The organism is Shewanella sp. SG41-3 (assembly GCF_014164545.1).
Taxonomy (GTDB): Bacteria; Pseudomonadota; Gammaproteobacteria; order Enterobacterales; family Shewanellaceae; genus Shewanella; species Shewanella vesiculosa.
In genome coordinates this window covers 3,328-60,998 of record NZ_JACJFJ010000003.1, presented here as the reverse complement: position 1 = coordinate 60,998, position 57,671 = coordinate 3,328, and the positions used below count along the sequence as shown (strand labels likewise).

Here is a 57,671-nt window from a genome sequence, read left to right as displayed (position 1 = left end):
ACGGCAGCAACAGCAGGTTACTATCTTACAATCGTTACCGATTGGATGCTTGGCGATAGCGTCACCGTTTAATTATTTTAGCTGTGGCCAACAATTTTATCGTCCCTATGACTATCAAGACACACAAGTGTTTATCCAAATTTATCCTCCTTTGAATGAGATCCCTGCTCAATAGCGAATGCCTTGGTATCAAACCTTATCTCAGTAGCTTTGGCTGAATAGGCAACTATTGACTATGCTTTTAGATAGCGTATTTCTATCTGAGGGCTGAATTATGTTCACTCGTCACTCAAAAAAGACAGCGGTTGATGCCTGTTACTATCATGACTATTTATTATTCAAATGGATTAAACTTCTACTCGTTACCTTACTTTTCGGTATGAGTGCTTGTCAGTCAACGCCATCTCCAAATCAAGCATTCAAGATTGCGAACTTATTTCATGATGAGCTATTTACGCCAATAGACACTGTGGAGGTTGATGATATTTATCGTTTACCTGAGCCATTTGTGGCTCAATTTAGGCGACAGTTTCAAGCGGATAATATGCTTCGTAGCCAGAGTATTATCGCCAATGAATGGTTAGCTCAGTATATTGGTGCTCAAGATGGTGGTTTTGAATACCGCGATAATGTTACTCATACCGCAAGTGAAACAGCGCTTAATCGCCAAGGTAATTGTATGTCTCTGGTGGTGTTATCGGCAGCTTTAGCTGATGTGTTAAATGTGCCTGTTGAGTTTTATGATATTGATATTGAACCCGTTTGGGATAGGCGTGGCGGTTTTTATTTAGTCAACGGTCACGTCAATTTGAGCCTGTTACCAGTGAAGGATTCTCATACTGTGTTATTTAGGGGGACTGATATTTTGGTGGATTTCTTACCTGAACGTTCAGTTCGTGCTTACCATAAAAAAACAGTCAATAAGCGTCAATTAACCGCGATGTTTTATAACAATATAGCCGCGGAGGCATTGGTTGATGCTGATTATGATACCGCTTATTCACTGGTTAAAAAAAGTATTTTGTTAGACCCGCAGTATGTAGCGGCAATCAATACGATAGCGGTTATTTATCGTCATAAAGGTTATGAAGCTGAGGCTGAATATGCATATCGGTTAGCGCTACAAGTTGACTCTCAAGATCTAACGACATTGTATAATTTAGCCTTAATTTTAGGGGAGCAAGGACGTCTACAAGAGTGGGCCGAGATACATAAGGTCCTTGAGTTAGCGAGAATTAATAATCCATTTTATTACTATGATATGGCTCAACAAGCGTATTTTGATAAGCAATATCAAGATGCACTGGTGTGGTATAAACGAGCTGTTGAAAAAGCGGATTATCGGCATGAATTTTATTTTGGCTTATCTCGAGCGTATTGGGCAACAGGTGAGGCAGGGCTTGCTGAGAAAAACCTTAAGCGTGCAATGGCCTTGAGCGATACCCTTCATAAACAAGGCTACCAAATGAAGTTGCAAGCAATGATGCAACACTAATTATTGCTAAGGTGTTTTAGTCTGTGGTTGATAATAGTTCTTTTCTGCAAGCTCGAGTATGTCTTGATAACGATTTGATTGTTTGAGTGAAGTAATTGCGCTATCAATTTCCTCAGCCGTTATTTTATCATGACAGGCAATTTTTCGTTGGGCAGGTTCAAACAGTGAGACTTCTGTTACTGCAACACTCGTATCGAGTTTTGATGCGAGTAAATAGCGATAATATTCAAATATCCGCCTTTCTAGAACGATGACTTGTACATAACCATTAAACAGCATCACAACTTGGCTTTTTTGATTGGTAATCTCACTAAAATGAGGATTACCGTTGGCAATATCTTTAAATTTATTACCTAAATATTGTTTTGAATTTTGAAAGCCTAAAACGGACAAGGTATTGAGATCACTTATTTTTTCTATATTAAGATTGTTTTTTGATAAGTAGAATGCGCTATTTTTATATTCAATCAAGCTTTGGGTATAAAATAAACCTGCAACATTGTCTGGCGTATTAATCATGCAGTCGATTTTATGGGTTCTCACTAAGCGTTGCGCACGTAAATTTGGTGCATGAACAATTTCTTTAATAGCAATATTTTTACTGTCGAGGGCGGCTTTTAATAGATCATATTGCACACCAATCTCTTCATCAGCGAAGAAATACGGAGCAATACTATCACTGGTTGAAAAACTAATGCTGTCGATCATTAGCGGCGATTGTTCATTCTTGCTCAGCGCGTTAAATTTATCTGATAGGGGTACATTTTCTATTGAGGATAATAAAGTGGCAGATAAGGGTCTACAAAAGCCTAATAATAAGTTAAATAAACAGATAGAAAAAACGATATTGCTTTTCAATGGTTAGTCTCCTCAGGAGATACTGCTTAGTGTTAAATAGATCATCATCCTTGTGTTGATTCATGGTAATAACCAAAGTAAAGCACATTAACATCATGAGTACACTTTGATTATAAGACAAGTTATCTTTAGCGTCATTGAATATAAAAAAATCATCAAATAGCCTTACTTAATACTCCGTTTATACCAAGGTCCTGTCGGATCATCAGTCATTGTTTTAGCGTATTGCTAACGAATCAATTTTTATTGTCTCTTTTATCGGCCCAGATGAGTAATACTTGATTGATTTGTCGATAAATACTGGTTAAATTGAAGATTCTTATTCATTTTCTCGATGGTTTTTTATCATTTCTTAATGGATTGTATCAGCTGATTTAGCCTTATATTAAATCAGATAAATTATATGTTTTGCCGGAGTTGTAACCACTATGCATTATCAAAATGACGATATTCGTATCGATGAAATAAAAGAATTGCTACCTCCAATTGCGATTCTAGAGCGATTTCCGGCAACCGAACATGCATCAACAACCGTTTTCAATGCACGTAACAGTATTCATAATATTTTAGCGCGTAAAGATGATCGCATCTTAGTGGTGATTGGCCCTTGTTCAATCCATGATCCTGTTGCCGCGTTAGAGTATGGTCAACGTTTGGTTAAGTTACGTCAGCAGTATAAAGATCAGCTTGAAATTGTTATGCGAGTGTACTTTGAAAAGCCGAGAACAACGGTTGGTTGGAAGGGGTTAATCAATGATCCTTATATGGATAACAGTTTTCAATTAAATGATGGCTTACGCACTGCTCGTAAACTATTAGTTGATTTGAACGATGCTGGTATCCCAACCGCGGGTGAGTTTTTAGATATGATAACACCTCAATATGTTGCCGATATGATGTGTTGGGGCGCTATTGGGGCACGCACGACTGAGTCGCAAGTTCACAGAGAGCTATCATCAGGTCTTTCTTGCCCAGTCGGATTTAAAAATGGTACCGACGGTACCATTAAGGTGGCCATTGATGCGATTGGGGCTGCTAATGCTCCACATCATTTCTTATCGGTGACTAAGTTTGGTCATTCGGCTATTGTCTCCACTAAAGGTAATCCTGATTGCCATATTATTTTACGCGGTGGACGCACTCCCAATTATAGCGCTGAACATGTAGTTGATATTGCTCAGCAGCTGACTAAATCAGAATTGCTTGATAACATTATGATCGATTTTAGCCACGCCAATAGCAGTAAAGATTATAAAAAGCAGATGATGGTTGCTGAAGATGTGGCAGGGCAAATATCTCAAGGAAATTATGCTATTTTTGGTGTAATGGTCGAAAGCCATTTAGTTGAAGGGCGTCAAGATTTAATTGAAGGCAGTGCTCTGTGTTACGGGCAAAGCATTACTGACGCTTGTATAGGATGGGATGACACTGAGACGCTGCTAGCGACATTAAATCAAAGTGTCCTGAACCGTCGACAAGCATAAAGTGGGTGTAAACTGACGTAAAAATAAGGCGCTAAATGCGCCTTATTTTTTTATACCTTGTACTAAGTATTCATTGGCCTTAGCTAAACTGCCAAAAGCCGATATGAGATTATCACGGCCTTTTTCTTGCAACTCAGGGTTACCTGATTCAATCATCATCCATACCCATGTTTGTATTAGTTGTAATGGTGGGTACTGAATTTTTGAATTCTCCAACATAAAGTATCCTTTAAACTCGTAAATCGTTGTTTGTTTACTATCAAACAAGCATTTTTATGTAACCAAAGAATAACAAATTCTGCTTACAGAAATAACTCAATTTAGATTAAAAAAGCTTAAAAGGGCTAAAAAAGTTTGAAATATAGTATTTATGACTAATGCGGATCCTATAAATATACTACTAAAGTGCTACCTACGTACTACTTACATGCGATTACCCCCCCCTTTTATGATCCTGGTGAGTTTGCCGTTATTACATCGTAATGTGAGCAATGTCTGATAAGAAAATGGCATATAATAAGACAATCAATATTAGATCATCGTAAACTGCCTAGCAGCGGTAAATAACTGGAGCATAAATGAGACCTTCTGCGTATTTTGAAGGCCCGGTAGGGAAGTTAAATTGGCATGTTTTACGCCTGTTATGGCCATATTTACTAGAATTTAAAGCGCGCGTGATTTTGGCTATGATTTGTTTAGTGGTTGCTAAGCTCGCCAGTGTTGCATTGCCATTTCTTTTGAAAGAATTAGTCGATACCTTAGATAAACAATCTCCGGCCCAGCTTATTGCAGTCCCGGTTGGCTTGGTATTAGCTTATGGCGCGGTTCGTTTACTCAATGTCATTATTGGTGAGGTTCGTGACACCTTATTTGGCCGAGTCACCGAACGTGCTATCCGTCGTCTTGGGCGGGCGGTATTTGAACATTTGCATCGACTCGATCTTGATTTTCACTTAGATCGTCGCACCGGTGGCTTATCCCGCGACATTGAACGTGGCACCAGTGGTGTCAATTTTTTAATGCGTTTTATGGTATTTAATATCGTACCAACCCTGCTTGAGATTATGCTTGTTATTGGGGTCTTCTTTTATAATTATGGCATCAGTTTTGCGCTGATAACCTTAGTTTCTGTTGTAGCTTATATTGGTTATTCTATCGTAGCGACTGAGTGGCGCACCGGTTATGTGCGTGATGCTGCCCGAGCTGACTCGCTGGCCAATACTCGTTCAGTGGATAGCTTGTTAAATTATGAAACCGTAAAATATTTTAATAACGAAGAATTTGAGTCACAACGATATGACTCTGCACTTGAGCAATGGGAAGTGGCAAAACGAAAAAATCGTTTATCATTGTTTGCCCTAAACGGTGGTCAAGCGTTAATTATCGCTGTGGCTATGACAGCTATGATGGCATTAGCGGCTTATGAAGTAAGCCAGGGCTCAATGACTATAGGTGACTTTGTGTTAATTAATGCATTTATGATGCAGTTGTTTATTCCGTTAAATTTCTTAGGGTTTGTGTATCGTGAGATCCGCGGTGCATTAGCCAATATTGAGCGTATGTTTGATATTTTAGACAAACAACCACAAGTATTAGATTCGGATGATGCTATTGAGATTAGCCCAACGATTGGGACGATAAAGTTTACCGATGTGAGTTTTCAATACGACCAACGCCCTATTTTGAACAGTGTTAGCTTCGAGGTGCCAGCAGGGAAAAAAATTGCTGTAGTCGGTGACAGTGGCGCGGGTAAATCAACTATTATTAAATTGCTATTCCGCTTTTATGATGTTGCTAGTGGTGCAATCACTATTGATGGCATTGATGTGCGTCACTTTAGCCAGCAAGCTTTGCGAAGAGCTATTGCTGTTGTCCCGCAAGATACTGTGTTATTCAATGATTCTATTTACGAAAATATTCGCTATGGTCGTGCCGATGCGACTCATGATGAGATTGTCGCTGCAGTTAAGCTAGCGCATTTGAGTGACTTTATTGAATCATTACCAGATAAAGGCAATACCAAAGTGGGGGAGAGAGGTTTAAAGCTCTCAGGTGGAGAAAAACAACGAGTTGCTATTGCTCGAGCTGTGTTGAAGGGCTCGCCCATCCTAGTGTTTGATGAAGCAACATCGTCTCTCGACTCACGATCTGAGCAAGCGATTCTCAGCGCGCTCAGAGATGCTGCTAAAGGACACACAAGTTTAGTGGTGGCCCATCGTTTATCGACCATTATTGATGCCGATCAAATAGTGGTATTGAGTAAAGGTAAGATTGTTGAGCATGGTACTCATGTCAGTTTGTTAGCTAAACAAGGTCTTTATGCGCGACTTTGGCATATTCAACATGAACAACAAAATCTGCCGCATGCCTAGTGGACGTTGCTATGTTGCTAGGTGATATAAAGGAATAAAATACCGAAGTTACTGTTTTTCATTTATGCTTTATTGACTATGAGTAAGGCTTATACAGCATTTAAGTTTTACATAAATGGCCGCTATTTATAACGCTAAACGTTATAATTGAATACTTAAGCAGCAAAGAATAGCGCGTAAACTGACTTGTTAGATCTATCGTGACTGAAATTTTTGACGGCAGTGATCAACGCAGTTAATCTATAGTCCGACTTATGGTGTATTATCCCCAGATAGCTATACTTTTCAATCAATTGGATTTTATTAAAGGTGCGAATTCGTGTATGGAGGTGACTTGTGCATAATATTGCGTTAATTGCGGCGCTAGAAGGCACCCGACATCAAGTGACAACTGATTGGTTTGCTATTATGGCAATGCTAAAAGGGCGTAACATGTCTGATGATGCGATTAAAATAGTCTACAACGATTTGTGTGCCGGTTTAAGAGTGACGACTCGTGGAGTGACTCTCGCGAAGGCAATGGACAGCGACTTGGATAAGAGCAATATATCAATCTAGCCATCCCACAATACAATTCCCATGTACTTTGGGATTAATCGAGTGTAATAAAAGCATATTCTAGTAGCGGCTGTTATCACAAGCTGAAGTATTGGCTTTGGCTTAAGTGTATTTCATTTAATGCTCAAAGAGGATTAATCGCTAAATGAGATTTTCTGGATAATGTAAGTACAAGAGGATTGGCTGAAACAATGGTTTAGTAGAGAGTATAACGATGACTGGCTTATTTTTTTTGCCAATTAATACACACCATTTTTATCAATGCTGCAGGAGACGGATCGAGAGTTAAGCATTTAATTTTTCCTTGCTCAAAACACACTAGCTCGCCTTCGATTTCTGTCATTCGATTACAGTTTTTACAGCTTAAACTTAAGCTTTTGACATTTAGATCAACATTAAGATCTACTGCATTCTTTTTGATATTCAACATGAAATCCTTCTGTTTGATTTCGCTTTAAAATCACACTAAGACCGCTTACTGTGACAAACATCAAATTTTATTATACACCCTTTAATCATATTCGGCAAAGTAATCGCGCGTAGCGAACCCCAGTCGTTTACTGGGGTTGATGCGCTTCTCTACTGCATATGACGGTAATGATTATCAAGGGTGACTGCAACTCCAGACGATTGCACTATTCGAGCGTGATGACGGGTTAAATACCTTGGGTCCGTTACGCCACAAGAGTGGGCAATCATGGTTAAATCATAATGTAAGAAATGATTGTAGTTTGCCACTCGCACAGATTTATCTTTAGGATCTAAGCCTTTTTGCAGACGGATATTATGGGTTGTGATACCCGTTGGGCAGGTGTCTCTGTTGCACTGTAGTGATTGAATACAACCCAAGGCAAACATATTGCCGCGAGCTGAAGCAATAAAGTCTGCGCCAGTGGCCAATGCCCAAGCTACATAAGATGGCATAATCATTTTACCCGTTGCGATGACTTTAATGCGTTGCTTAAAGCCGCGTTGATTCAATAAATCAACCAGAGACGGCAAGCTTTGTCTTAGTGGTAACCCAACGTTGTCCATCAATGCCTGTGGCGCTGCACCAGTGCCGCCATCTGAGCTGTCCAAAGTAAAAAAATCTGGGGCATATTCTATCCCACGTTGCTCAATTTCATCCAAAAACTCTGTTACCCAAGACATATCGCCTAATACAGCCTTAATGCCAGTTGGTTTACCGGTAATGTCTCTTACTTGATTTATCATATCGACAAGGTCAGCAACATTATGTAATTCAATATGGCCATTAGGGCTAATTGAGTCGTGTCCTGCTGGAATACCGCGAATGGCTGCAATTTCTTTGGTCACTTTTACTGCAGGTAAAATCCCTCCTTTCCCTGGCTTAGCGCCCTGGCTCAACTTAATTTCAAACATTTTAACTTCAGGGTGGGCTGCTATATCGCTGAGTTTTTGAGGATCTAAATGGCCTTGTTCGTCTCGGACACCGTATTTGGCTGTCCCGATTTGAAACACTAAGTCACAATGACCTTTAAGATGATACGGGCTTAATCCTCCCTCACCAGTATTGAGCCAGCAACCTGCTTTCGCTGCACCATGAGATAGCGCAGTAATCGCTGGTCGAGATAATGCACCAAAGCTCATTGCTGAAATATGGCAAATTTTACTGGTTGTGTAAGGATGGGTGCAATCTGGACCAATGGTTACGTCTATTGTCTTGTGAGAGTCATGATCGCTGACTGGAAAGGCTGAGTTCATGAACATCACTGAACCGGGTTTATCTAGAACTTGTGTTGATCCAAATGCAATTGTACGGTCAACATTTTTTGCTGCGCGATATACCCAATTGCGCTCGGCACGGTTAAATGGCAGTTCTTCACGATCTTGAGAAAAAAAGTATTGTCTAAAAAACTCACCCTGTTTTTCAAATATATATCGAAAGCGACCGATAACAGGGTAATTATGGCGTATGGCTTGTTTTGTTTGCCATTTATCAGCAATAAACATGTAAATGACCGCAATCAGTAATAGCCAAAATAACACTAAGAAAAGACCAGAGAAGATATCCATTCCCCACATAAACCAATGTTGTTGCGGCATATTATTGTCCTTAAATTGAATCTAGTACTGTGTGTTTATTCGCGGTAATTTAGTCGCAGTAATGATAGTAATTGAGTCTGGTTAATTAACCATATTAGCAATGCCAAATATAATCTCACTATATCGTTTATTTTTTCTGCTTGCTATCTAACTGCTTTGTTTTAAAACGAAGAAGCATTTATGTTCATTATTGCAGTGAATTAAATCGTATATTTATTTCATTATGACTTCAGGTATGCATTTTTTGGTCGATAATTAAGCTATCCGTTACTTTAAATAAGACACTATTATGGACATTAAAAGCGCAGCGCCCTCAAATGTGAAGGGACGAGAAAACAACAATACTCCAACCAGTGAAGCGAATGCTTCAACTCAAAATAAAGCTAATAATACAAGTTCAGCGGTAAATTCATCAGCTAAAGTATCAGTGAGTCAACTGAGTCGTCAAATGATGAACAACAGTATTCTTGCCGCACAGGAAGAAGTGAGTATTTCTGCGGGTGACAAGTCTATGGCGTTGCTTTATCGCGCCGCAATTGAAGCCATTAACCAAGAACTTGCCCCCTCGCTTGGAGATAACGCAATTCAGAAGGGCGTTGATAGCGGAGTGGATTACTCACCAGAGGCAACAGCTGATCGCATTGTGAGCTTTGCCACAAATTTTTTCTCTATTCACCAACAACAAAATAAATCTATGGGACTAGATGAGCAGGTTGATAGTTTTATGCTCAAAATTGGTGATGCCATAGATCAAGGCTTTAAAGAGGCTAGCGATATATTGTCTGGTTTAAAGGTGTTAGAAGGTGACATAGCTGCTGGTGTGGATAAAACATATGAACTGATACAGCAAGGGTTAGCCCAATTTAAGCAAGATAAGCTTGCTAAAGATGAATCACAAAGCGTGACTCAAGCGACGTAGTCTCTTATGATTAAGATTGGCTCTCAGTGAAAGGATCGTGACTATGTGGACTACGGGTAAAGTAATTGAACGCATTGATTGGAATGACAAATTATTTTCACTGCGGATCAAAGCCGATGTCGAACCTTTTATCGCTGGTCAGTTTATAAAGCTCAGCCAAATACGAGATGAAAAGCGTGTTGCTCGTGCATATTCACTGGTGAATCCACCAGGTAAGGACTATGTCGAAGTGCTTGCTGTTGCGGTAGAGGACGGGCTGCTGTCTCCAGATCTACAAGCATTAACCCCAGGAGACTCTATTGAAGTGACGTCTAAAGCAACAGGGTTTATGACTCTAGACGAGGTGCCAAATGGTGCTTTGCAAGGTAAACATTTGTGGTTTTTTGCCACAGGCACCGCAGTCGGACCTTTTATCTCAATGCTGGCAACTGATGGGCCTTGGCAACGTTTTGAAAAGGTCGTGCTCGTTTATGGTGTTCGCCTTGGTGAAGATCTTGCTTATTTAGAGACCATCCAGCAGTTTATTGAACTGCATCCACAGCAGTTTGTATTTATTCCTATTGTGACCCGTGAAGATTATCCTAATGCTTTATCATGTCGTATTCCCGATGGTATTAGCAGCGGATTAATTGAACAGAAAGCGGGGTTAGGGATAAATGCTGAGCATTCTCAAGTGATGATCTGCGGTAACCCTGGCATGATAACGGATGCTCAAATCGCTTTAGTGGAAAAAGGATTAGCAAAAAATCTTCGACGCGCTCCTGGGCAAATAACAGTCGAAAAATATTGGTAATAGCATCAATCATAACCATTAATGCCGTGATGGCAGAGCCTCAACAGTGCTCACTGATTTTTGTGGTCATTGCTTCCCTCGCTTGAAAATTCACTGCCCCGAGTGAAACAGCACTTGCTCCTTTGAAGATGATCACTTACCCTATCGCAATTGATAACCATTATCAATCGCGTCGGCGATGGCGCAATATTGTTTCAATTAGGGAGCGTTGATTAATGAAATTGCTAAAAAGTGTCGCATTATTAGGTTTGGCTTGTGTGGCTTCTTCGGTCAGTGCCGCAGAGGCATTAACGGTTTATTCTTATCGCCAAGCTTTCCTGATTGAGCCCATTGTTGAAAAATTTACCCAACAAAGTGGTATCGACGTTGATGTCGTATTTGCTAAAGATGGCATTGCTGAACGGATAGCGCGTGAAGGTCGTTTATCCCCTGCTGACGTAGTGCTGACATCAGACTTTTCTCGCTTGATGGAGTTGGTTGATAAAGATCTTGTTTCACCGGTCCAAAGCAACATTATCGATCATAATATTCCGTCTCAATATCGCTCACAACAACATAATTGGTTTGCACTCACTATGCGGGTGCGTAATTTATATTCTTCTAAAGATCGTACTGGTAAAATTGATATTGATTACGAGGACTTAGCCTTAGCTGAATTCAAAGGTAAAATTTGTACTCGCAGTGGTAAACACCCTTATAACGTCGCATTAGTAGCCTCAATGATCGCTCATGATGGTGAAGCGAAAACGAAAACCTGGCTACAAGGGGTCAAAGCTAATTTAGCCCGTAAGCCTCAGGGTAATGATCGTGATCAAGTACTAGCCGTTAAAGAAGGCTTGTGTGATATCGCTATCGGTAACAGCTATTACTACGGCAATATGTTAATGGATAAAAACCAGAAAAGCTGGGCACAAGCTGTCGATATTAATTTTCCTAATCAAAAGAACCGTGGTGCTCATGTCAACGTATCAGGAATGGCATTAGCCAAACATGCTCCTCATAAAGACAATGCCATTAAATTAATGGAATTCCTTACCTCAGATGTCGCGCAAAAAATGTATGCTGAAGTGAACATGGAATATCCGGTAAAGGCTGATGTGGCTCCGTCTGAATTAGTGGCCTCATGGGGTGATTTTAAGGCCGACAGCTTACCGATTTATAAGTTGGCAGAATACCACCAAGAGGCAGTTAAATTACTCGACGAAGTGAAATTCGATCTGTAATTATGGCGATCCTCAATAGACGATCAACCTCCAAGCCAAGCGCACGTAACCATTTTTAGCGCACTATTACTACGATTAATAGTATTGATAAAATGAGTTGGGTGCGCTGAGTTAACTCGGTATTATTTATGATTTTAGGCCTAACCAGAGGCTGGTCGCTTACTGGTTATTTTATCGCGGTAATATTAATATTGCCGCTGATTGCCTTAATAGTGCAATCCACTCTTCCTGACGAAGCTGTATTTAGCCATTTATTTAATACAGTGTTGCCGACATACATAGCCAATAGCTTATTACTGATGTTGTTGGTTGGACTCGGCTCGCTGCTATTAGCTATTCCTGCTGCGTGGGTAATTGCCCGCTGTGACTTTCCTTTTCGACGATACTTTCAGTGGCTATTACTGCTTCCATTAGCCATGCCAGCATATATTGTTGCTTATGTTTATACTGATATGCTCGATTATGCCGGCCCAGTGCAACGTACACTAAGGGATTGGTTTGAATGGCAATCACCCCATGATTATTATTTCCCCGCGATACGCAGCCTCGGCGGAGCGGCAATAATACTGTCGTTAGTACTATTCCCTTATATTTACTTATTAGCCCGCACCGCTTTTATGGAGCAATCATCAAGTTTATTGTATGCATCTCGGGTAATGGGGTGCAGTCCGTGGCGCAGTTTTTGGCGACTGGCATTACCCATGGCAAGGCCTGCTTTAGCTGTTGGCGTTGCCCTAGTGGCTATGGAAACCGCAGCAGACTTTGCCACTGTAAGCTATTTTGCCGTTCCTACTCTAACCACAGCCGTTTACGACACATGGCTTGGCTATGGCAGTTTAACGGCTGCCGCTAAATTATCGGCAATTATGTTGCTGGTGGTGTTCTCTATGATAGGTGTTGAACGATTTGCCCGTCGCAAACAACAATTATTTCAAAAACAATCATCCTTCAATGAAGCCGATCGATATGTGTTGTCATCAACTAAGGCATGGATTGCGCTAGGCTACTGCACTTTATTGTTATTTCTTGCCTTCTTGCTGCCTTTTACCGTGTTATGTGTTTATGCCATTGATTATTTTAACGAGAGTTGGGATACACGTTTTTGGCAATATAGCCTTAACAGCTTATACATTGCCGCTATCGTGAGTGCCGTGTGTATGCTGTTATCACTGATATTGATGTTTGTCCGTCGAGTCAGTCCGCGTAAAAGTGATTATCTTCCTTCTAGACTCAGTTCTACTGGTTATGCATTGCCGGGCACAGTCCTAGCAATTGGTGTTTTGGTTCCACTGACATTTATTGATTTTGCGATTAACGATGTTTACGATTGGCTGGGTGAACGTGGACCGGGATTGTTATTGACCGGCAGCGTGTTCGCTCTGATTTTTGCTTTTTGTGTACGTTTTATTGCCATATCTATCGGTAGCTTAGAGAACAGTTATAAGCGCATTTCGCCTTCTTTGGACATGGCATGTATTACCTTGGGGCAAACCCCATTGCAACTGCTTTGGCGGGTTCATTTACCGTTATTGCGTAAAGGGATTTTTGCCGGGGCATTGTTGGTGTTTATTGAAAGTATGAAAGAGTTGCCCGCAGCATTATTATTACGCCCCATCGGATTTGAAAACTTAGCCACTTATGTGTTTCAGTTTGTCTCAGATGAAAAGCTTGAACACGGTGCATTAGCCGCGATTGTTATTGTGTTAGTCGGGCTTGTTCCATTGATTTATCTTAATCGCTCCTTGGAGCAACAAGGCTAATTATGTCAACCTTAACCATTGAAAATATCTGTAGTGATTATCAAGGTCAAGTGATTTTGCGTCATTTAGATCTTACCTTGCAGCAAGGCGAAATTGTCGCATTATTAGGCCCCAGTGGTTGTGGCAAAACCACACTGCTGCGCGTGATTGCAGGTTTGCAAACCATTAGCCAAGGCAGTATCAGTATTAGTGGCCAGGTAATGAGCAGTGATGACGTGTTTGTTGTCAGTGAGCAACGTGGTGTCGGGATGATTTTTCAGGACTATGCTTTATTTCCACATTTAACCGTGGCGGATAATATTTTATTTGGCGTTAAAAATCTTAATGCAAAGGAGCGCCTTACTCGGTTGGATGAGATGCTTGAGCTGGTTAAATTAACTGGCTTGTCATCTCGTTATCCTCATGAATTATCTGGCGGACAGCAGCAGCGAGTTTCAATTGCGCGAGCCTTAGCATATCAACCTGAATTATTATTACTTGATGAACCTTTTTCCAATATTGATGCGCAAGTACGTAACGAGATGATGCTGGAAATTCGTGCCATATTAAAAAAGCGAAATGTGAGTGCGGTGTTTGTGACACACAGTAAAGATGAGGCATTTGTCTTTGCAGATAAGCTGGCATTATTTAAAGATGGCGCCATTATTCAACATGGTAAAGCGGAAACCTTATACCGTTCGCCAAAAGAGCGCTACGTGGCTGATTTCCTCGGCGCGGGTAATTATTTACCTGTTACTGTAACCACGAGTTATCAAGTTGATTATGCTCTTGGAAATCTTAATAGTACTGAAAAATTACCTTGGCCGATTGGAAGCCAAGGGCAAGTATTATTACGACCGCAGCAAATTGAAGTTCATCCTAATACCAATGGTCGTGGCTGTATTGTTGAAAGGCATTTTTTGGGTACTGTATGCCATTATCAAGTGAAAGTTGGCGCTGATATCTTGGATGTAAGTAGTCAATCAACGACACTAATACCTGGCCAACGAGTTGATATTCACATTGCGCCACATCCGCTAGTCATTTTTAATTAACGATTGCTATGGTCATCTTAATATGGAGCATAATTGTTAACATCAGACTTGAATCATAACCTGTTATAAAACCGTTTACTGTCTAGCCCACTGTGCTGCTTTAATTTAAAATAGACCATTACTTGCAGCATGCAGTCATAAAAGTGTGGGTCTGTTAATCAAATAAATGACAAGTTTGAGAGTCAATAAGCTCAATATTATGATTTCGGCTAACGAAGAATATCCTATAACTTGAGTTGAGTGAGCCATCTATTAAAACAGCTGTTCAATCTTTTACTTGAGAGAATATGAGTGCAATAGGTGATACAAATCAGCTAAATGTGAGTACACTTCAAGTAATTTATATTTGATTAAGATAAGCTCATTGTTAGTTAATCATTAGCTAAACTAAGACGATATGTGAATCGCTCTCTAATGAGTTCAATGCGTTAAATTATCATCATTTAGGCCGACATTTAGTATTAAGGTGGATCAAGTTAATATGGATAACCAAGCTATGCCTCGTGAACAGTTAGGGATTTGCGCAGAAGGTAATTTACACAGTGTGTACCTGATGTTTAATGCCAATGATGGTGTTGAAGATCAGTTACGTCCATCTATTGCTAATGTGGCGCAATACATCTATGAGCTCACAGATCAATATGCAGACAGTGCTTTTAATGGCTTTGTCGGTATTGGTGCTAATTTTTGGGATACCTTTTATCCTGATGCGCGCCCAGCATTATTAAAACCTTTTCCTGCTATGAATGAAGGTATTCGTGATGCACCTGCAATGGAATATGATCTGTTTATTCATATTCGTTGTGACCGTTACGATATTTTACATCTTGTCGCAAATGAGATTAATCAAATGTTTGAAGATTTGGTTGAGCTAGTTGATGAAGAGCGTGGTTTCCGTTTTATGGACAGCCGTGATTTAACCGGTTTTGTTGATGGTACCGAAAACCCTAAGGGGCGCCATCGTCAAGAGGTTGCATTGGTTGGTAATGAAGATAAAGCGTTTGCCTCTGGTAGTTATGTTCATGTACAAAAATACATGCATAACTTAAGTAAATGGCATCGTTTACCACTGAAAAAACAAGAAGATATTTTTGGTCGAACTAAAGTTGATGATATTGAATATGAGTCAGAAGATAAGCCACTAACCAGCCATACCAAGCGAGTTAATTTAAAAGATGCGCAAGGTAATTCATTAGAAATCCTGCGTCAAAGCATGCCTTATGGTTCGATTCGAGAGCAAGGGCTGATTTTTATTTCTGTGTGCCGCACTCCAGAACATTTTGAACAAATGCTTCGCAGTATGGTGCACGGTGATGGCCATGGAAATCATGATCATTTAATGTTGTTTACCAAAGCGTTGACCGGATCATCATTCTTTGTGCCATCATTAGATTTTTTAACTCAATTCGATGATGCGTAACCACCCGCGTTAAGCAAAAAAAAAGCAATGCCATGGCATTGCTTTTTTTATAGTGATATTTTATTCACTATAATTGAATAAAGATCTAACGGTCTCTAAGGTATCATCAATAGTTTTTATACTTGCAGGGCAAATGAAAATCGTATCATCGCCAGCAATGGTACCTAATATCCCTTCAGGTTTACCTATTGAATCCAGCAAACGAGCAATTAATTGTGCTGCACCTGGACTGGTTCTTACCACTATCATGGCTTGGTTATGATCAACATCTAGCACTAAATTCTTAACTGGGCTACCCGCAGTTGGAACGCCTAGCTCTGCAGGGAGGCAATAGACCATTTCTTGCTTGGCGTTACGAGTACGAACAGCACCAAATTTGCTGAGCATACGCGATACTTTAGATTGATTAATATTACCGAATCCTTCGGTTTGAAGCGCATTAACAATCTCGCTCTGGCTTCCAAAACGTTCTTCTTTGAGAATCGATTTAAAAGTTCGTACGAGCTCATCCTGATTTCTTGTCGCTGGCATAATGATATTTCATCTTATATTTGTTATTCAAAAATCTAGCACATTTTGAATAGATTGACTTATTAAGTCAAGAAAAAATCAAATTTATTGAATAAAAATTCATTTTGTCGTGGAACTTTAAGCTGACACTTGTGTTAGTTCTGTGACTCATTTAAGCAATAAATGATTAAGATAATGGCGATGATTGTCTTGTCAGTACCAATAGAGTATCACCCTTTTCTGACAATAGATTAAGTTTTCCTTTTGAGAAATCAACTTGTTGTACTAATGAAATAGCTTGCATCAACTCGGCTTCTTGGCTCATAAAGCTGTCAACGCAGGCTTTCATGGTAGTGCCTGCTGGTGCCAGCTGTAAAAAGTTACCTTGCTGGGCATAACTGCCAAAAAACTGATTACAACTGTTGTTACCTGTTAACTCGCCATCTGCGGCAAAAACTAACGTTGCAGGACTATTATTAATGGTTGGAGTGTCGAGGACGGTGTCGACATGCCAAGTACCAATTAATTGTTCATTTGAGACAGTGGCCGATGGACTTTGGCAAGCACTAAGGCCTATAACTATAACTGCGGCGCCGAGAATATGCTTTATCATGCTGAGAGGGTTCCAAATACGAAAAAATTGGCGCTATTCTACTACTTGAGCATTAATAAAAGAGTAAATAATTGTCAGTTTTTGGATTAATGAACATTATTTAACGAACTAAAGAGAGTCAAATGATTAAATTAGTCAAAGTGTTGCATATCATCGGCTTAATTATGTTGCTGGTTGGCGTAGGCTTATATTGGCAAAGCGATATAGGTCAGCAAGTCAGTGGTATGTTGGTGATTGCATTGCTCATTGGCGTAGGAACATTAATTATGTCTCCGCTGCCTGTTGCGCTAGTGATAGAATGGGCTAAGAAGCAACCTCCCCATTCAGATCCAAAGGAATAATCATTGTCATTTATTATCCGTAAGGCGTTATTCACCGATGTTACTGCCATTGTGCAGTTAGAGCGTGCTCATGTAGATGATGAGTTGTCTGGTTCAGATAACCAATTACATGCTCATTCATTCACCAAAAGTGAGGTGGGTCAGCTAATTAATCAACATTGGTTTATGGTGGCAGAAGAGCAAGGGCAAATTATTGGTTATGTGATGGCAGCAAGATGGTCATTTTTTTCCGCGCAACCATTGTATCGCCATATTATTCAAAAGATTAAGTTCGCCGAGTTGGCTGGGCAAGCTTTATCGACGACCAATTCGTGTCAATATGGGCCGGTTTGGATTCAAGAGTCAAAACGTGGCCAAGGCGTGTTTGCGGCGTTAGTGAGTGAGTTAAAAAAACAAGTAAACACTAGCTTTCCATTTATGGTGACCTATGTTGCTGCAGACAATGCTCGCTCTTTAGCTGCACATCAACAAAAAGCTGCGATGACACAGATTGATCAATTTCGTTTTGAACAACGTGATTATTGTTTATTGGCCACCTCTACAGCCGATGTCATCAGTTAACTATGTCTTGGTGCGTGAATAAAGTGGTTATTAATTAGGAATATAATGAGTACTGACTTTGAAACCCTTTTTTCACCTTACCTTGGTTTAAGATTATCAGCATTTGACAACATGAAGCTGATTGCCGCGGTATTGGCTGAGGCAAATGAATCATATGATTGTATTGAAGCAAGTGTGCACTGTAATGATAATCTACAAGTGCAGCAGTCAGGATATTTTGTGCGCTGGCATGATAGATGGGTATTTTGTGGGGTAACCAATGACTATCATGCTGCGATAGCCTTATTTACTCAAATTGAGCAGATCAATATGGCATCAATTAGTGTCAAAGATGTGCCAATAATGAGTATGCAGCAAGTTTCATTTATGTGCATTGAAAGTGCGCATTTCGATCATTGTTAACCTATTTTATTGTATTAGCTTCATTTATGTTTACGCATTAGGATGATTTAGCTAAATCATTGATGTGCATTATTGCTCAGGGTTATTTAACTGCATCAGTACCAGTGGTCGTTCTTCAGAGTGGTAACGATAGTATAATTGGGTGATTTCTGCTGGCAACTGCGATATTTGCCGCGGTTCTATCGCCACAAAGTGCTGCTGTTGATATAAGCCTATTAACCATGGGTGAGCAAATAAGAAGCAATGTTTAGTCTTTAATCTAGGTGCAATAAACTGTAATAAGTGGCTTGCATGGTGTTGGCCACGATAGTCGGGGTGAACTAACAATCCATTTACCAGTTGATAGTGGCCTATCGGTTTGACTCTTATAGCGGCAATAATATTTCGCGGTCTGAATGTCGCTCTATTAACGTCATCACTTCTGTCTTGATTATCAGTAGCGCTTGAGTTTAGGTGGTTAATAACTGCTATGGCTTCTTTTTGAGCTAATCGCGCATAAGGCATATGCTGACGATAGAATAATTTAATGGCTGACCATTCTTTTATTGCACAGAGCTTAATCGCTGAGAGTTTGCTTTCAGCAAGTTCAATCGCTTTGCCTTCTAAAGCGGTAGGATGACTCGCAATCGACTTACTCGCAATCGACTTATTCGCAATCGAATCAGCTTCAATGGGTTCCGCCCCTACGGATGGCGGTGCAACAGCTTGCTTTGCTATTATATTTTTTTCTAGCCAAGTGGCTTGATACATAATGAGACCCAGTGTCGAGATTTAATCATTACCTTATTACATCGGCTAGTGCAAATTGGATAGCGCCAATAACATAAAACCGCCAAATGGCGGTTTTATGTTTGATATCGTTTTAGCTTAGCCAACAAGCGTTAAGGCTATATCGATACCTAGCTTATTAAAGTCCGGCATCAGCACGGAGAATCTCAGCTTTATCTGTCGCTTCCCAAGGGAATATATCGCGACCAAAATGGCCATAAGCTGCAGTTTGTTGATAGATAGGACGCGCCAAATCTAGCATTGCGGTTAAACCATAAGGACGTAGCTCAAAGTGTTGACGGATCAATTTGATCAACACTTCTTCAGACACTTTACCAGTACCGAATGTTTCGATACTAATAGATGTTGGCTCTGCAACACCAATAGCATAAGACACTTGTAGCTCACAGCGATCAGCAAGACCTGCAGCAACAATATTCTTAGCCACATAACGTGCAGCATAAGCTGCGCTACGGTCTACTTTCGATGGGTCTTTACCAGAGAATGCACCGCCACCATGGCGCGCCATTCCGCCGTAAGTATCAACGATAATCTTACGTCCTGTTAAACCACAATCACCAACAGGTCCACCAATAACAAAGCGACCAGTAGGGTTGATAAAGTATTTAGTGTCTTTGTTTAACCATTGTGCAGGTAATACAGGCTTGATGATGGTTTCCATTACGGCTTCAATCAAATCTGCTTGTGTTACGTCTTCACGATGTTGAGTTGACAATACAATCGCATCGATACCGATGATTTTGCCATCGTCATATGCAAAGGTTACTTGGCTTTTTGCATCTGGACGCAACCAAGGTAAAGTGCCGTCTTTACGCACTTCTGACTGACGCTTAACTAGCTTATGAGCGTAAGTGATAGGTGCAGGCATTAATACGTCGGTTTCATTGCTGGCATAGCCAAACATTAAGCCCTGATCGCCAGCGCCTTGTTCAGCAGGATCTGAGCGGTCAACGCCTTGATTGATGTCTGGTGACTGTTTGCCAATGGCATTAAGTACCGCACATGAATCAGCATCAAAACCCATATCTGAATTGGTGTAACCGATTTCGCGGACGGTTTTACGGGTAATTTCTTCAATGTCTACCCAAGCAGAAGTGGTGACTTCACCGCCCACTAATACCATACCGGTTTTAACATACGTTTCGCACGCAACACGAGCCTTTGGATCTTGCTCAAGTATTGCGTCTAATACCGCATCAGAAATCTGATCGGCGATTTTATCAGGATGACCTTCTGAGACCGACTCAGAGGTAAACAAGTGCTTTGCCATAATAGGAAAATCTCGTTGGTTGCATTTGAATATACGTCTAGACGTCTATTTTAGTCGAAATCTAATTTGATAACACCCCTTAATACGAATTTAAGCAGATAATTGTGCAGTAGTGCATGAATATTTTTTACTCTCTATGCGTGTGTTTAGCTAATGGGTTAATTAAATTTCTGATTTAATTGAGTTTTAATCGTTTTTATTGGTCTGCTTTAAACACTTTGGTGCCATTAATTGAACAATATTAAGGATGATTATGAGGTATTAAGTGTTGAGACAAGTTGACGTTTTACTTACACAGCGCTGTTTTCTAAGCTGACTGTCAATAAATAATTACTCAGTACGTAAATGTTCATTACGGGGCTTTTGGCATGTTATCTACCCAATAAACATCAGCGGCAAGACGACCTTAATAGGTAAAAGTGAGCTTATTACTGACTAAAAATGTAATGAGAGAAATTTTAATTTGCGTCACATCGCCTTGTAGGGGAAAATATGGCTTCACAATTGCCCGCTAGACCTTACAAACAAGCAGGAGAGAGCATGTCATCTCGTAAAGTACTCGCTAACGCTATTCGCGCCTTAAGTATGGATGCGGTTCAAAAAGCCAATTCTGGTCATCCAGGTGCCCCAATGGGTATGGCTGATATCGCCGAAGTGCTATGGAATGATTTTCTAAAGCACAATCCAACTAATCCTAACTGGGTCGATCGCGATCGTTTTGTTCTGTCAAACGGTCATGGCTCTATGCTTATCTACTCTTTATTGCATTTATCAGGCTATGAGTTGCCGATTGAAGAGTTAAAGCAATTCCGTCAATTACATTCAAAAACACCTGGTCATCCTGAGTATGGTTATACTCCAGGTGTTGAAACCACCACCGGTCCTTTAGGCGCAGGTTTGAGCAATGCTGTTGGTATGGCGATTGCCGAAAAAACCTTAGCGGCTCAGTTTAACCGTCCAGGTCACGATATTGTTGATCATTTTACCTACTGTTTCTTAGGTGATGGCTGTTTAATGGAAGGTATTTCTCACGAAGCCAGTTCATTAGCCGGCACATTAGGCCTAGGTAAGTTAGTGGCATTTTGGGATGACAACGGTATTTCTATCGATGGTCATGTTGAAGGTTGGTTCACTGATGATACGCCTAAGCGCTTTGAAGCTTATGGCTGGCATGTTATTGCTGATGTTGATGGTCATAATCCTGATGCCATCCGTGCAGCAATTGAACAAGCTAAATCTGTCACCGATAAGCCATCGATGATTTGCTGTAAAACCATTATTGGTTTTGGTTCTCCGAACAAATCGGGCAGCCATGATTGTCATGGTGCACCATTAGGTGATGCTGAAATTGCAGCCGCTCGTGAGTTCTTAAACTGGCCACACGCTCCTTTTGAAATCCCATCTGATGTTTATGCTGGTTGGGATGCGAAACATAAAGGCGAGGCGAATGAGTCATTATGGAATGACAAGTTTGCTGCATATCAAGCTGCGTTCCCAGAACTTGCTGCAGAATATGATCGCCGTGTTTTAAAGGGTGATTTACCTGCTGATTTTGAAGCAAAAGCACAAGCCTTTATCCAAGAAAGCCAAGATAAAGCCGAAGGTATTGCGAGCCGTAAAGCGTCTCAAAATGCGATTGGTTTCTTTGGTGCTATGTTGCCAGAATTACTTGGCGGTAGCGCAGACTTAGCCGGTTCTAACTTAACTCTGTGGTCTGGCTCAAAAGGTATTCAAGACGATCCTGCCGGTAACTACATCTATTACGGTGTTCGTGAATTCGGTATGAGCGGCATTATGAACGGTGCGTCGTTGCATGGTGGTTTTATTAACTACGGCGCTACCTTCATGATGTTTATGGAATACGCGCGTAACGCAGTACGTATGTCAGCATTAATGGGTATTCAAAACATTTTCGTTTATACCCATGACTCTATCGGTCAAGGCGAAGATGGTCCAACGCATCAGCCGATTGAGCAATTAGCTAACCTACGTTTAACGCCAAATATGGCAGTATGGCGTCCATGTGATGCAGCAGAAACGGCTGTTTCATGGAAGGCGGCAATTGAGCGCCGTGATGCACCAACATCATTAGTTTTCAGTCGTCAGGGTCTTAAGGCTCAAGCGCGTACTGCGGAGCAATTAGCTAACGTTGCTAAAGGCGGTTATGTACTGTCTGATTGTCAAGGCACTGCTGATGTGATCTTAATTGCAACCGGTAGCGAAGTGCAATTAGCCATGGATTCAGCAGCTGAGTTAAGCAAACTCGGCCAGAAAGTGCGCGTGGTTTCTATGCCTTCTACGACTGAGTTTGATAAGCAAGATGCTGCTTACAAAGAATCTGTATTACCAAAAGGTGTCACTAAGCGTGTTGCTATTGAAGCTGCGCATACTGATTTTTGGTACAAGTACATTGGTTTTGAGGGCGGTGTTGTTGGCATGACGACCTTCGGTGAGTCTGCTCCTGGTGGTGATTTACTTAAGCATTTCGGCTTCACTGTTGATAATGTAGTAAAAACTGTCCAATCTTTAGGATAATCATCTGAGATTAAACACTTATCTATTAAGTGTTTAATCTGTATAATAACGGCTTGCAATATGATTGCAGGCCGTTTTTTTATGTCTTTTATTCACGTAAAATAATATATGCTAAATCACTTATATTTCAGTATTTTATCATGGTTGATTAAATAATAAGTGCCTAGGTTAATTACTCTGGACCCTAAATGATTCGAGTTGCAATTAATGGTTATGGCCGGATTGGCCGCTCAATACTTCGTGCCTTGTATGAGTCAGGAAAACGTCAACAGATCCAAATTGTGGCAATTAATGAGTTGGCAAAGCCAGAAGCCATTTGTCATTTAACCCAGTATGACACCACCCATGGTCGTTTTAAGCATACCGTTAAGCTAAAGGATGATCAGTTACTGATTGGTGAAGACAGTATTTTGTTGCTCAATCAAGCAGATGCTAAGTTACTACCTTGGGCTGAACTTGATATTGATATCGTCTACGAGGCCACAGGCAGTTTAATCGACCGTCAAGCTTGCGAGGCACACATTCACGCTGGCGCTAAACAAGTTCTTATTAGCCATCCTTCCTCTGCAGATGTTGATGCCACTATTGTGTATGGCGTTAATCATGATTTATTACGCCCAGAGCATAGTGTTATTTCTAACGCTTCTTGCACCACTAATTGTATTGTTCCAGTCATCGATGTTCTCGATAAGCATTTTGAAGTCAAAAGTGGTGCTATTACTACAATTCACTCGGCGATGAATGATCAGCAGGTTATTGATGCTTACCATGATGATCTGCGCAGAACACGCGCCGCAGGTCAGTCTATTATTCCGGTTGACACTAAATTAGCTCGCGGTATTGAACGTATTCTGCCGCATATGAAAGATAAGTTTGAAGCCATTTCCGTGCGGGTGCCAACCATAAATGTGACCGCGATCGACTTATCTGTCACGCTTGAGAAAAAAGTTAATATTGAACAGATTAACAGTGTGTTACAACGTGCCTCAAACGGCAGTTTTAATGGTATTTTAGGCTATACTGACGAGCCGTTGGTATCGTGCGACTTTAACCATGATCCCCGTTCAAGTATTGTTGATGGTACTCAAACTCGTGTCAGCGCAGGCCACTTGGTCAAATTATTATTATGGTGCGACAACGAATGGGGTTTTGCTAACCGCATGTTAGATACCAGTTTAGCGATGATCCAAGCAAAACTGGACCAATAACCTTAATCACATTTTGAGTAATGGGTGTTAACCGATTACACAGTAAAAATTTTGTTTTAACTTAAAAAGGAAAGGCTAATTATGGCAATTATAAACATGACAGATTTAGATCTACAAAATAAGCGCGTGCTTATTCGCGAAGATTTAAACGTGCCTGTCAGTGACGGTGTGGTGACCAGTGATGCGCGTTTACGTGCGTCATTACCAACGATTCAACTCGCATTAAAGAAAGGCGCTGCCGTAATGGTAATGTCGCATTTAGGTCGCCCAACAGAAGGCGAGTTTAATTCTGAGTATTCAATGCAACCGGTAGTGGACTATCTAGTTAAAGCACTTGATTGCCCAGTGCGTCTGGTCAGTGACTACCTTGATGGCGTTGACGTTAATGTTGGTGAAGTTGTGGTATTTGAAAACGTTCGCTTCAATGTGGGCGAAGGCAAAAACGATGACACATTAGCGAAGAAAATGGCGGCATTATGTGACGTGTATGTCATGGATGCATTCGGTACCGCTCACCGTGCTCAGGCTTCTACTCATGGCGTTGGTGTGTATGCTCCTGTTGCTTGTGCCGGTCCGTTATTGGCCCAAGAATTAGATGCATTAGGCAAAGCACTGGATAATCCAGCCCGTCCAATGGTGGCGATAGTGGGTGGCTCTAAAGTATCGACCAAATTAACTGTCCTTGAAAGCTTATCGACCAAAGTTGACCAGTTAGTCGTCGGCGGCGGTATCGCCAATACTTTTATTGCTGCAGCAGGTTATAAAGTGGGTAAGTCACTGTATGAGGCTGATTTAGTTGAAGAGGCTAAACGTCTTGTGGCTAACGCTCGAAGCCGTGGTGGTGATATTCCTGTACCAACCGATGTGGTTGTTGCCAGTGAATTTAGCCCGACAGCGGCCGCGACACTGAAATCTGTCAGTGATGTTACTGACAGCGATATGATTTTCGATATTGGTCCAGACAGTGCTGAAGCCCTGGCTAAGATAATTGAGCAAGCTGGTACCATAGTCTGGAATGGTCCTGTTGGCGTGTTTGAATTCGATCAATTTGGTGAAGGTACCAAGCGTATTGCTGAGGCCATTGCTAATTCAAAAGCATTTTCTATTGCCGGCGGTGGTGACACTCTAGCGGCAGTGGATAAATACAATATTGCCGACAAAGTATCTTATATTTCAACCGGCGGTGGTGCTTTCCTTGAGTTTTTAGAAGGCAAAGAACTTCCCGCAGTAGCAATGCTTGAAAAGCGTGGCGCTTAGTCCACACCAAGTATTGATGCCGTAAAACCAAATAATAACTATAAAAAAACTGCTCTACCACAGTGGCTGTTTAGCTGCGGTAGAGTAAAAAATCCGTCCAAACGATAGTGACCTAGGTGAGTAATCACCCTATTATTGGAGAACAAAAAAATGGCTCTTATCTCTCTACGACAACTGCTTGACCACGCTGCAGAGCATGGTTATGGCGTCCCTGCTTTTAACGTGAATAACCTTGAGCAAATGCGTGCAATTATGCAAGCGGCTGAAGCGACCGACAGCCCTGTGATTGTTCAGGCTTCTGCTGGTGCACGTAAATATGCTCGCCCACAATTTTTAAAATATTTAATGGCAGCGGCACTTGAGCAGTATCCTGATATCCCAGTGTGTATTCATCAAGATCACGGTACTGATCCTGACATTTGTCAGCGTTCAATTCAGTTAGGCATGTCATCAGTCATGATGGATGGCTCGCTAATGGCTGATGGTAAAACACCTGCGTCATACGATTACAACGTTGATGTCACTCGCCGTACTGTGGCATTTGCCCATGCTTGTGGTGTGTCTGTTGAAGGTGAAATTGGCTGTTTAGGCAGTTTAGAAACTGGCCAAGCGGGCGAAGAAGACGGTGTCGGGGCTTCGGGCATTCTTAGCATGGACCAAATGTTAACAACGCCAGAAGAAGCTGCGCGTTTTGTTGCCGATACTCATGTTGATGCATTAGCCATTGCCATTGGTACTAGCCATGGCGCGTACAAGTTTAGCCGTAAACCTACTGGCGATGTGTTACGTATCGACCGTATTAAAGAAATTCATGCGCGTATCCCTAACACGCATTTAGTCATGCACGGTTCATCTTCAGTACCGCAAGAATGGTTGAAAATCATTAACCAATACGGTGGTGAAATTCCAGAAACGTACGGCGTACCGCTGGAAGAAATCGTTGAAGGTATTAAGCACGGTGTGCGTAAAGTGAACATTGATACCGATTTACGTTTAGCATCAACGGGTGCTGTGCGTAAATTCTTGGCTGAACATCCAGCAGAATTTGATCCACGTAAATTCTTGAAAGCATCAATGGAAGCGATGGCTGACATTTGTACCACTCGTTATGAAGCATTTGGTTGTGCAGGTATGGGCTCTAAAATTAAGCCTAAGTCACTGCAAGCAATGTATAAAGCTTATCAATCTGGCGAACTTGATCCTAAAATCATGTAAACCTATTAACGCTAGCATAATAAATCAGCTCATTTTTTGAATGAGCTGATTTTTTTGTAACTAAATAACGAAAAATGTTGTTTTTTTAAACGTTATCCAGCATTATCCTCGCCTTAAAATTGACGCTAAAACGTCATCATTTACCCATACAGTCCAAATCTGTTAGCCCACTTTATAGTTGAATTAATTCTATGCTTGTTAAGCCTAATGCCCCGTTATCGCTATTTTCATTGACTTGGCCATTATTTGTTGATTTTGCTTTACACTTTTTAACTGCCGCAATTAACACCTTTATGATAAGCCATGTGTCTTATCAAGGTGTGGCGGCGTTGTCTGTTGGTAACATGGTATTTGAACTGGCAATTACGTTATTTAGTTTCGTCAGTATCGGTGCCAGTGTGGTCATTACCCAGTATTTAGGTTCGCAAAATAAAGCTGCTGCAAGTGCCGTAGTGTATTCATCCATTGGCTTTAATTTTTTAGTTGGCTTGGTCGCTGCGATAGGTATTTTATCCGGTTCAACCATGATGTTGAATTTAATGAATTTACCAGCAGAGCTTATGGCCGATGGTAAGTTGTATCTCCAGATTGTTGGTTTATGTTTAATTCCTGAGGCGATGGCCATGTGCTTAGCGGCGGGAATGCGGGCACATGGTTTTACTCAGCAAGCCATGTGGGTGACGTTATCGATGAATATCATCACTTTTATTGGCAACTTACTATTACTTTATGGTTGGTTTGGTTTGCCACAAATGGGTGTCGCTGGTGTGGCTATAAGTACCGTGGCTGGGCGACTCGTAGGTGTGAGCATTATGATGCTATTGTTTGTGCGTTACACAAAAATCCCATTGCACTTGCCGAGTATTTTGCGCCCCAATAAAGCCATGCTGAAAAAGGTGTTTCACATTGGTTTACCTGCCGCGGGCGAAAACGTCTCGTGGATGTTGCAATTTATGGTCGTCACTTCATTTGTTGGCTTAATGGGCGATAAAGCCTTAGCTGCGCAATCGTTGTATTTTCAAATCTGTATGTTTATTTTATTGTTCGGCTTATCTATCGGGATCGGTAATGAAATTATTATTGGCCATATGGTGGGGGCTAAGCAATTAAAAGCCGCAGAGCTGCAAATGTATCGAGCATTAAAGTTAGGTCTGATTGTGACCAGTATTGTGGCTTTATTCGCCGCAATATGGGGACCAAATCTTGTTGCTTTATTTACGGATGAGCAAGATATTATTGTGCTGGTGGGGCAGTTATTTGTCATCACACTCATTATGGAACCGGGTAGAACCTTTAACTTAGTGGTGATTAATGCCTTAAGAGCCAGTGGTGACGCCAAGTTTCCTTTTTTCATGGGAGTGTTTTCCATGTGGTGTATTGCTGTGCCTGGTGCTTATTATCTTGGTATTCATCTTGAGTTTGGCTTGCTGGGCATTTGGGCTGCTTTAGCCTTGGATGAATGGGTTAGGGGATTAGCCATGCTATGGCGCTGGCGAAGTGGTCGTTGGCATAATAAGAGCCTAGTGGCCTAATACTTGAGACAAGACTATTTTTTCAATTTTGTGATCAAAGTGGTAATATGCGTGGAAATTTTAGACATACACCCTCCATTAGATTTTTGTAAATTGTAAATATAGGACGAAATGACATGAAAAAACTGCTAATTGCTGCAGCTATTACACTAACCATGCCATTTGCAGCACATGCTGGAAGTGAGTTTGTTGAAGGCGATGCGACTTTAGCTGGTGAGGCTGAAGTAGGTGCCACATTAACGACAGGTAACACTGATACTTCTTCGTTTAAAGCGCGCTTAGCGTTAAAGCAAGAATTGGGTAACTGGGAAAATCAGTATGTGTTAGAAGGACTGTACAAAGAAGACACTAAAGAAGTGACTGCAAAGCGTTATTTTCTTGGGGTGCAAGGTAACTACCAGATTAATGATGTGAGCTATATGTTTGCTAACACAAACTATGAAGTGGATCCATTTACGGGTTACGATTTAACGTCTACCACGTCTGCCGGTTATGGTCATCGCTTTATCGATACTGACAGAATGTCTTTAAAAGCAGAGGCTGGTCCTGGTTATATTTACCAACAACTTGATGAAGAATCATCACTTGCTGAAGGTTACGATAGTCAAGACAGTATTATTGCTCACGCAGTTATCGATTTCCAAACTAAGATCAGCGACTCATCTAAGTTCCAGCAGAAATTTATTGCCGATTGGGGGTCTAAATTAGATGCTCGTTCTGAAACATCACTGACTGCCAATATTATTGGCGCATTAGCGATGAAGTTTGCCGTTATTGTTCGTTATAACAGTGAACCGCTTGATGATAAAAAAAGCACCGATACTGAAACAAACATGACATTACTTTATGCATTCTAAGTTAATGTTCAAGCGACATTAATACGGGTAACGTTTAAAAAAGCTGGCTTTGCCAGCTTTTTTTATGCTCGTTTGAAATGGTGTCATATCATCAGTCTTGATACTTATTGCGACCTTGCATGTCTCAGTATGTTAGTACTATTTTATAGGCTACCTGTTATTGGTTCGACTTCTTGATCCCATCTCTCAATCTGAATTTTGCCATAGCTCCAATGCGGTAATTTAGTCCTTTCTACATTCGTTATCGTGCAATTAAACCTCGCGCAAAAAAACGCTATATTCGCGGACTGGTTCACGAATTAGTTATATTATCCGCTGGATAGTCGACTTAGCAGCCATTAGGTTCTCAGTTTGAGAGTATACTTTTTGTATCGGTCGATACACTGGAACAGTGCGATGCAAATAGGATGTTGTTGGTTCGACAGTACGCAACGATTATTGATAGATCAGACCTCCGCTGTGCAGTGGCATTTAAATGATCGCGAGTATTGGGTCGTGAGTCAATTAGTCCAGCATCGTGGTCAAGTCGTGCCGCTATCTATACTTGAAGCTGTGGCGATTTCAGCTGACAGCCCTCAGCCACTATCTCAAGTTGAGCTGCTAGAAATTATCGACAAAATCACTGATTATTTGTGTAACAACCATAGCAATCTTATTGAGTATGTACCTGATCAAGGCGTTATTTTATATGCTTTTGCAAGCGCCAAACACACCAAGATATTTGAGCAACCTAATAAGCTATTATCTGTAGGCCAGTATCTATTTATTATTGTCATTCTATTAAGCGTATTGTTATTTGTTTACTCTAAACTTAACCCTCCAGAGCTTACTCAAGCTGATGTAGTACAGCAAATATTGGTCTCAGATGGTCGTATTGTTCAGCTGTTTGTATTTGGTAATAATAATCCGCAAGATGCGCAATTACATGCGGATTGTTTATCTTCGCAATTACGCTTATGTCATCATATCCGCTGGGACTCCATCAATATGACATTATCATCTAATCAGCATTACGTTAGTTTTACCTTGGGTGACTCCACAGCAGAAATACCATTAGTGAATAGCATTAAAGTGAATGTTGATAATATGAGTGTGCCATTTATCACTCAAGAATGGCTATTAAAGGTGGCCATTTGTGGCTAGATCATCGAATCGATTGTCACGCATTAAGATGCGCAGGTTGCTGCAGTCAAAACGCGGTAAACTTGTTTTTGTACTAAGTTTTGTATTAATGATTTTTCTTATCACCAGTGTGGTTAATCGTATTGCCAATACTCATACGGTTTGGCATTTTGATTGCTATGCCGACAGTTATTTCAGTCATCAAGGAGAATCGTCATTAAAGGTTGATAAAAGTAATTTATGGTTGAGCTTAGACATTGATCACCATCAAGCTAAACTGATTTACAAAATTGAGTCAACGGTCCATGGTACTGAAATAGCCCAGCTAGTCGGTAAGGTTGACCATGTGGATATGGGCTCATTCACATATCATTTAAGATTAACTCTTCAGCCCACACTTTGGCAAACTAGCAGTCGATTAAAGCCCTATTTACACAATGAGTTCGGCATTATGGCCTCTCAAAAAATAGAGGGGGTTAGCATTGCTCAGCAAGTACAGGTGATTGACTTAGATAATGCATTAACCAGTGCAACACTTAAATTTCTTCCCAGCAATAACGTTTGGTCTTGCCAGTTAAGATCGCCCGATACCGCTCACTGATTTTCATTGAATAAATTAACTTTTAGCTTAATATTGCCTTTGCGGTATAGTAGCTAAGCGTTAATGAAAAAAGGTGTGTGAAATATATAGTGGCAAAAGTTAAAGTAAAACAAGAAGAAGCGTTATCAATTAAGTTCAGTCATCAAATGGGCCCCGGTGATCAGCGGGTATTTGACCTGTATTTTTATTTGCCTACAGAAATGGGTATTGGTTCGCATACCTTAGATGAAGAGGACTATTATCATAGTAGTATCCTTGGGCGTCGCTCTTATTATTCTAAAGGGCTACATCTACCCTTAGTCCAGTCTCGTTTTGTTAGTTTAAACAAGCGTACCTTAGAAGAGTTTCGCTTGTATCTTAATTTATTTGCTTACCAATTTGCCGTTGCTATTGAAACGGATGTCAAAGAATTACAACAAAAAGTCGATCCTAATGAGTTTTATCCAGCCTTGGATGAGCTTTGCGATGTTGTGACTCAATTACTGAAAAAGTTTCGTCGCAATGCTCCGAGTGATCCTAAGTGGAAATCGTATTTTGAGCATGCCGATAATTATTTATCTTGGTTTTGTGAGCAGCAGTTATTAAAGACACTGGCGCGAAGCCCCAGAAGTGCTGATTTTAGTGATGTTAAAGACAAGGTATTAAATGCATGTCGAGGTGAGAATCACTATAGAGAGCAAGAGTGCAAATACAATTCTGTGCAAACTCAGCTAGATGCTAATCGAATTTCCAATAAAATGCTCTTGTTAAGACGCTTAATCCAACAAGGTGTGGTGTTAAAAGAAGAGTTAAAACCCTTAGGTGTCGGTCTCAAAAAATTTGTTACTGGAGTCGCTACTGGGATGGTGATGTTGGTGGTGTCGGCATTGATTATTAAAGCCCAAGGTTTTTTTAATGAATTAACCATGACCCTATTGTTAACATTAGCGGTAATTTATGGTTTCAGGGAAATATTTAAAGAGGATTTTCGTAATGCGATGTGGCGTTACATCCAACGTGGCCGTCCAAGATGGAGTCGTATTTTACGTGATACCACTACTCAAACTGTAGTTGCTAAGCAGTTAGTTTGGCTCGAATTTATGCGTAATCAAGATATTCCCAAAGCGGTTTCGGATATCATGAGGCAACGTCACAGTCAGAATAAAGTCGACTCAGAAGTGCTGCATTATCGCATTGCGACTAAGGTGACAAATAAGCCTTTTGAGGCCGATTATTCGCAAATACAAGAACAAGTGAACTTCAGCTTAGTTCCTTTTGCCCGTCATCTAGAGCGAGGCAAAGCCAAAATATACTCAGAAAGTGAAGGTAATATTAGTAATGAGTCTGTTGAACGTCGTTATCAAGTTAACCTGGTTGCTGTGCTCCGTGATGGCAAGGAACAACCTGAATATGCTCGTTTTAAAGTGACCATGAACCGTTCAAGTATTGTGGAAATTAATGAAAGTAAACTGCCTGATAATGTTCAACCTTTCAGATTAGAGTCTGACGAAGTCCTTCCTGAAGTTGTTAGCCCTGCGCAGTCGCACACTTAAGTTACTCAGGAATAAGGCCATTGATGTCCCATTTCCTGGTACGTTATCAAGGTTGTCAACAAACACATCACCTGACGTTAAGCCATGCTTTGTTAGGTGATGTAAGCCGTCAATTTTAGCCAATGTTATTCGTTTCATTATTACTTGGTCGAGTAAAAGCTTGGCAAATATTTTGATCTACAGACTGTTTCGCGCGTTTTAAGGCTATTTCAGCATTGGTAAGATATTGGTCTAAATTTTGTGCTGGTTGGTAGCTGGCAATACCGATATTAATACCTTCTGCTAAATTTTTCTCTTCCAAGGTTTTCATCATGTTAATTGCGTATTGATGCGCTGAATTGGCATTGGTATCTGTAAGTAAGATAACCAGCTTTCCGAGCTGCCATTGCGCTATTTGATAATGAAGCGGTAACTCAATCAGTAATTGTAGCTCAATGTCTTTTTGGCGTTTCTCAAGCTGACTCACATTACCCATGTTGCTAAAAATACCTTCTGGATTAATGTCCATCACCAGTAGGCTAGAGTATTTTTTTATTGAGTCACCTAGGTTGATAAAGTAATTTTCAAGTTCATTTAAACGCAGCACTATCGCACTACGATGGCCGATAACATTACTGCTGTTTTTAGCTAATACAGTGGGGGTTGTTTGCTCAAACGTACAAATAAGATATTCAATGTCACCGTCAAATGTTAATTGGCCGACTAATGTTGTTTTTAAACAATGATCATATCGACTGTGGTTAAACGGCATAATCTGTGCAGTCCATTCTCCCTGTAAACTGATTTGCGCGGTAATATTTTGCCATTGATTACTGACTTCGTCGCCGAGTAAAGTCGTCAGTGAAATATCAGTGTCTCCGTGTAAAGACATCAGTTGATCAAATTGGTCATTACATTTTATGAGCACTCCGTTGGCATCGGTTAGCGCGGTAGCAACAGCGCTATTACTCATTAGTTGATACAGATAGGCTTGGCGCTGACTATCAAATAAGGCACTAATATCTTCAAAAGTGATCAGCCAATAATGTTCATTACTGTTGGGGCACTTTTCACTGCGAATATGAGTTTGTAACATACTACTATTCTGCGTTTCCAAGCTGATCTCACCATGCCATTGTTTATCTTGGATTAACGCCTCTTTAATCTGATTTAAACGATCATCATCCAGATGCAGTACCCGTTGTAAACTGCGATCTTTTAGGGCATCAATTGACAGCGATAGCGCCGAAGCCGCTTTGGCATTAGCGCTCTGGATCCGGCCGCTATCATTAACAATTAAACAGCTTAATTCACTGTTAAACAAACCGTTACTCAATTGAAGACTATTTTGGTTTGAGCGACGCTCAAGCACAAATCTATGTCTTAATATCACTAGTAAACTGGCTAAAAGTGCGACTAAGCATCCAGCGATAATGAGTACTATGCGCCATTGCTCATATCGAGCAGAAATATCATCATGGCGAATGTACGACAATAAAAAGTATTCTCTCTTGGTTTCATATTGGCTGGTTAACTCAACCTTAAGGTATACAAATGTGGCATCTTCACTATGAAACTGGCCAAAATTATTCATTGCCATTACACGCCATAATTCTGGATAAGTTTGTTTTAAACTGGACCCCAGAGTGTCAGGCATGCTGTCTAATGGCTCAGGTTGATTGGCACCTGCATACAGAAAGCCTTGGGTATCAAGTAAAAGTAAGGGGGAATTCTGATTAAAAAAAGCAGGTTTTATTGTTTCAAGTAATTTAACAATAGAATTATAAGTGACCAAATAACCTTTAATACTCTGATCAGGATTTTCTATCCATGATAACTGGTAGAAATACGGCTCTAATATGCCATCAACAGGTGTAAATGCCATGGGTGAGGTGTAAATATCATTACCCCCCATATTCCTCCCCGAGCCCAATAATGCTGCGGGAAGTTGCATATTATTGAAACTCCCTGTGGTCGAAAATTGCAGTTGTCCTTGGGGATTAAATAATGCAAGTCCAAGCAGTTCTGGAATATTTTTCGTTAATGAGTCCCAGCTTTCGATCGTTCTTGATTGCAGTTGTGCAGAGGGTTTTTGCAGGTATTGTCGCAGTAATTCACCTTTGGCAAATGTCTGGGTTCTAAACTGCAAAAATGACACTTTGTCAGAGGCTAACGACGCAACAGTCTGTAATTCACTGTAACGTTGATCGGCCCAATCTTCCTGCAGACGACGCTCGCCTAAATTAACCACCATACTCGTAACGATAAACACCGCAATTAATAAAATAATCAATTGGCTTAGCAGCGAAAGAATATGCTGTTGCGACCAATGGGTCGCTTGTGAAGAAATTAATAACGAGTTTGAAGAACTCACTGCTGTGTGTTTAGACATGGTGCCACTTTTTTAGCATTCTCATGCTGGCAATACTAGCATGAAGCCGGCGTTGGCGAAAATGTCTGTGCACTAATCGAATAGATTTGTTTAACCGATTATATCTAACTCGCGTTGTTTAAATATTGCGCCGTTTTTTTCAGCGATATTGCGGCAATGTTCAATGTTTACATTAGCCAGCCCGTTGATAGCACTGACATGTACTTCAGGTATGAATTTCGGCGCAAGATGAATAAATTCAAGTAACGCTTCATAGGACCCTGCTAGTTTAGGCCGGCAATGTTGCTGGTATGCTTCAGGGGTATCGGCATTAAGTGAAATTGACAGACTGTCTACACATTGGCTTAGCTCGGGTAAAATATTACGGCGATGAAAATGGTTACCCAAGCCATCGCTATTTAGCCTTACACGTCCACCTTGGGCTTTTATCGCGTGTGCAACCTGCAGCAAACACTCAAGGTTTAAGGTGGGTTCACCAAAGCCGCAAAAAACATATTCTGCTACTTCCTGCACATTACCCAATAGGGGAAATATATCGTCAGCAGTAATACGTTGAGACAAGGATAAGTCATATTCATGTATTTGCTTAGAACCATTATGCTTAGGACAGAACTGGCATCTTAAGGTACATCTTGCGGTAATGTTCAGATAACGGTGATGACCTATATCGTAAACTAAGGTTGGCATGGCTGAGGAGGTGTTCATAATGGCTTTTTATCATCAAGATTATAGCGAGTATTCTAGCTAAATATTCAGCGTGACTATGTTGCTTAGCTCGCAGTTTTTAAAGCAAAAAAAACAGAGCCATGTCAGCTCTGTTTTTTTAGGTTAATAATCGGGTTCATTGGCTTAATGTTGCTCGTCAGAACCTAAGGGTTCAGCAAGGGTTTTAGGTTGCCACCACCAAGAGAAAAATCGTCGCCATAGGCGTTTTATATCATCAAGAATAATGTATAAAATCGGCACTAGAATTAACGTCACTACGGTAGAGAATAAAATACCAAATGCTAGTGATGTCGCCATTGGAATAACAATTTTAGCCTGTAAGCTTTTTTCCATAATGATGGGCACTAAGCCAACAAAAGTGGTGAGTGAGGTTAAGATAATCGCTCTAAAACGGTAACAACCAGAATCGATAGCCGATTGCAGCAGCGACTTGCCTTCTTCACGCGCTCGGTTAACAAAGTCGACTAAAATAAGCGAGTCGTTTACCACCACTCCAGCGAGTGCCACAATGCCACATAAGCTCAGCACACTCATTGAAAGCCCGAGAATATAGTGGCCAAACAAGGCGCCAATCATACCAAACGGAATAACCGACATAATGATTAACGGTTGTGTGTACGACTTTAATGGGATGGCCATTAAGGCATAAATAGTGAACATGGCAAAGAAGAAGCCTTGGGCTAAACCGAGCATGGCATTTTGCTCATCCAAGCTGCCGCCATCCAAAGCAGAAGCCACTTTGGGGAAACGCGCGGTTAATTCTGGCAAGAAGTCTTGCTGAATTTCGGCGACCACTTTTGATGGCTCAACATTGTTTTTATTCACATTGGCGCTAATGGTGATCGCTCGGCGACCATCAACCCGAGTGATCGATGCGTACGACTCACCCAGTTCGATATCGGCTACGGTTGAAAATGGCACCGAGGCGCCAGATGGAGTGCGGATCAGCATGTTTTCAAGATCACCCATAGTACGACGTTGTTCTAGTGGGTAACGCACCATGACTTTGACTTCTTCTTTATTACGTAAAATTCGTTGGGCTTCATAACCATAAAAGCCGTAACGAACTTGGCGTGCTAAATCTGACAGTGTTAATCCTTGTGCTTCAGCTTCTGGACGAATGTTTAAGCGGATTTCGTGTGAACCCGATGAGAAGTTATCGGTAATATCATACACGCCTTCATAGGTAGCCAGTTTTGCTTTAAGCACTTTAGCGGCTTCAGATAACTGGTCTAAGTCCGTTGCCGTTAAGCGGAATGATAAGTCACCACCGGCATCGTTGGTACTAGCATTGATATTAAGTTTTTTAACCGATAATAATTCCGGTAACTGTTTACGCCATTCTTCAGCAATTGCGACACCGTCGATTTCACGGTCTTCGCCTTTAGTCAGTTCGGTAAATACAAAGGCACTGCTGCGTGATTTCAATTCGATATAGCTATGCTTTACCATAGGGTAACCGTACTGTTCTTCAAGCTTAGTGTTCATTTTATATAATGCATCTTCGACTTGTTGCAGTACTTTTAAGGTATTTTGCTCAGAGCTGCCTTCTTCCATTTCAAGCTGAACTTGAATAAAGTCCGACGGAATATCAGGAAAGAAAACCCAGCGCACTTTGCCGCTTTGTACTAATGCAAGTGACAAAATCAGTACCCCAACAAATACCGCCACTACGCTGTAACGACGCGAAATGCAACGCTCTAAAAAGTGACGATAAGTGTGGTGGATAAAGTGCTGTAACCATTCATTGATGGCAAATTTAAGCCGCGAGAAAGGATTAGTTGGTGTGGTGCGTTTTTTGATTTTCATGTGAGCCAAATGCGCCGGTAAAATCAATTTTGATTCAATCAACGAAAATGCTAAACATAAAATCACCACCATGCCGATGGATTTCCAAATGATACCCATGGGGCCAGAGACCATGATCATAGGTACAAAGGCGGCAATGGTAGTGAGTACCCCAAATGTGGCCGGCATTGCCACTTTTTGCACTCCTTTTACCACGTTATCTAAAGAGTGGCCGTTTTCTTCTAGCTCGGTATAGGCGCTTTCTCCGATGACAATGGCGTCATCGACCACGATCCCCAGCACGAGAATAAATGCAAACAGTGTCAACATGTTGATCGACATATTAAATGGTTCAAGCGGCATTAATAACATGGTGCCTAAAAAACACACAGGCAAGCCCATCATCACCCAAAAGGCCAGTTTAAGATCTAAGAATAAGGCTAAAATAATAAACACTAATAGAGCACCGTAAAACATGTTCGACAGCATCATGTTCAAACGGCCTTGCAAGTAGTGGGTTAAATCACCCCAGGTATCCAGTTGAATATTGTTCGGTAAGGTTTTTTTTCGTTCAGCGACATAAGCTTTAACTTGCGACGAAATATCTAACGCGTTTTGATCGTCAATACTGGTGATTTCAATCACTGCAGCGGGCTTGCCGTTAAAGCGGGTGTATTCTAAACGCTCTTCAAAATCATCATTAATGGTGGCCACTTGCGGTAGCATAATCCGGCTGCCATCGGCACGGGTCTCTACCACTATTTGGGCAAAATCATCGGCAGTATAAGCTTGGCCTTTAGTCCGCAGAAGAATGTCACCGTCTTGGGCACGAATTGATCCACCAGGCAAATCAATGGATGAGTTTTGAACCGCTAACGCCACTTGGGTGAAAGTAATGCCATATTCGCGCAGTTTGTCTTCAGACAGCTCAATACCAATTTCGTAGTCGCGAACACCAGTGACTTTTGCGCGAGTGACTGCAGGTAAGTCAGTGATGTCGTCTCTGATTGCTTTAGCCATTTCCTTCATGTCATGTAGGCTCATGTCGCCATAGACAGATACCCAAATAACATTGTTTTCTGGCTTTATTTGGTAAATATTAGGTTTTTCGATGTTATCTGGAAAGGTTGCAATAGCATCAATACGCAACTTAGCTTCATCTAGGACTTGCTGAACATCGTAACCGTCTTCAACTTCAATGGTCACCGAGCCCACACTGTCGCTGGCAACTGACGTGACTTTTTTGATGCCGCTAATATCTTGAATTGCTTCTTCGATTTTAATATTAATCCCTTCTTCAATTTCTTGTGGCGCAGCACCTGGATAGGCCACATTAATATTGATGAGGTTTAATTCGAAGGTTGGAAATATTTCTTTATTAATAAGAACGGCACTAAACAAACCGCCAATAAGCAATGCTGCCATGAGTAAGTTGGCCGCGACACTGTTACGAGCAAACCAGGCGATAATTCCTTTATTCGTTTCCATGCTTATTCACCTGCCGTCGGCGCGACTTGGATGTCAGTATCGACTGGAGTGATCTTGCTTTCTTCGCCGAGTACTTTTATTTTCTGACCGGCATTCAAGCTGTTAATACTCGTGGTTGATACGCGCTCATTTGCTTTGAAACTGCCTTGAATATAAATATTGTCAACGTCTGAACGAATAATATTCACAGGGCGTATTTCGATAATATTGTCTGCGCTAACCACTGCTACTTGACCATTGCGCACTACGTGACGCGGCAGCTTTACCACATCATTCACCGTTCGCCCAGTAATCACTGCGTTAACAAAGCTGCCGTATTTTAACGGTAATTGGCCTTCGGTTTTATGGTTACGTAAATACGGGTCATGTATTTCTGCGACCAGATATACCATGCGAGTTTGTTCGTCGATAACGTTTTCGCTGCGAACAATTTCGCCTTGCCAAGTGACTTGCTTGCCGGCTAACAATGCAGTCAATGTGACTGCAGTTTCAGGATTATCAACAGACTCTAAATACGCGAGATCTTCATTTGCTAAAGGCAATCTAATTTCAGCAATACTGGTGTCGTATAGCTCGCCTAAATTAGTTCCTAGTGTAACGTACTGACCTAAGTCAACATTACGCGCCTTAATGATACCGTCAAATGGTGCTCGGATAACGGTGCGGGCTAAGTTTCGTTGTGCACGGGCTAGTGCTGCTTCGGCATATTTAACGTTAGCTTGTTCTTTTTTGAGTTGTGGGATACGTAATCCCAGCTCTGGTGGTAAGCCGTTACCAAAATCTTTAAATTCAATTTTAGCGACTTCGCCGCGGGCTTTTTCTTCATTCAATGCCGCCGTCGCTTGAGCAAGCGTTGCTTCAGCCTGCATGAGGTCGGCTTCATAATCTGACGGCTCTATAATGGCAAGTTGCTCACCTTTTTTAGCCACACCACCAGCAACAAAGTTAGCTGAAATACTGAGTAAGCGTCCTTGAACTTCTGTGACTAACTGGGTTTTATACTTAGGATTCACTACGCCGTATGATGGTAAGTTCAGCGACAAGGTTTGCGGGGTGACGGTTTGCACATTAATAATCGGCACACTGATCACTTCATCTTTTTGTTCAGGGGCTTCTTTGGTGCTGACCAATAATATCGCTGCGGCGGCAAACACGGCGATGATCAATAGCGGTGATAATCTTCTAAGTATGGTTTTTATCATTTCTTTTTGCGTATCCATGCTGAAATAATGCTGAAAGATTGTTAACTACGTTGGCTAACAAGTTTTACTGATTAATATTTTTACTCATTATCTCTAAATTAACAGAGTATGAAGCGTATCTGAATAGCTTAATGTAAATAAAATGTTTCAGGGTTTCATGTTTTTTATCATTTGGTCCCGAAATATCAGTAAATTGATTTTTTTACGGTGTTCGTATCGGGGTATACCATACCATTAAATTTTAAATTGTTATTAATTAGTTGGTTAGGTTGAAATATTTGCCTGGGTGTTTTTTGAGCTGAAATTAACATTTGTTGACACTTTCTTGCTCTATTGCCTCTAGTTAATAATGATATATAACGGTTTAGATATAAAAAAAGCGAATTACAGAGTAATTCGCTTTAATGCTGTCTAGTTAAGGCTGTCGAAGGAAGCCTAGATAAACCTAAATACTACTTTTTCTTGTATTTTTTTGATTTCACTCGAGCATCTTTTGCGTTGGCTTTTTTCTTTCCTGGCACCTTGGCTTCTTTGTGCTTAGGGCGAAGCTCTTCAATAACACGGCGTTTTAGCGGTAGCTCAATGTAGCGTTCAATTTTAGACACTATGCGCATGTCATGGGCTTCAACTAATGAAATGGCAGTGCCCTTTGCACCAGCACGTGCAGTTCGCCCAATGCGATGAACATATGCATCAGCAGAGCGAGGCATGTCAAAGTTAATCACATGAGTAATGTCATCAACATCAATACCGCGAGCTGCAACATCAGTGGCCAATAGCACATTGACCTCGCCTTTAGAGAAACGTCCAAGTGCTTGGAAGCGCTTTTTCTGTTCCATATCGCCGCGCATAAATGCACAAGGGATATTCGCTTTGAGTAATAGGCCTTCAAGGCTGGCAACCATTTCGCGCGTTTTAACAAACACTATGGTGCGTTTAACATTTTCTTGTTGAAGAATATGACACAACAAGGCAAATTTATGAGCTTGATCATCGGCCAAGTGTACCCACTGATGTACTTTGGCTTTTTCACTGCGCGGTGCTTCAACATCGACCATTACGGGATCGTTTAACAATTCACGTGCAAAACGATTGACCCCATTACCTTCAAGCGTGGCAGAGAACAACATATTCTGTTTTCGACCCTGAGCTTCGATGGCAATTGATTGCACGACTGATGAGAACCCCATATCGAGCATGCGGTCAGCTTCATCAATAATTAAAATTTCAACTTCAGTCGCGTCAAATTTATCTTTATCTAAATATTCCATTAATCGACCTGGGGTAGCGATTAATAAATCAACATTGTCTGCAAGAGCTTCTTCTTGTGGGCCATATGGCACACCACCGGTAATAATAACGATGTTGAGATCAAGCCCTGTTGCTAAGTGACTAGCATAACGATGAATTTGACTGGCTAATTCGCGAGTTGGTGTCAGCACTAAAATACGTGCTTGACCCTCAAAACGGCGTGGGAAATCGATAAGATGCTGTAAAGCTGGCAGTAAAAAACTGGCCGTTTTACCGGTGCCTGTTGGCGCACGCGCTAAAATATCCCGCTGATCCATGGCCAATGGAATGGTTTGCTGCTGAATAGTGGTAGGGGTGTTGTGTCCCATGGCCTTGAGTGACTCTAATAAGCTAGGGTCGAGCTGGAAATCTTCAAATTGCATGCGCTGGTCTCGCTGAAAAATAGTTGAGTATTATAGCTGACCTAATGAGTAGGCTAAAGCTTTAAGTAGAATGGGCGGCATAAATCTATCATCGTTTCGCTGTATCGCCCTTGTTTATCGCGGATCGTCATCTGCTGATACTGAGTTTCAACCGGTGGAACAGTCAATATTGGTTGTTCAGTTACCGCTAGGTGATGCTGAATGGCCAATATTGATCGGTTAGCGAGCTTTCCCTCAATGCTAATGATATCAAGTTGCTTGGCAACGAATAGACCATAAGCATTAAGTTGTTGTGTAAAGCTCGCTAAACTTTGTTGCGGTAAAATAACACTTGCAGTGCCCTGGGGAGCAAGTAATTTGCTGATCACGCTTTGTAACTCACCGAAAGACAAGGTGTTCGTGTGTCTTGCGTCTGCTCGAGCGCTATTTTTAGCCTGGGTACCTTGCTCAAAGTAGGGCGGGTTACAAATAATATGATCAAATAATGGCGCCGAATCGTTGAGGTGCTGTAGTTGAAAATCTTGAATTGCACCATGGAAGAGTTGTACCGTTTCAGGCCAAGGGCTTTGTCTAATATTATGTTGGCAAGCATTAGCTGCTGCAGCGTCTATTTCTACAGCAATAATACGGCGGTGTTCAGGACTGCGCTGGGCCGCCATTAGGCTGAGTAGGCCACTTCCTGCACCAATATCAAGAATATTGTTCGACTGTGTTAATTCAGCCCAAGCTCCGAGTAAAACCGCATCTGTACTAACAGCCATACCACATTCTTTATCATCAATATGAAATTGTTTAAACGTAAAAGACATAGATAATTGATTACTCTTTCGGCTGTTTGAATGACTCGGACGAGATCATAACTGCTTTAGTTTTTACTGTCGCGTTTTAATTACCGACCTCTATCGTGGTTGATTTTTTGTTATGTTAATTAACTTAACATTCATAGGTGTGGTGAATATGTGCGCAAGTCTTGCCATAAATAGTAACTAAATCGTTTATTTTGCTTTTATGAGGTGCTGAAGCTTGAGTATTTAAGCGATGTTTGCTATTAGTTTGCGCACTTTTTTAGGCTTAAAGCTGAGTAAAAGGTCTAATTAAGACTGTTTTGACAGGGATGTGATGCTGAGTACTGAGCTAGCGATTTATTTCGTTACTTTCAAAAAAAGTTTTACTATTTTTAAGTGTATTTTTAACTTTACAATTTATTGCTCGTTCAGCTCATCAGTAGCTAATTAAAGCGTAATCAATTAGGTTTGTTAAAAAACATAACAATAAAACGAGGCTAGTAGTGCAAACAACTAAAATGAGTGTAACTGATACGCTAGGGTTAGGCTTTATGACCTTTGCGTTCTTTTTAGGTGCGGGTAACTTAATTTTCCCACCTTTTGCTGGCATGCTTGCTGGCGAGAATATGTCTTTTGCAATGTTTGGATTCTTAATAACTGCAGTAGGAATGCCTTTGATAGGCTTAATCGCCGTGGCGAAAGCCAACGGTAAAGTGATGGCGTTATTACCAGCCTTTGCTGCCACCGCATTAGCAGTGGCGATTTATATTATTATTGGCCCTGCATTTGCCGCCCCGCGTACCGCTTTGGTGGCGTTTGAAATTGGTGCAAGACCGTTTATTAGTCACCCAGATGCATTGATGCTGCTCGGTGGGCAAGAGTTTAATATTGCGCAATTGATTTATACGTTAGTGTTTTTCTCTGTTGTGATGTTTTTATCTTTATTTCCAGGCAAATTACTCGATAGCGTAGGTAAAATACTTACTCCAGTATTAATTATATTATTAGTCGGTTTAGCCAGTTCAGTGATTATTCTCCCCGGTGCAGCGGTAAATTTACCCGTTGGTGAGTATATTAATAATCCATTAACAAAAGGGATAATTGAAGGCTATAACACCATGGATACCCTGGCATCATTGATGTTTGGTATGTTGATTATTGATTTGTTACGCAAAAAAGGTGTTAACGACGCTGCCGATCAAACTAAGTATTTAGTCCGTGCAGCCTTTATTGCTGCTGGTGGTCTCGCGTTTGTGTATGTGTCGCTATTTTACCTAGGTGCATCTGCTGGCGATTTTGCTATTGGCGCAGACAATGGTGGTCAAATTTTAACTAATTATGTCACTTATCATTTTGGCTCAATTGGCACATTAATGTTGTCAACAGTAGTTACGCTAGCATGCTTAACGACTGCGGTTGGTTTAGTCACTGCTTGTTCTGAATTTTTTAACGAGTTAATGCCAAGCTTGTCTTATAAATTGTTGGTCGTTTTGCTCAGTGTGATTTGTGCTACCGTTGCTAACGTTGGGTTAACCCAGTTAATTAGCATTAGTATTCCAGTGCTAATGACCATTTACCCGGTCGCCATAGCCTTGGTATTAGTAACGTTTTTAACGGAGCGTTTTGCGAGACCTGAGTTTTCGCATCGTATTGTGTTAAGTGTTGCACTATTTTTTGGTATTTTTGACGGGTTACAAACCGCTGGTATGGACATGAGTTTCCTTGATTTTATGCCATTGCATGCCGAAGGGATGGCTTGGTTGCTACCCACGGCGTTAACAGCGATAGTGTGTTTGTTTTTACCTAAAAATATGCCTCAAAAAGCCGATATTTAAACTTTAAATAAGTCATAATATACCCATCAATATAACGACGTTATGATAAATTATCTAACGTCGTTTTTTATTATTTATTGGATATTGCTTTGGCCAAACCTGCTTATCAACCGGATCCATTAATTAACCAGTTTCTTGATGATCTATGGTCAACCAAGGGGTTAAGTGACAATACTTTGGTGTCCTATCGTACTGATTTACAACATTTGGATCGTTATGTATCGGCTAAAGGGATCCATTTACTCGATGTTGACCAAGCCCAATTACGCGACTATCTAGCTATGCGCTTTGATAAACAATTTGCCAAAAGCAGTACCGCTAGATTGCTTAGCAGTTTACGGCGTTTTTATGCTTACTTATTAGTGAAGCAAAAAATTAGCCAAGATCCGACCGCATTAATTAAGTCGCCAAAGCTCGCGCGTCAGTTACCTGATACCTTGTCGGAGGCACAAATTGACAGCTTATTATCTGAGCCGAATACCGATGAACCTATTGAGCATCGTGATAAAGCCATGTTGGAACTCTTATATGCAACCGGCTTGCGTGTAACCGAGTTGGTCAGTTTAACCATGGAGCAAATTAGTTTGCGTCAAGGCTTGGTCAGGGTGATGGGTAAAGGCGGCAAAGAGCGCTTAGTTCCTTTAGGTGAGTTGGCTATTTCAGCCGTTGAGCAGTACATCAAGTTTGCTCGTGCTGAGTTATTAAGTATGAAGCAGTCTGATGTACTATTTCCATCACGACGAGGGCAAATGATGACACGGCAAACCTTTTGGCATCGGGTTAAGTTGTATGCTGCAAGGGCGGGCATTAGCTGTCATATATCACCGCATACGTTACGGCATGCTTTTGCTACTCATTTATTGAATCACGGTGCAGATCTTCGAGTTGTCCAACTTTTATTGGGACATAGTGATTTATCCACCACGCAAATATATACTCATGTAGCGAAAGTGCGTTTACAGCAGTTGCATAGCCAGCATCATCCGCGCGGTTGAGTGCGATAATGATCAAATCGTTACATTTTAAGCATGTCAGTCTAGTTGCGTTAACGAAACTAAGTCTGTAAGTTTTATTCACTAAGTCGGGTCTATTGAACTGAACCCGTGCCATTTAGGAATTATCATGAAGTTAACCAAAACATTAGCCCTTGTTGCCAGCCTTGTTATTGCTCCTATTGTGTCAGCTGCACCTGCGACTGATGTCTCAAATGAATCTGCATTAAAGCAAAAGCTTACAGATACCTTGGGTGTCAACGTGTCGTTAATTCAACAATCTCCAATTGATGGTTTATATCAAGTACTAACCGATCGTGGAGTGTTATACGTAACCAAAGATGGCGCTAAGCTGTTTCATGGCAATCTGTATGATATCGACAAAGGGATGAAAAATTTAACCGAGGCTGCATTGGCCGGTCCTCGTATCGAATTGTTGAAACCATTTGAAGATGAGATGTTGGTTTATAAAGCTAAAAATGAGAAACACGTTGTCACTGTGTTTACTGATGTCGATTGTGGTTATTGCCGTAAGCTACACAGTCAGATGCAAGGCTATAATGATTTAGGTATTACTATTCGCTATTTAGCATATCCTCGTGCGGGTATTCCTTCTGCTAATGCTGATGAGATGCAAGCGGTATGGTGTGCTAAAGATCCTCTCAAAGCGATGTCAGAAGCAAAGTCAGGTGGTAAGGTCACTGCCGCGAGTTGTGATATCGATATCGCTGCCCAGTATAAGTTAGGCACATCTTTTGGTATTAACGGTACTCCTGCGTTGATTTTAGAAAATGGTGTTATGGTGCCGGGTTATCAAGCGCCAGCTGACTTATTACGTACGATAGAAGCAAACTTATAAAGCATATTGATAAATCAATGTCGTAAAACGTGTGCTAAAAACGTAAAATTAAGGTGAGCTTAGGCTCACCTTTTTGTTATGCTTATTTCTCATATTACCCGGTTAAGGTTGCCTTTTGTCTCATAGAATAGTCCGACGTCCTCAGGTTGATGATAGCCATTTACCCGCCTCATTATCACCATTATTGAAACAACTTTATGCTCGCCGTGGTGTGACTGAAGACAACTGTGATTTATTACTCAGTAAGTTATTACGCCCCGAGACGATGAAAGGGCTAGCGGAAGCTGCCATTGTCATCGCCGATGCCATTGCTGCTCAGCGGTCGATACTCATAGTTGGGGATTTTGACGCTGATGGTGCTACCTCAACCAGTGTATGTATGTTGGCACTGAAAATGATGGGGGCTCAGCATATTGATTATCTCATTCCAAACCGTTTTGATTATGGCTATGGTTTAAGTCCTGAAATTGTTGCCGTGGCATACTCTAAAAATGCTGATGTATTAATTACTGTTGATAATGGTATCTCTTCGATTGAAGGCGTGGCTGCAGCCAAGTTATTGGGGATGACCGTTGTCGTGACAGATCATCACTTGCCCGGTAATACCTTGCCTAACGCTGATGTTATTGTAAATCCAAACCAGCCAGGGTGTCAGTTTGCCAGTAAGTCTATTGCTGGTGTTGGGGTGGCATTTTATCTTATGTCAGCACTGCGCGCCGAATTAAGGCAACGTAATTGGTATCAACTACAACACATTGTAGAGCCTAATCTCGGCTCATTGTTGGATATTGTCGCTTTAGGGACGGTTGCTGATGTGGTGTCGCTAGACACTAATAATCGTATTTTAGTCAATGCAGGTTTACAGCGTGTCAGAAGTGGTCGTTGTCGTGTCGGTATTACTACTTTACTTGAAGTGGCAAAACGTAGCCCTGAAAAGATGGTTGCCGCCGATTTTGGCTTTGCGGTGGGCCCCAGATTAAATGCTGCTGGTCGTTTGGATGAAATGGCTTTAGGGGTTGAGATCTTACTGTGTGAAGACATCATGCTTGCAAGAAGAATGGCTGCCGAATTAGATGGCTTGAACCAAGAGCGCCGTGAACTTGAAACGGGTATGCAGCAAGAGGCATTAAAGAGTCTATCGAAAGTATCACTAAATGAGGATCATTTACCTTGGGGGATTGCTATCTTTCAGGATGATTGGCATCAAGGGGTAATTGGTATTTTGGCCTCACGGATTAAGGATCGCTATCATCGGCCGGTTATTGCTTTTGCTGATGCCGGTGATGGGACGATTAAAGGCTCGGCTCGTTCAATTAAAGGCTTGCACATGCGCGATGTGCTCGAGCGTATCAATAGCCTTTATCCAGGGATGATAACTAAATTTGGCGGCCATGCGATGGCGGCAGGACTCTCGTTAAAAGCTGATGTGTTTGAACTCTTTACCCAAGCCTTTGATGATGCAGTAAGGGAGGTATTAGATTATGAGCAACTCACAGGAGAGCTTCTATCTGATGGTGAGTTACCGAGTGATTTAATGACGCTCGATATGGCCTTTTTATTACGTAATGCTGGGCCTTGGGGCCAGTCATTTGAAGAGCCGCTATTTGATGGCATGTTTAATGTTGTCCAGCAGCGTATCGTCGGCGAGAAACATTTAAAGCTATTATTAGAGACGCAGTGTGGCAGCACTATGTTAGATGCAATTGCCTTTAATGTGGACTTAGCCATATGGCCAGATGCAACGATTAAACATGCTCGCGTGGTTTATAAGCTTGATGTGAATGAGTTTAGAGGTAACCAAACCGTGCAGTTAATGGTGGATTACATTGAACCCTTGTGATCGCAATTTAATTGTTATTTAGATTAAAGTTTTAGGTTTGTTCTGTGTTCTAAGAGCAACAGCACTGTAGCGTTAACTTGTCGATACAACTAAAACAAAAAGGCCTCGCAATGCGAGGCCTTTTTGTTAAATCTTATAAAGTTATTTGGTACAGGTGAGAGGACTTGAACCTCCACGCCCTTGCGAGCATCAGCACCTGAAGCTGACGTGTCTACCAATTCCACCACACCTGCAAAACATGTATCGCGAAATAACTTTATTTTTATTAGTCGCAGTAGCCACCAATATCAATATGGTGCCCGAACCCGGAATCGAACCAGGGACACGAGGATTTTCAATCCTCTGCTCTACCGACTGAGCTATTCGGGCGACGGACGCAATTTAAAGGATTTTGACCTGTTGAGTCAACTTGTTTTTAATGTTTTTATCAAAATTTGTTTCGTTTGAACGTATTTTGGTCGTATCGAATATTATTCGGCCAAAGCATCGTATTGTAATCAATACTGCATTTCATGATGGTTAGTGGATTAAATGATGTTAAGGTGCCTTTTTTACCCGTGTCATCAGCACGCAAAGTAAAAATACCGTTAACTATGTAGCGATGAGATCTGCTGATATTGTTGAGTTAGGTATAAAAAAACGCTCCTAGGAGCGTTTAATACTAAATACCAGTTGCTGTCATTTGACTAGTTAGATACAAGCTCATTATTTGGAAAGTTAGCTTTCATTACTGTTTTGACGTTTTGTTGAAGCTTTTCCTGACCTAGCTCCTCATACGCTTGAGCCATAATTTCTAATGCTCGTTCGGTTGAAGGCGTTCCTGGAAACTTCTCCATCACTGATTGAGCACGAACAGCAGCAGCACTCCATGCATTCATTTTAATATAATATTCAGCAACTTGGATAGAATATTTAGCTAAACGGTTCTTTAAGAACTGCATACGTTGTTGTGCATCAGCAGAATACTTACTGTCTGGATACGATTTAATCAATCTATCGAAATCTTTAAATGCATCTTGGGCATATTTAGGATCACGATCGGTACGATCAATATTCATTAAATCGTGAAATAAGTAATTATCTGCCTGCATATTCGTTAAACCACGCATATAATAGACGTAATCTATATTAGGATGCGTTGGATTGAGGCGTAAAAAGCGATCAATATTGGCAAGTCCTGATGCAGCATCATCCATTTTGTAATACGCATAAATCAAGTCTAATTGAACTTGAGTTTTGTGCGGACCAAATGGAAAACGAGAGTCCAATGCTTCAAGTGAACGGACGGCTTTAGAGTAATTACCTAATTCCATTGACGTTCTTGCTTGAGAATACAGGACCTCAGGTGATGCTTTACTGGCAACATCATCGTCTTCAGGACTGCTACTACAGGCTGTTATAGCCAGTGAAAGTAATACTAGGGCGGCACCTTTGGCAATTTTATTCATACTTGAATTTAATTCTTTTTAAGTTGTTGTTAAGAATTTTTCCATTTCACGGTAAAATAGAAAACATCCGATTGTAACAGATAGCACATTCACTTTGGACCCCTAAACTGGGGTACGGTTCCTATGACACAAGAGATTAATCTAAAAAGCGAGATAACAGCAACACAAACTGGTCTGAGATTAGACCAAGCATTAGCTGGTTTGTTCCCTGACTACTCGCGCACACGCATCAAGGAATGGATCCTATCTGGTGCAATTACTGTTGACGGTATCACAGTCGACAAGCCACGGGAAAAGGTTTTCGAAACTCAACTGATTGAAGTGACCGCCACTCTTGAAGAAGAAGTGCGTGCACAAGCGCAAAAAATCGATCTCGATATTATTTATGAAGATGATCATATTATCGTGGTTAATAAGCAAGCAGGTTTAGTTGTGCATCCTGGTGCGGGCAATGCCGACGGCACATTGATGAATGCACTGTTGCATCATTGTCCTAGTATCGAGCTCGTTCCACGCGCTGGTATCGTGCACCGTTTAGATAAAGACACCACTGGGCTAATGGTTGTAGCCAAAACGGTTGAAGCGCAAACGCATTTAGTTGCCGCATTACAAGCTCGCGATATTGTTCGTGAATACGAAGCGATTGTATTGGGCACTATGACTGCTGGTGGCACGGTTGATGAACCTATCGAGCGTCATGCTACTCGACGTACTCAAATGGCAGTGATCCATGGTGGTCGCCCATCGGTGACTCATTACCGTGTTGCTGAAAAATTCCGTGCTCATACTCGTTTACGTTTACGTTTGGAATCTGGTCGTACACATCAAATTCGTGTTCATATGGCGCATATTGGTCATGAGTTAGTTGGCGATCCTGTTTATGGTGGTCGTCCCCGCCCACCTAAGTCAGCTAGCCCTGAGTTTTTTGAATTACTCAAAGGTTTTAAGCGTCAAGCTTTACACGCGGTGCGTTTAGAACTTGCTCATCCGTTTACCTGTGAAATCATGACTTGGCATGCGCCTATTCCTGATGACATGGTTGAGCTGACAAAAGCACTACGAGTTGACACTGAGCTTAACCCGATAGTCTATTTATAATGCTTAAGCACGATTGGCCAATACCTGAAAATGTTGCCATTGCGATAACAAATCGCTTTGGTGGTGTTAGTGTTAGCCCTTTTGATAGTTTAAATTTAGGCTTACATGTAGGCGACAAGCCTCAAGATGTATTGACTAATCGTGCGATATTAAGTCAGCAATTTGCATTACCGGCAGAGCCTACTTGGCTCGAGCAAGTTCATGGTACTAACATTGTCGAACTTCAAACATTGACGGCTGATAGTGTTTTAACCTTTGCCGATGGCAGTTACAGTAATCAGTTTGGTCATGTGTGTGCGGTAATGACGGCGGATTGTTTACCGATATTATTATGTAATCAACAGGGCACTGAAGTTGCTGCTGTTCATGCTGGTTGGCGTGGCTTGTGTGAGGGAGTAATCGAGCAAGCATTAGCGATGTTTCAGTCTCCAGCGGCAACATTAATCGCTTACTTTGGACCAGCAATTGGCCCTAGTGCATTTGAAGTGGGTAGTGAAGTGCGCGATGCTTTTATGAGTAAAGATCCACAGGCTTCAAAGTGCTTTGTTCCTCATAACACCAAATATTTCGGAGATTTAGTCGGATTAGCTAAGTTGCGCTTATCTGCAGCTGGTGTACATCAAACCTATAATGCCGATGTTTGTACCTTTGCAGATCCACATTTTTTTTCCTATCGCCGCGATCAGCAAACAGGTCGAATGGCATCATTAATTTGGCTTAAATCTTAGCCTGCTATTATTGACAGTATCCAAGTCTAAAAAATAATCGATTTGTTGATCTAGATTAAGTTTTAACCTTGAATTTACATTAAATGGCCCCATCTTTAAGTTAACAAATTATTCGTTTCTGAATTAATTTCCCATTTTATCAGTATCAGATTCCTAGGAGGTTGTATGAGACTCGATCGTATGACTAATAAGTTTCAAATTGCCATTTCTGATGCCCAATCATTAGCATTGGGGCGCGACCATCAATTTATTGAACCTATTCATTTAATGATGGCACTATTAAATCAAGATTCTGGCTCTATTCATTCTCTACTCACTCAAGCGGGCATTCGCGTAAGCGCGCTTCGCTCTGCAATTAGCCAAGACTTAGAGCGTTTACCGCAAGTTGAAGGCACGGGTGGGGATGTCCAGTTGGCGCAAGGATTAATTCGATTACTTAACCTGTGCGACAAACTAGCCCAAAAACGTAAAGATAAATATATTTCATCAGAACTCTTTGTTTTGGCTGCATTGGAAAATAACGATCCGCTTGCCAAAGCCTTAAAAGATTCTGGTGCGACTAAAGAATTAATGGAAAAAACCATTGAAGATATGCGCGGTGGACAGAAAGTCGATGATCCTAATGCAGAAGATCAACGTCAAGCACTGAAAAAGTTTACCGTTGATTTAACCGAACGCGCAGAACAAGGTAAATTAGACCCTGTTATTGGCCGTGACGAAGAAATCCGCCGCACGATCCAAGTTTTACAACGCCGTTCTAAAAATAACCCCGTACTTATTGGTGAGCCCGGTGTAGGTAAAACGGCTATTGTCGAAGGCTTAGCACAACGCATTGTTAATGGTGAAGTCCCTGAAGGGATTAAAAATAAACGGGTATTATCATTAGACATGGGTTCGTTAATAGCGGGTGCCAAATATCGCGGTGAATTTGAAGAACGCCTAAAAGCGGTATTAAATGAACTCTCTCAAGAAGAAGGCCAAGTCATTCTCTTTATTGATGAGCTGCATACCATGGTCGGAGCAGGTAAAGGTGAGGGGGCAATGGATGCGGGTAATATGCTCAAACCTGCATTAGCACGCGGTGATTTACATTGTGTCGGTGCAACAACTCTGGATGAATATCGTCAATATATTGAAAAAGATGCAGCACTAGAACGTCGCTTTCAAAAAGTGATTGTTGATGAGCCCAGTGTTGAAGACACTATTGCTATTTTACGTGGTTTAAAAGAGCGCTACGAATTACATCACCATGTGGAAATTACCGATCCTGCCATTGTAGCCGCGGCAACTATGTCACATCGTTATATTTCTGATCGAAAACTACCCGATAAAGCCATCGACTTAATTGATGAAGCTGCGTCGAGTATTAGAATGCAAATTGACTCTAAACCTGAAGCTCTCGATCGATTAGAGCGTCGTGCTATTCAGCTTAAATTAGAAGAGCAGGCGTTAAGTAAAGAGTCTGATGAGGCCAGCCGTAAACGTCTCGAGTTTTTGCAACTTGAGTTAAGAGACGTTGCAAGTAAAGCGGCTGAGATGAATGAAATTTGGCATACCGAAAAAGCTGCATTAGCGGGAACCCAACACATTAAAGCCGATTTAGAACAGGCAAGAATGGACTTAGAAGTGGCTAGGCGTGCGGGTGATTTAACGCGGATGTCAGAATTGCAGTATGGACGGATCCCTGAACTTGAAAAACAGTTAGATTTAGCCTCACAGGCTGAAATGCAAGACATGACATTGCTGCGCAATAAAGTGACCGATGTTGAAATTGCCGAAGTGTTATCAAAAGCTACCGGTATACCGGTATCAAAAATGCTTGAAGGTGAACGAGAAAAGCTATTGCACATGGAAGATGCGCTTCATCATCGTGTTATTGGTCAAAATGAAGCTGTTGATGCAGTCGCTAATGCCATTCGTCGAAGTCGTGCAGGACTTGCTGATCCTCAACGTCCAATCGGCTCGTTTTTATTTCTTGGTCCAACCGGAGTCGGTAAAACTGAGTTGTGCAAAGCATTAGCCAAGTTTTTGTTTGATACTGAGTCAGCCTTAGTGCGTATTGATATGTCTGAGTTTATGGAAAAGCACACAGTCTCTCGTCTAGTTGGTGCACCTCCAGGTTATGTTGGCTATGAAGAAGGTGGATATTTAACCGAAACCGTTCGACGTAAACCTTACTCAGTCATTTTGTTAGATGAAGTTGAGAAAGCACATCCAGACGTATTTAATGTATTACTGCAAGTCTTAGATGATGGTCGGTTAACCGACGGCCAAGGCAGAACGGTTGACTTTAAAAACACTGTTATCATTATGACCTCAAATCTCGGTTCAGATATTATCCAAGAGGGTTTTGGTCATACAAGTTATGAGGATATGAAAGCGGGAGTCATGAATGTGGTAATGCAGAGTTTTCGTCCTGAGTTTTTAAATCGCATCGATGAGTCTGTGGTATTCCATCCCTTAGATGCAGAAAACATTAAACACATTGCCAGTATTCAATTCGAGTTACTGCGCAAGCGTTTGATTGAAAAAGAGTTCGATATAGAGTTATCTGATGACGCATTATCTTTAATTGCTGAAGCTGGATTTGATCCTGTATATGGTGCAAGGCCATTAAAACGAGCATTGCAACAAGAAGTAGAAAATCCTTTAGCGCAAAAACTACTTCGCGGCCAATTACTGCCAGGTAAAATGATTAAAGTCGTTGTGGAAGATGGCAAGCTAGCCTTCATTCAATAAGACTCGCTAACCTGGACATCTAAAGTGGTTATAACAAAGGGAGCATTTGCTCCCTTTTTCGATTATTGACTCTGACAAAATAAGCTGACTCGCTCGGTATTTTCGGCTATTGCAGCTTGTCTTTGCTCTTCCGTCATCGCAACAGTCTCACCAGTGTCTTTATTTTGTTGATTTAACTTGCTGTGAGTCTGTAACACACTGAGGCTATGTTTAGCATTTTCACAGATATCTTTGGCTTGTTGCTTATCTTTTTCGTTGATAATTTTTGCCGATTTCTCTAGTTCAGTCTCAACCTTAGTAGAAGATTTTTTTTGGGGCACATAAGTGCCAATTTTTGCGGGTTCCATATCTTCAGTATAAATTTTGCGAGCATCTACATTTGAGGGTTGTTGCTGACTGTAATGTACAACTCCAGCATCATCTACCCAAGTGTAAATAGTCCCTGCTAATAAGGATGTGCTAAATGCTAAAGCGGCTAAACTGATAACTAAACGCATAATTCCCATTTGAGTATCCTAGAGCTAATTGACGTTATGCTTGAACGTTTCAAAAATATGCTATCTTTGAGTATAAATCCAACATCTGCAACGATAGTGTATAAAGTGTATGCAAAATTCACCCAATCACCCAGTAAAAAATAAAGGTATTTACTTATTACCTAACTTATTTACCACAGCTGGATTGTTTTCCGGTTTCTATGCTGTCATTTCATCTATGAATGGTCACTTCGAGTCTGCTGCTATTGCTATCTTTATTGCCATGATTTGTGACGGACTTGATGGCAGGGTTGCCAGGCTAACAAATACTCAAAGTGATTTTGGTGCTGAATATGATAGCTTGGCCGATATGGTCTCATTTGGCATGGCTCCAGCTATTCTTGTCTACAACTGGGCTTTACAGGATTTAGGTAAAATAGGTTGGTTAGCGGCATTTATCTATTGTGCATGCGCAGCATTAAGATTAGCTCGATTTAATACTCAGGTTGGTGTTGCTGACAAACGATTTTTTCAAGGCCTTGCCAGTCCAGCTGCTGCGGCATTAATTGCTGGCAGTATTTGGAGTGGATCCGAATATAAGCTCGATCCTACAGACATAAATTATCTCGCGGCATTAATAACGACAATGACTGGACTGCTCATGGTCAGTAATTTTCGCTATCACTCGTTTAAGGAAGTTGATTGGCGAGGAAAAGTGAATTTTGTCGTGATGTTATTGGTGGTGGGGGTATTCGTCATTATCTCTGTTGAACCTGCTATTATCCTTTGCCTTGGTTTCTATATATATGCACTATCTGGTCCTGTGATTACTATTAACACCATAAAGAAGTTAAAAGTAGCGCACATGGTTGGTGATGAGCCGATCGCACCAGACCTACAACAAACCCCAATTCCAGATTCGTCTAATGACATCACTCACGCAGGTGGTAATAGTCATAATGCAAATAAGAAAAGTGAAACTTAGAATACACTCAATTATTAGCATAGTGCTTATCAACAGGGTTCACCGTTATTGCTAATAGGTATAAAGAGTAAAGCCAGCTAACATTTTCTCGCAAAACTGAATAAAATGATGTCTTTTTCGTCCAATCCTTAAAGTTTGTACTATAGTTTTTATCCCTATTAGTATTAAAAGCGGATCTGGGTGATTGCAAGGTTCCAGTTACTAATAGCTATTTTGCATAAAAATAAACCTCATTGAATGATTTTAGTACTGCGTTGTTTGAATAGTGTTCGGTTGAATGCGGTTTTGCTAAAAACGTTTAAAAAGGCCTTGCACAAAATCTTGTGGTGCCTATAATGCGCATCCACTGACACGGCAGACAGCGAAAGCAGTCACCGAGTTGGGTTGAGTTAAGTGGTTCAAAGCACTGGATTCAAGGCGAAAAGAAAGTTTGAAAAAACACTTGACGCCGACACGGGAAAGCGTAGAATACGCAGCCCAAGCCAACGACCTAGCGTCTTACGGCGATGTCTGAAAAATCGACATCACGTTCTTTAACAATCTAAACAAGAAATCTGTGTGGACATTCACAGGTATTGAGTTATTCGAAATTGTCTTCTGTTCTTCGGAATGTTGGCAATCAAAAAATTTAAACTCAATGCAACGATGAGTGTTCATAGTAATATGTACAAAGACTTATTTCGCTTCGGTGAGATAAGCAATCAGAATTCATTGAGCCGAATCGTAAGATTCAAAAAACTTTAATTGAAGAGTTTGATCATGGCTCAGATTGAACGCTGGCGGCAGGCCTAACACATGCAAGTCGAGCGGTAACACAAGGGAGCTTGCTCCTGAGGTGACGAGCGGCGGACGGGTGAGTAATGCCTAGGGATCTGCCCAGTCGAGGGGGATAACAGTTGGAAACGACTGCTAATACCGCATACGCCCTACGGGGGAAAGGAGGGGACCTTCGGGCCTTCCGCGATTGGATGAACCTAGGTGGGATTAGCTAGTTGGTGAGGTAATGGCTCACCAAGGCGACGATCCCTAGCTGTTCTGAGAGGATGATCAGCCACACTGGGACTGAGACACGGCCCAGACTCCTACGGGAGGCAGCAGTGGGGAATATTGCACAATGGGGGAAACCCTGATGCAGCCATGCCGCGTGTGTGAAGAAGGCCTTCGGGTTGTAAAGCACTTTCAGTAGGGAGGAAAGGTGATGTGTTAATAGCACATTGCTGTGACGTTACCTACAGAAGAAGGACCGGCTAACTCCGTGCCAGCAGCCGCGGTAATACGGAGGGTCCGAGCGTTAATCGGAATTACTGGGCGTAAAGCGTGCGCAGGCGGTTTGTTAAGCCAGATGTGAAATCCCCGGGCTCAACCTGGGAATTGCATTTGGAACTGGCGAACTAGAGTCTTGTAGAGGGGGGTAGAATTCCAGGTGTAGCGGTGAAATGCGTAGATATCTGGAGGAATACCGGTGGCGAAGGCGGCCCCCTGGACAAAGACTGACGCTCATGCACGAAAGCGTGGGGAGCAAACAGGATTAGATACCCTGGTAGTCCACGCCGTAAACGATGTCTACTCGGAGTTTGGTGACTTAGTCACTGGGCTCCCAAGCTAACGCATTAAGTAGACCGCCTGGGGAGTACGGCCGCAAGGTTAAAACTCAAATGAATTGACGGGGGCCCGCACAAGCGGTGGAGCATGTGGTTTAATTCGATGCAACGCGAAGAACCTTACCTACTCTTGACATCCACAGAAGAGACCAGAGATGGACTTGTGCCTTCGGGAACTGTGAGACAGGTGCTGCATGGCTGTCGTCAGCTCGTGTTGTGAAATGTTGGGTTAAGTCCCGCAACGAGCGCAACCCCTATCCTTATTTGCCAGCACGTAATGGTGGGAACTCTAGGGAGACTGCCGGTGATAAACCGGAGGAAGGTGGGGACGACGTCAAGTCATCATGGCCCTTACGAGTAGGGCTACACACGTGCTACAATGGCGTATACAGAGGGTTGCAAAGCCGCGAGGTGGAGCTAATCTCACAAAGTACGTCGTAGTCCGGATCGGAGTCTGCAACTCGACTCCGTGAAGTCGGAATCGCTAGTAATCGTGGATCAGAATGCCACGGTGAATACGTTCCCGGGCCTTGTACACACCGCCCGTCACACCATGGGAGTGGGCTGCAAAAGAAGTGGGTAGTTTAACCTTCGGGAGAACGCTCACCACTTTGTGGTTCATGACTGGGGTGAAGTCGTAACAAGGTAGCCCTAGGGGAACCTGGGGCTGGATCACCTCCTTACCTATACGACTAACTCAATACCTAAA

Annotated in this window: 47 protein-coding genes, 2 tRNA genes and 1 rRNA gene (1 of these 50 running past the window's edge); 32 read left to right on the top strand and 18 right to left on the bottom strand. The window is 41.5% G+C overall.

Annotated features, from left to right (window positions below; all coding sequences use genetic code 11):
- A protein-coding gene (locus H5164_RS20150; RefSeq protein WP_310736170.1) for a hypothetical protein crosses the window boundary here: on the top strand, positions 1–175 show its 3' end. The gene continues 269 nt to the left of window position 1, outside the view; only the last 175 of its 444 coding nucleotides appear in the window; its start codon lies off the left edge, out of view; the stop codon is at positions 173–175.
- 99 nt (positions 176–274) lie between these two features.
- Positions 275–1,495, top strand: coding sequence for a tetratricopeptide repeat protein (locus H5164_RS06245; RefSeq protein WP_182743030.1), 1,221 nt, complete (start codon positions 275–277; stop codon positions 1,493–1,495).
- 6 nt (positions 1,496–1,501) lie between these two features.
- Here the strand turns inward: H5164_RS06245 and H5164_RS06240 are convergent, their stop codons facing one another.
- Complete coding sequence (locus tag H5164_RS06240; protein WP_220492665.1) at positions 1,502–2,353, bottom strand: ABC transporter substrate-binding protein; 852 nt, start codon at positions 2,351–2,353, stop codon at positions 1,502–1,504.
- A 428-nt stretch (positions 2,354–2,781) separates the two neighbouring features.
- Here H5164_RS06240 and aroG point away from each other — a divergent pair, with 428 nt between their 5' ends.
- On the top strand, positions 2,782–3,837 hold the full coding sequence (gene aroG, locus H5164_RS06235) for a 3-deoxy-7-phosphoheptulonate synthase AroG (RefSeq protein WP_124018056.1): 1,056 nt from the start codon (positions 2,782–2,784) through the stop codon (positions 3,835–3,837).
- A 42-nt stretch (positions 3,838–3,879) separates the two neighbouring features.
- On the opposite strand, the gene H5164_RS06230 is transcribed toward aroG, so the two are convergent.
- Positions 3,880–4,056 (bottom strand): hypothetical protein, encoded by a 177-nt coding sequence (locus tag H5164_RS06230; RefSeq protein WP_124018055.1) that lies wholly within the window; start codon positions 4,054–4,056, stop codon positions 3,880–3,882.
- 359 nt (positions 4,057–4,415) lie between these two features.
- On the opposite strand from H5164_RS06230, the gene H5164_RS06225 reads away from it, so the two are divergent.
- On the top strand, positions 4,416–6,209 hold the full coding sequence (locus H5164_RS06225; RefSeq protein WP_182755296.1) for an ABC transporter ATP-binding protein/permease: 1,794 nt from the start codon (positions 4,416–4,418) through the stop codon (positions 6,207–6,209).
- Positions 6,210–6,545: 336 nt separating this feature from the next.
- Complete coding sequence (locus H5164_RS06220) at positions 6,546–6,767, top strand: hypothetical protein (RefSeq protein ID WP_124018053.1); 222 nt, start codon at positions 6,546–6,548, stop codon at positions 6,765–6,767.
- A gap of 223 nt (positions 6,768–6,990) precedes the next feature.
- Here H5164_RS06220 and H5164_RS06215 read toward each other — a convergent pair whose 3' ends face one another.
- A complete protein-coding gene (locus H5164_RS06215; protein WP_235781755.1) occupies positions 6,991–7,197 on the bottom strand; it encodes a hypothetical protein in 207 nt (68 codons plus the stop codon).
- Positions 7,198–7,346: 149 nt separating this feature from the next.
- A complete protein-coding gene (locus H5164_RS06210) occupies positions 7,347–8,834 on the bottom strand; it encodes an FMN-binding glutamate synthase family protein (protein ID WP_182755294.1) in 1,488 nt (495 codons plus the stop codon).
- A 289-nt stretch (positions 8,835–9,123) separates the two neighbouring features.
- On the opposite strand from H5164_RS06210, the gene H5164_RS06205 reads away from it, so the two are divergent.
- The 6 genes from H5164_RS06205 (at position 9,124) to H5164_RS06180 (ending at position 15,983) form a co-directional block, all read left to right on the top strand.
- The gene (locus tag H5164_RS06205; RefSeq protein WP_124018051.1) at positions 9,124–9,753 is read left to right on the top strand and encodes a DUF5610 domain-containing protein; all 630 of its coding nucleotides are present in this window, start codon (positions 9,124–9,126) and stop codon (positions 9,751–9,753) included.
- A 43-nt stretch (positions 9,754–9,796) separates the two neighbouring features.
- A complete protein-coding gene (locus H5164_RS06200) occupies positions 9,797–10,546 on the top strand; it encodes a ferredoxin--NADP reductase (RefSeq protein ID WP_124018050.1) in 750 nt (249 codons plus the stop codon).
- 215 nt (positions 10,547–10,761) lie between these two features.
- Entirely contained in the window at positions 10,762–11,769 is a 1,008-nt protein-coding gene (locus tag H5164_RS06195; protein WP_182755292.1) for a Fe(3+) ABC transporter substrate-binding protein, read from the top strand.
- Between the two features lie 128 nt (positions 11,770–11,897).
- The gene (locus H5164_RS06190) at positions 11,898–13,529 is read left to right on the top strand and encodes an iron ABC transporter permease (RefSeq protein ID WP_182696661.1); all 1,632 of its coding nucleotides are present in this window, start codon (positions 11,898–11,900) and stop codon (positions 13,527–13,529) included.
- 2 nt (positions 13,530–13,531) lie between these two features.
- Positions 13,532–14,563, top strand: a complete 1,032-nt coding sequence (locus H5164_RS06185) for an ABC transporter ATP-binding protein (RefSeq protein ID WP_182755290.1) — start codon at positions 13,532–13,534, stop codon at positions 14,561–14,563.
- A 481-nt stretch (positions 14,564–15,044) separates the two neighbouring features.
- Positions 15,045–15,983 carry a Dyp-type peroxidase gene (locus H5164_RS06180; protein ID WP_124018046.1) on the top strand — a complete coding sequence of 313 codons (939 nt, stop codon included), beginning with the start codon at positions 15,045–15,047 and terminating at the stop codon, positions 15,981–15,983.
- Between the two features lie 60 nt (positions 15,984–16,043).
- On the opposite strand, the gene argR is transcribed toward H5164_RS06180, so the two are convergent.
- Entirely contained in the window at positions 16,044–16,514 is a 471-nt protein-coding gene (gene argR, locus H5164_RS06175; RefSeq protein WP_124018045.1) for a transcriptional regulator ArgR, read from the bottom strand.
- Positions 16,515–16,680: 166 nt separating this feature from the next.
- On the bottom strand, positions 16,681–17,106 hold the full coding sequence (locus H5164_RS06170) for an META domain-containing protein (RefSeq protein ID WP_124018044.1): 426 nt from the start codon (positions 17,104–17,106) through the stop codon (positions 16,681–16,683).
- A 122-nt stretch (positions 17,107–17,228) separates the two neighbouring features.
- Here H5164_RS06170 and H5164_RS06165 point away from each other — a divergent pair, with 122 nt between their 5' ends.
- From H5164_RS06165 to H5164_RS06155, 3 genes are read left to right on the top strand one after another with little or no spacing between them, the layout of a single operon-like run.
- Entirely contained in the window at positions 17,229–17,447 is a 219-nt protein-coding gene (locus tag H5164_RS06165) for a hypothetical protein (RefSeq protein WP_124018043.1), read from the top strand.
- 3 nt (positions 17,448–17,450) lie between these two features.
- Positions 17,451–18,008, top strand: a complete 558-nt coding sequence (locus H5164_RS06160; RefSeq protein ID WP_124018042.1) for a GNAT family N-acetyltransferase — start codon at positions 17,451–17,453, stop codon at positions 18,006–18,008.
- A 45-nt stretch (positions 18,009–18,053) separates the two neighbouring features.
- Complete coding sequence (locus H5164_RS06155; RefSeq protein ID WP_182755288.1) at positions 18,054–18,410, top strand: hypothetical protein; 357 nt, start codon at positions 18,054–18,056, stop codon at positions 18,408–18,410.
- Between the two features lie 69 nt (positions 18,411–18,479).
- On the opposite strand, the gene H5164_RS06150 is transcribed toward H5164_RS06155, so the two are convergent.
- Positions 18,480–19,160: a GNAT family N-acetyltransferase gene (locus H5164_RS06150; RefSeq protein WP_182755286.1), complete on the bottom strand. Its 681-nt coding sequence runs from the start codon at positions 19,158–19,160 to the stop codon at positions 18,480–18,482.
- Positions 19,161–19,317: 157 nt separating this feature from the next.
- On the bottom strand, positions 19,318–20,469 hold the full coding sequence (gene metK / locus H5164_RS06145; RefSeq protein WP_124018039.1) for a methionine adenosyltransferase: 1,152 nt from the start codon (positions 20,467–20,469) through the stop codon (positions 19,318–19,320).
- A gap of 540 nt (positions 20,470–21,009) precedes the next feature.
- Here metK and tkt point away from each other — a divergent pair.
- The 9 genes from tkt (at position 21,010) to H5164_RS06100 (ending at position 32,328) form a co-directional block, all read left to right on the top strand.
- Positions 21,010–23,004: a transketolase gene (gene tkt / locus H5164_RS06140; protein WP_124018038.1), complete on the top strand. Its 1,995-nt coding sequence runs from the start codon at positions 21,010–21,012 to the stop codon at positions 23,002–23,004.
- Positions 23,005–23,192: 188 nt separating this feature from the next.
- Positions 23,193–24,212 (top strand): erythrose-4-phosphate dehydrogenase, encoded by a 1,020-nt coding sequence (epd, locus tag H5164_RS06135; RefSeq protein WP_182755284.1) that lies wholly within the window; start codon positions 23,193–23,195, stop codon positions 24,210–24,212.
- Positions 24,213–24,293: 81 nt separating this feature from the next.
- Positions 24,294–25,469, top strand: coding sequence for a phosphoglycerate kinase (locus H5164_RS06130; protein ID WP_124018036.1), 1,176 nt, complete (start codon positions 24,294–24,296; stop codon positions 25,467–25,469).
- Between the two features lie 150 nt (positions 25,470–25,619).
- Positions 25,620–26,684 carry a class II fructose-bisphosphate aldolase gene (gene fba, locus H5164_RS06125; RefSeq protein WP_124018035.1) on the top strand — a complete coding sequence of 355 codons (1,065 nt, stop codon included), beginning with the start codon at positions 25,620–25,622 and terminating at the stop codon, positions 26,682–26,684.
- Positions 26,685–26,875: 191 nt separating this feature from the next.
- Positions 26,876–28,216, top strand: coding sequence for an MATE family efflux transporter (locus H5164_RS06120; protein WP_182755282.1), 1,341 nt, complete (start codon positions 26,876–26,878; stop codon positions 28,214–28,216).
- A 116-nt stretch (positions 28,217–28,332) separates the two neighbouring features.
- Positions 28,333–29,073, top strand: a complete 741-nt coding sequence (locus H5164_RS06115; RefSeq protein ID WP_182722309.1) for a DUF481 domain-containing protein — start codon at positions 28,333–28,335, stop codon at positions 29,071–29,073.
- Between the two features lie 396 nt (positions 29,074–29,469).
- Positions 29,470–30,216: a hypothetical protein gene (locus tag H5164_RS06110; protein WP_182755280.1), complete on the top strand. Its 747-nt coding sequence runs from the start codon at positions 29,470–29,472 to the stop codon at positions 30,214–30,216.
- The gene (locus H5164_RS06105) at positions 30,209–30,796 is read left to right on the top strand and encodes a hypothetical protein (RefSeq protein WP_182755278.1); all 588 of its coding nucleotides are present in this window, start codon (positions 30,209–30,211) and stop codon (positions 30,794–30,796) included. Before H5164_RS06110 ends, H5164_RS06105 begins: the two co-directional genes overlap by 8 nt.
- A gap of 89 nt (positions 30,797–30,885) precedes the next feature.
- Positions 30,886–32,328, top strand: coding sequence for a hypothetical protein (locus H5164_RS06100; RefSeq protein ID WP_124018030.1), 1,443 nt, complete (start codon positions 30,886–30,888; stop codon positions 32,326–32,328).
- A gap of 115 nt (positions 32,329–32,443) precedes the next feature.
- Here the strand turns inward: H5164_RS06100 and H5164_RS06095 are convergent, their stop codons facing one another.
- The 6 genes from H5164_RS06095 to H5164_RS06070 form a co-directional block, all read right to left on the bottom strand.
- Positions 32,444–34,699, bottom strand: coding sequence for a PAS domain-containing protein (locus tag H5164_RS06095; RefSeq protein WP_182696653.1), 2,256 nt, complete (start codon positions 34,697–34,699; stop codon positions 32,444–32,446).
- Positions 34,700–34,789: 90 nt separating this feature from the next.
- Complete coding sequence (locus tag H5164_RS06090; protein ID WP_182755276.1) at positions 34,790–35,404, bottom strand: TatD family nuclease-associated radical SAM protein; 615 nt, start codon at positions 35,402–35,404, stop codon at positions 34,790–34,792.
- 144 nt (positions 35,405–35,548) lie between these two features.
- Entirely contained in the window at positions 35,549–38,701 is a 3,153-nt protein-coding gene (locus H5164_RS06085; RefSeq protein WP_182755274.1) for an efflux RND transporter permease subunit, read from the bottom strand.
- A 2-nt stretch (positions 38,702–38,703) separates the two neighbouring features.
- The gene (locus tag H5164_RS06080; protein ID WP_182696895.1) at positions 38,704–39,903 is read right to left on the bottom strand and encodes an efflux RND transporter periplasmic adaptor subunit; all 1,200 of its coding nucleotides are present in this window, start codon (positions 39,901–39,903) and stop codon (positions 38,704–38,706) included.
- Positions 39,904–40,355: 452 nt separating this feature from the next.
- Entirely contained in the window at positions 40,356–41,576 is a 1,221-nt protein-coding gene (gene srmB / locus H5164_RS06075) for an ATP-dependent RNA helicase SrmB (protein WP_124018025.1), read from the bottom strand.
- A gap of 53 nt (positions 41,577–41,629) precedes the next feature.
- Positions 41,630–42,385 carry a tRNA1(Val) (adenine(37)-N6)-methyltransferase gene (locus tag H5164_RS06070; RefSeq protein ID WP_182755272.1) on the bottom strand — a complete coding sequence of 252 codons (756 nt, stop codon included), beginning with the start codon at positions 42,383–42,385 and terminating at the stop codon, positions 41,630–41,632.
- A 479-nt stretch (positions 42,386–42,864) separates the two neighbouring features.
- Between H5164_RS06070 and brnQ the strand changes: the two genes are divergently transcribed.
- From brnQ to recJ, 4 genes are all read left to right on the top strand, one after another.
- Positions 42,865–44,196: a branched-chain amino acid transport system II carrier protein gene (gene brnQ, locus H5164_RS06065; protein ID WP_235781757.1), complete on the top strand. Its 1,332-nt coding sequence runs from the start codon at positions 42,865–42,867 to the stop codon at positions 44,194–44,196.
- Between the two features lie 89 nt (positions 44,197–44,285).
- Positions 44,286–45,191: a site-specific tyrosine recombinase XerD gene (gene xerD, locus H5164_RS06060; protein WP_182696649.1), complete on the top strand. Its 906-nt coding sequence runs from the start codon at positions 44,286–44,288 to the stop codon at positions 45,189–45,191.
- 127 nt (positions 45,192–45,318) lie between these two features.
- Entirely contained in the window at positions 45,319–46,047 is a 729-nt protein-coding gene (dsbC, locus tag H5164_RS06055) for a bifunctional protein-disulfide isomerase/oxidoreductase DsbC (RefSeq protein ID WP_124018022.1), read from the top strand.
- A 115-nt stretch (positions 46,048–46,162) separates the two neighbouring features.
- The gene (recJ, locus tag H5164_RS06050) at positions 46,163–47,887 is read left to right on the top strand and encodes a single-stranded-DNA-specific exonuclease RecJ (protein WP_182696648.1); all 1,725 of its coding nucleotides are present in this window, start codon (positions 46,163–46,165) and stop codon (positions 47,885–47,887) included.
- A 146-nt stretch (positions 47,888–48,033) separates the two neighbouring features.
- On the opposite strand, the gene H5164_RS06045 is transcribed toward recJ, so the two are convergent.
- The 3 genes from H5164_RS06045 to H5164_RS06035 form a co-directional block, all read right to left on the bottom strand.
- Positions 48,034–48,120: transfer RNA gene (locus H5164_RS06045), tRNA-Leu, on the bottom strand.
- Between the two features lie 60 nt (positions 48,121–48,180).
- Positions 48,181–48,256, bottom strand: a tRNA-Phe gene (locus H5164_RS06040).
- A 317-nt stretch (positions 48,257–48,573) separates the two neighbouring features.
- Entirely contained in the window at positions 48,574–49,335 is a 762-nt protein-coding gene (locus H5164_RS06035; protein WP_124018020.1) for an outer membrane protein assembly factor BamD, read from the bottom strand.
- A gap of 123 nt (positions 49,336–49,458) precedes the next feature.
- On the opposite strand from H5164_RS06035, the gene rluD reads away from it, so the two are divergent.
- From rluD to clpB, 3 genes are all read left to right on the top strand, one after another.
- Positions 49,459–50,433: a 23S rRNA pseudouridine(1911/1915/1917) synthase RluD gene (gene rluD / locus H5164_RS06030; RefSeq protein WP_124018019.1), complete on the top strand. Its 975-nt coding sequence runs from the start codon at positions 49,459–49,461 to the stop codon at positions 50,431–50,433.
- A complete protein-coding gene (gene pgeF, locus H5164_RS06025; RefSeq protein ID WP_182755270.1) occupies positions 50,433–51,161 on the top strand; it encodes a peptidoglycan editing factor PgeF in 729 nt (242 codons plus the stop codon). The genes rluD and pgeF overlap by 1 nt, the downstream gene beginning before the upstream one ends.
- Positions 51,162–51,326: 165 nt before the next feature.
- Positions 51,327–53,900: an ATP-dependent chaperone ClpB gene (clpB, locus tag H5164_RS06020; RefSeq protein WP_124018017.1), complete on the top strand. Its 2,574-nt coding sequence runs from the start codon at positions 51,327–51,329 to the stop codon at positions 53,898–53,900.
- Positions 53,901–53,962: 62 nt separating this feature from the next.
- Here clpB and H5164_RS06015 read toward each other — a convergent pair whose 3' ends face one another.
- Entirely contained in the window at positions 53,963–54,406 is a 444-nt protein-coding gene (locus tag H5164_RS06015; RefSeq protein WP_182696646.1) for a DUF4124 domain-containing protein, read from the bottom strand.
- 100 nt (positions 54,407–54,506) lie between these two features.
- Between H5164_RS06015 and pssA the strand changes: the two genes are divergently transcribed.
- Together pssA and H5164_RS06005 are read left to right on the top strand one after the other, a co-directional pair.
- Positions 54,507–55,361, top strand: a complete 855-nt coding sequence (gene pssA / locus H5164_RS06010) for a CDP-diacylglycerol--serine O-phosphatidyltransferase (protein WP_259396751.1) — start codon at positions 54,507–54,509, stop codon at positions 55,359–55,361.
- A gap of 741 nt (positions 55,362–56,102) precedes the next feature.
- A 16S ribosomal RNA gene (locus H5164_RS06005) occupies positions 56,103–57,645 on the top strand.
- Positions 57,646–57,671 lie beyond the last annotated feature (26 nt).

Bases quoted from the DNA above. Each gene is read 5' to 3' on its own strand.
- pssA (WP_259396751.1), top strand. From the start codon at position 54,507: ATGCAAAATTCACCCAATCACCCAGTAAAAAATAAAGGTATTTACTTA.
- argR (WP_124018045.1), bottom strand. From the start codon at position 16,514: ATGCCAGCGACAAGAAATCAGGATGAGCTCGTACGAACTTTTAAATCG.
- H5164_RS06200 (WP_124018050.1), top strand. From the start codon at position 9,797: ATGTGGACTACGGGTAAAGTAATTGAACGCATTGATTGGAATGACAAA.
- H5164_RS06210 (WP_182755294.1), bottom strand. From the start codon at position 8,834: ATGCCGCAACAACATTGGTTTATGTGGGGAATGGATATCTTCTCTGGT.
- H5164_RS06120 (WP_182755282.1), top strand. From the start codon at position 26,876: ATGCTTGTTAAGCCTAATGCCCCGTTATCGCTATTTTCATTGACTTGG.
- H5164_RS06110 (WP_182755280.1), top strand. From the start codon at position 29,470: ATGCAAATAGGATGTTGTTGGTTCGACAGTACGCAACGATTATTGATA.
- H5164_RS06130 (WP_124018036.1), top strand. From the start codon at position 24,294: ATGGCAATTATAAACATGACAGATTTAGATCTACAAAATAAGCGCGTG.
- srmB (WP_124018025.1), bottom strand. From the start codon at position 41,576: ATGCAATTTGAAGATTTCCAGCTCGACCCTAGCTTATTAGAGTCACTC.
- H5164_RS06195 (WP_182755292.1), top strand. From the start codon at position 10,762: ATGAAATTGCTAAAAAGTGTCGCATTATTAGGTTTGGCTTGTGTGGCT.
- clpB (WP_124018017.1), top strand. From the start codon at position 51,327: ATGAGACTCGATCGTATGACTAATAAGTTTCAAATTGCCATTTCTGAT.
- H5164_RS06185 (WP_182755290.1), top strand. From the start codon at position 13,532: ATGTCAACCTTAACCATTGAAAATATCTGTAGTGATTATCAAGGTCAA.
- H5164_RS06015 (WP_182696646.1), bottom strand. From the start codon at position 54,406: ATGGGAATTATGCGTTTAGTTATCAGTTTAGCCGCTTTAGCATTTAGC.
- H5164_RS06180 (WP_124018046.1), top strand. From the start codon at position 15,045: ATGGATAACCAAGCTATGCCTCGTGAACAGTTAGGGATTTGCGCAGAA.
- H5164_RS06035 (WP_124018020.1), bottom strand. From the start codon at position 49,335: ATGAATAAAATTGCCAAAGGTGCCGCCCTAGTATTACTTTCACTGGCT.
- epd (WP_182755284.1), top strand. From the start codon at position 23,193: ATGATTCGAGTTGCAATTAATGGTTATGGCCGGATTGGCCGCTCAATA.
- aroG (WP_124018056.1), top strand. From the start codon at position 2,782: ATGCATTATCAAAATGACGATATTCGTATCGATGAAATAAAAGAATTG.
- dsbC (WP_124018022.1), top strand. From the start codon at position 45,319: ATGAAGTTAACCAAAACATTAGCCCTTGTTGCCAGCCTTGTTATTGCT.
- H5164_RS06070 (WP_182755272.1), bottom strand. From the start codon at position 42,385: ATGTCTTTTACGTTTAAACAATTTCATATTGATGATAAAGAATGTGGT.
- tkt (WP_124018038.1), top strand. From the start codon at position 21,010: ATGTCATCTCGTAAAGTACTCGCTAACGCTATTCGCGCCTTAAGTATG.
- metK (WP_124018039.1), bottom strand. From the start codon at position 20,469: ATGGCAAAGCACTTGTTTACCTCTGAGTCGGTCTCAGAAGGTCATCCT.
- H5164_RS06165 (WP_124018043.1), top strand. From the start codon at position 17,229: ATGATTAAATTAGTCAAAGTGTTGCATATCATCGGCTTAATTATGTTG.
- H5164_RS06155 (WP_182755288.1), top strand. From the start codon at position 18,054: ATGAGTACTGACTTTGAAACCCTTTTTTCACCTTACCTTGGTTTAAGA.
- H5164_RS06085 (WP_182755274.1), bottom strand. From the start codon at position 38,701: ATGGAAACGAATAAAGGAATTATCGCCTGGTTTGCTCGTAACAGTGTC.
- H5164_RS06095 (WP_182696653.1), bottom strand. From the start codon at position 34,699: ATGTCTAAACACACAGCAGTGAGTTCTTCAAACTCGTTATTAATTTCT.
- H5164_RS06215 (WP_235781755.1), bottom strand. From the start codon at position 7,197: ATGTTGAATATCAAAAAGAATGCAGTAGATCTTAATGTTGATCTAAAT.
- H5164_RS06080 (WP_182696895.1), bottom strand. From the start codon at position 39,903: ATGATAAAAACCATACTTAGAAGATTATCACCGCTATTGATCATCGCC.
- H5164_RS06090 (WP_182755276.1), bottom strand. From the start codon at position 35,404: ATGAACACCTCCTCAGCCATGCCAACCTTAGTTTACGATATAGGTCAT.
- pgeF (WP_182755270.1), top strand. From the start codon at position 50,433: ATGCTTAAGCACGATTGGCCAATACCTGAAAATGTTGCCATTGCGATA.
- H5164_RS06190 (WP_182696661.1), top strand. From the start codon at position 11,898: ATGATTTTAGGCCTAACCAGAGGCTGGTCGCTTACTGGTTATTTTATC.
- H5164_RS06205 (WP_124018051.1), top strand. From the start codon at position 9,124: ATGGACATTAAAAGCGCAGCGCCCTCAAATGTGAAGGGACGAGAAAAC.
- fba (WP_124018035.1), top strand. From the start codon at position 25,620: ATGGCTCTTATCTCTCTACGACAACTGCTTGACCACGCTGCAGAGCAT.
- rluD (WP_124018019.1), top strand. From the start codon at position 49,459: ATGACACAAGAGATTAATCTAAAAAGCGAGATAACAGCAACACAAACT.
- H5164_RS06230 (WP_124018055.1), bottom strand. From the start codon at position 4,056: ATGTTGGAGAATTCAAAAATTCAGTACCCACCATTACAACTAATACAA.
- H5164_RS06245 (WP_182743030.1), top strand. From the start codon at position 275: ATGTTCACTCGTCACTCAAAAAAGACAGCGGTTGATGCCTGTTACTAT.
- H5164_RS06150 (WP_182755286.1), bottom strand. From the start codon at position 19,160: ATGTATCAAGCCACTTGGCTAGAAAAAAATATAATAGCAAAGCAAGCT.
- H5164_RS06225 (WP_182755296.1), top strand. From the start codon at position 4,416: ATGAGACCTTCTGCGTATTTTGAAGGCCCGGTAGGGAAGTTAAATTGG.
- H5164_RS06115 (WP_182722309.1), top strand. From the start codon at position 28,333: ATGAAAAAACTGCTAATTGCTGCAGCTATTACACTAACCATGCCATTT.
- H5164_RS06170 (WP_124018044.1), bottom strand. From the start codon at position 17,106: ATGATAAAGCATATTCTCGGCGCCGCAGTTATAGTTATAGGCCTTAGT.